This is a genomic window from Nitrosomonas supralitoralis (genome assembly GCF_003011925.2).
Classification (GTDB): Bacteria; Pseudomonadota; Gammaproteobacteria; order Burkholderiales; family Nitrosomonadaceae; genus Nitrosomonas; species Nitrosomonas supralitoralis.
The window spans coordinates 1-41486 of record NZ_PXXU01000030.1 but is presented as its reverse complement, the minus strand read 5'-3'; the positions used below and the strand labels follow the sequence as shown (position 1 = coordinate 41486).

Below are 41486 nucleotides of genomic sequence, written 5' to 3'. Positions count from 1 at the left end.
ATCAGCTTTGAGTATTGAATCTTTTATCTTAACCTTTCGTTCGTCATCTGGAATAAATAGCGTTTGAAATTAGAAATGACGTTATTAGAGTGAATTTGAAAAAGAACTTGCATGTATTTCGTGCAGGTTCTTTTTGCTTTTTGGAAACAGAAATTGTGAATTTAATACTTAAATGAAATTAAATATATTCTAACTAAGCATCTAAGATGCTAGAGAATAAGAGATAATAAATAAAATTTAAGAATCATTCATTTATGTTGATGCCTTAATATTATATTTAGTTGATTCAAAACGTAACCAAAGAGGTAATAATTGTAATATATGAGTAGTGATAATATGCCATTTGAACAACTCGGCTTATCGGCCGATTTGTTGCAAGCTATATCTGATCAGGGATATACGACACCAACTCCAATTCAAGAACAAGCAATACCTGTCATCCTAAAAGGCTGCGACGTGATGGGGGGGGCTCAAACTGGTACAGGTAAAACTGCCGGTTTTACCCTTCCGATGTTACAAAGATTAGAGAGCTACGCCAATACCAGTACATCGCCTGCAAAACACCCAATACGTGCTTTAATCTTGGTACCAACTAGAGAGCTCGCGATACAAGTTTATGAGAGTGTCAAAGGGTATGGGAAATATGTTGCATTAAAATCAGCCGTGATCTACGGTGGCGTAAACATAGATGCGCAAACTGCTGCCGTACGTTCGGGTGTGGATATTTTAGTCGCAACGCCAGGCCGTTTATTGGATCATCTCCAACAAAAAAATTTGGTACTTTCGAAAGTAGAAATGTTTATTCTTGATGAAGCTGATCGAATGCTGGACATGGGGTTCTTACCTGATATAAAGCAAATTATTCAATTGTTGCCTACTCATCGACAAAATTTGATGTTTTCTGCAACTTTCTCAGAAGAAATTAAGAAACTTGCAGGAAAAATTTTGAAAGATCCAACATTGATTGAGGTAGCTAAGCAGAACTCAGTCAGCGATTTGATTTCACATATAGTTTACTCTGTGGAGTCAAAATATAAGCAAGAATTCTTGATAGACATGATTAAGAAACAAAACTTGCAGCAGGTGCTAATATTTACACGAACTAAACAAGGTGCAGATCGTTTAGCGCAAAAATTAAATAGTCGGGAAATTCTAAGTTTGGCAATACATGGCGATAGAAATCAACTTCAAAGAACCCAGGCATTGGATAATTTTAAAGGTGGTTTAATTCGTGTTCTTGTGGCAACTGATGTTGCAGCACGTGGTCTCGATATTGAAGAATTAACCCATGTGATTAATTTTGAACTTCCCAATAACCCAGAAGATTACGTACATCGCATTGGGAGAACAGGTCGAGCGGGAGCTAAAGGATTTGCAATTTCATTTGTAAGTAGCGAAGAAGATATCCTGTTAAATGGTATAGAAAGATTGCTAGGAATAAAAATCCAAGTAGATGAAAGTAATTTTGGATTAAAAAAACAGAAAACTGAATATTTGGATAGCAAGAAGCCTATTGATGAACAAAAAAATAAACGAAATGTTTCATCGATCCACAATAAAAATGCAAATCCTGTCGTAAAAAAAGATTCCAGAATTAATCCCTTTAAGAAAGACTTGATTGCTAAAAAATCAAGAAGGGGAGAGAAAACCGAAGACCCGTTATTTTCACAGCCATATATATCTAAATATACAGATTTGAAATCAGCGCATGAAGATAACACAAAGTTAAGAAAAAAAGAAAATCCAAATCAATATCATAGGAAGGAATTGCCTGCTTTGTTCATTCCCCCGGTGATTAGTAAGCAAAAATAGTTTATTGTGGTAATTTTATTTGTTTGACTTAATATCTCGCTATGTGAGGATAGAAGTTTTCCTTAGATTGAATTAGTGTTATGCATTGTTTATACACATGGTGCGCTCGTTCTTGACCTGCTTTACTAATTGTATTCGTATTGACAAGAAGCTTTTAGTTAAAAATTTAGAAACAAGAAATTTGAGTGTTCAAGAAATACAGATGCTAATGAAGCTTGCCTCTTGTTAATCTTATAAAAGTTGTACTTCAATCTTGAATCCACCATTGATTATTAGCGAATGCAGCGAGCGACTACTTCATTTCCTCCATTTATTTGTGCACAAGAAAGAGCCTCTTTAGCAGTTCTCAGTAAATCCATGAAATCCACAGCAGACTCGTGATTTGTTTCAGTGACGCCAATACTTGCTGTAACACTCAAGTGGGCTGGATACAGATTAGCGATTGATTTGCGTATCTTTTCCGCAATGATTGTTGCGTTAGCGATATTGCAATGCGACAACAGTAGCACAAGTTCTTCTCCATCAAATCGAGCGGCGATATCCTCTTGGCGAATAAACTTTCTTAAGATTGAAGCTATACCTTTAAGCGTATCATCGCTGCTTGCTTGATCGCGATTTTCGTTGTTTGATCTGAGATGATCTGTATTGATTATGATCAAACTGCACGGAATATCATGTCGTGCAGCATTACGTATTTTAGAGGCTGCGGCTTCCAGTAAAAAATAACGATTATATAAACCAGTTAATGGGTCCATCATTGCAATTTCTTGAAGCAAATTTTGCTGTGTAACAGCTTTATCGAGTAGTTTTTTACTGGTAATTAGATTATTGATTCTGGCGAGGAGCTCTTCTTGAATCAGTGGTTTGGTGACATAATCATTAGCTCCTATACGCAGCAACTCGACCTTGTGTGCAGCGTCGTCTAGAACCGAAAATACCAATAAAGGAATATTTTTCTTATTCTGATTTTCAAGTTTTCTGATGGCTTTTACAGTGCTATGGCCATTCAATTTTCCTTTCAGCAGTATGTCTGTAAGCACTAAATCATAAGAATTATTCTGGAATGCTTGTATGCCTTCGTCACTGCTAGCGAAATGATCGACGGTGTATCCATTTTCTCGAAGAAAATTTAATATCAGATTAGCAGTTGATTGGCTATCTTCAATATATAAGATATATCCAGATATCGTTTTGCTGCATTTTTTCTTGGAAAATCGTGCAGCATAATTCGTGATTTTATCGAGTTCGTGCTTAGCGAATATTTCTGTTACACCGGCTGAGAATGCTTCATCCAATAATTCTTTGTCTTCATTTGAGGTTACCATAACCACAGGTATTTGACGGATGCGTAAATCCGCTCGAAGATGTGATGAAAATTTGGAAGCATCCATGTCCTGTAAATGCATTGCAATAAATACTAGGTCAAATGGTTGATTTCTTAGTAACATTAAAGCTTCGCTACCAGTTGAGACTTGTTTTGTACCCAATCCGCCTAATTCGATAGCTGATGACAAAAGTTTTTGATACGTTCTGGATGGTTCAACTATAAGTCCTTCCATGTTATGGTATCCTTTCAGTGACATAATCTGTTTATTAGCAGCAAATTAGTTGACTACTAACTTAGCTAGGAACATTGTTATCGACAATCTAATGGTTTTTTTGAGAGGTTTTTTTGCTATCTCTTATTGCAAATAAGATCGTGCTTGTTGATTGTCGCCGTATAAAGTTGTTTTATTTTAGGGATGTAAATTTTTGTTGTATAAAAGTAGATAGATCGCGGTAGTCTTCCTGAATGGTTTGTATGATTAATTCCGAAGATGTAAACTGCTGATGAATTTTTGCTTGTTTCCATTTGATGGCGAAAGTTTAATTAACTTAAATACTGTAAAAAGGAGGTTTTTTGATGAGAAGTATTGTTAAGTTATCTTTAGTGCTTGCAATTTATTTTGCTATTTCGTCCCAAGCGGTTGCTTCAGGTAGTAACTTCAACACTTCAGGTGAGAGATTTGTGAGTGGAATAGCAAATGTGGCTACAGGCTGGGTAGAACTACCAAAGAATATTATGTTGACGGGGCAGAAAGATGGGCCGATTTATGGTATTACCGTTGGTTTGGCGATGGGTGTTATGCATACAGTGGGTCGTACGCTAGTTGGCGCATTGGATGTGGCAACCTTCTGGATACCAATTAAACCATCAGTAAATCCACCCTTTATCTGGGAGGATTTCTCGAGAGAAACTTCCTATTAATTTTCCGAATTTACAGTGATATGAACCTTATAGTGAGTTTTGTTTTATGTTACGAGCTGAGGTATTTTTTGTTAATTGATTAGGGTTTTTTGTGAAGACTGGCTGTGTAACTGATTAATCCAGACTTACTTAAATTGAAAACACAAGGAACTTGACATAACTGTGAATTAAATAAACAATAAAACGCCGGCAAACATAATGCATGACGTTTTATTGTTTTAATTTCATGATCTATCATCGTTGTGCTTCAAGTGCCGCAATTCTTTCTTCCAGTGGTGGATGCGACATGAATAGCTTCATCAATCCATTACTACTTCCGGAAATGCCAAAAGCCGCTAACTGATCAGGTAAATGTGCCTGTTCTTGAGTTAATTGTAGTCGTCGAAGTGCGGCAATCATTTTTCCTTTGCCTGCTAAGCTGGCGCCACCTGCATCGGCACGAAACTCGCGCTGACGACTGAACCACATGACAATAATGCTGGCCAGAATGCCTAGTACAATCTCAGCAATAATAGCAGTAACCCAGAAAGCTGGGCCATGACCTTGTTCTGTTTTGAAAATTACGCGATCTATCATATGTCCGATGACACGTGATAGAAAGATCACAAATGTGTTGACGACACCTTGTATCAGCGCCAGTGTAACCATATCACCATTTGCGATATGGCTGACTTCATGGGCCAGCACTGCTTCAGCTTCATCTTGACTCATGGTATTTAATAGACCAGTACTCACGGCAACTAATGCGTCATTTTTTGACATACCCGTGGCAAATGCATTGACATCTGGTGCATCATAAACGGCTACTTCTGGCATACCAATACCCGCGGTTTTTGCCTGCCGTTGCACGGTAGTCACTAGCCAGTGTTCTTGCGCGTTTCGTGGCATGTTAATAACTTGTGCCCCAGTGAATCTTTTAGCTGTCCATTTTGACAGGGCGAGCGACATGAATGAGCCGCCAAATCCAAATACAGCTGCAAACAATAGCAACGAATTAATATTCAGGCCACTACCTTGCTCGTCTAGAATTCTCTCGAATCCGAACAGCCGCAAGGTAATACTAAGGACAATAACGATAGCTAAGTTTGTAATTAAAAAAAGAAAAATTCTTTTCATTCTTTTCTCCACCATAAAATTTAGTCTGAAACAATCAGAAGCAACATATGAATTGTGCGTCGCTTTTCAAGCGAAGAATTATAATCGAATGATCGCTAACTGAGGTTTTTATCTATTATCCAACTAGCGATCATTCGATTATAACGATTGGGATTGGGATTCTTAAAGAGTTCAGGCGTCTTCTAGGGAGCAATATCTAATGCGGAAATCTTGGGCTGCGCATTCTTGACAATCTGGAAAAGTATTTCGCCCTCTTTGATCATACCTAAATCACTACGAGCGCGTTCCTCAATTGCTTCGAGGCCCTGCTTTAGGTCATTGACCTCAGCTTCTAGCTTGTTATTACGATTCTGCAACAGCAAATTATTTTTTCGTGCTGCAACAACTTCTTGATCTACCTGCCAGACTCTTAGCCAGCTTGCTTTACCAAACCATAAGGGGTATTGCATTGCGACAACTAGCGCCAGTAGTGTGAAACTTAGAAGCTTCATTATTTGAGTTGATAAAATGCTCTCCGACCAGCATATTTCACTGTATCCCCTAAATCTTCTTCGATTCTTAATAACTGATTGTATTTGGCGAGGCGATCAGAACGAGATAATGAGCCGGTTTTGATTTGTAACGCATTGGTTGCTACGGCGATATCGGCAATGGCAGTATCTTCAGTTTCTCCTGATCGATGTGAGATAACTGCGGTGTACCCGGCGCATTTCGCCATTTCAATGGCTGAGAATGTTTCGGTTAATGTGCCTATTTGATTCACTTTGATTAGAACGGAATTGGCGATGCCTTGGTTGATGCCTGCCTGCAGGATTCTTGCATTGGTGACAAAAATATCATCGCCGACCAATTGAATTGAGTTACCCAGTTTGCTGGTTAGTAATTTCCATCCATCCCAATCATGTTCGCTCATGCCATCTTCAATACTGATAATGGGGTATTTATCCACCCACGATGATAAATAATCGACGAATTGAGCTGACGTCAAATGTAATCCATCCGAAGTCAGATGATATTTGTCATCATGGAAAAATTCTGAGCTGGCGCAATCAACACCTATAGCTACATCTTTTCCAGGTTGATAACCTGTTTGATCAATTGCTTCTACAATTAACTGCAAGGCTGCTTCATTGTTTGTCAGGTTAGGCGCAAATCCGCCTTCGTCACCGACTGTGGTGGGCATGTTTTTGCTGTTAATAAGTTTTTTGAGTGTGTTAAAAACCTCAGCTCCGCAACGAATGGCATCATGAAAATTTGAAATTCCCAGCGGAACAATCATAAATTCCTGCATGTTAATATTATTGTTGGCATGTACACCGCCATTAATTAAGTTCATTAACGGAACGGGCATTGACATCGAAGCAGCGCCACCCAGATAACGATATAGCGGCAATCCCGTTTCATCTGCTGCTGCTTTGGCAACTGCTAGTGATACTGCTAGAATCGCGTTGGCTCCAAGTCTGGATTTGTTCTCAGTTCCGTCTAATTCAATCAAGGATTGATCAATGAAGCTTTGCTCGACAGCATCTAAACCCATTAACGCCTCAGAGATTTCGGTGTTAACATTTTCCACTGCTTTAAGAACGCCTTTTCCTGAATAGCGTTGCGCATCACCATCCCGCAATTCCATCGCTTCTTTGGTTCCAACGGATGCACCGGAAGGGACTGAGGCGCGGCCTAAAACTCCTGATTCCAGTATTACATCTGCTTCAATAGTTGGATTGCCGCGAGAATCCAAAATCTCACGGGCGATGACATCTACAATTGCGCTCATACTGCATTTTTCCTGTTGTTTACGTTTACTGTTATGTTAATTAATGAAGGGTGATTTTGTTATTTCTACTACAATTGCAAGTATTTAATGATAATTCTGACTATCCTTTTTTGGTTTTTGATTCTGAGTTTCTCGTGCCCCATTAGTTGTTGTGTACTGCGTGAATTTTTTCATCTCCAGCGTGCTGGTGTTTGCTAGAAAAAAGGATGGCTGCTTGCACATAGGATTTGAATAATGGATGTCCTAACCGTGGTGTGGAAGTAAATTCCGGATGAAACTGACAGCCCAAAAACCATGGATGTTCAGCTTCAGGTAGCTCTATCATTTCGCACAGATTTTCTTCCTTGGAAAAACCGCTGATGCATAGTCCCGCTTTCTCTAATCTAGGAATATAAAGATTGTTAACTTCATATCGGTGACGATGGCGCTCCGTAATTGTGTCTGCAGTATAAGTCTTCCAGGCCAGTGTCTCTTTCTTCAAGATACATTCTTGACCACCCAGGCGCATACTGCCACCGATATCGGAATTTTCATCACGTGTTTCAATTTGGCCATCCCGGGTTCGCCATTCGGTAATCAATCCGATAACCGGAAATGGCGAATCTGGATTGAATTCAGTGCTGTGGGCGCCTTGCATGCCTGTCTTGTTACGTGCGTATTCAACCACTGCTAGCTGCATGCCTAAACAAATTCCGAGATATGGTATGCGGTTGGTCCGGGCAAAGTTAATTGCCATGATTTTACCTTCGACACCGCGCTTGCCAAAGCCGCCTGGAACCAAAATCGCATCCATAGCAATCAGATTGTCGGTGCCTTCTTTTTCAATATTTTCGGAATCAATGTAATTGATGTTAATCCGGCTGTTAGTATGGATGCCAGCATGAATCAAGGCTTCAGATAACGATTTATAAGATTCGGTTAGATCAACGTACTTGCCAACGATCGCGATAGTAACTGTGTGTTTGGGGTGCTCAAGCGCATGAACCAATTTGTTCCAGACACTCAAATCTGCAGGTTTGGCCAAGATGTTCAGTTTATGGCAGATAATTCCATCCAGCATCTGTGCATGCAGTAATCCTGGAATTTTATAGATGCTATCAACATCGATGGCGGAAATGACTGCTTCTTCCTGAACATTGGTAAAGAGCGCTATCTTTCGACGCTCATCCTTTGGTAATTCACGGTCCGAGCGACAAAGCAGAACATCCGGCTGGATCCCAATTTCACGCAACTCCTTGACTGAGTGTTGAGTTGGTTTGGTTTTTAGCTCTCCGGCCGAACCAATATAGGGTAATAAGGTGAGGTGGATGAAGCAGGTGTCAGTACGCGGATTTTGTACTGCCATTTGCCTAATGGCTTCCAGAAAAGGGAGTGATTCGATATCACCAACCGTGCCGCCAATTTCAATAATCGCAATTTGCGCATTACCCACGCCAGCTTGAATATAGCGCTTAATTTCATCCGTGATATGCGGAATGACTTGGACTGTGCCTCCGAGATAATCCCCGCGCCTTTCCTTGCGAATAACACTTTCGTAGATTTGACCGGTAGTGAAGTTATTGTGCCGGGTCATACGGGTAGTAATGAAACGTTCATAATGACCCAGATCAAGATCTGTTTCGGCGCCATCCTCGGTTACAAACACTTCTCCATGCTGGAACGGACTCATGGTGCCAGGATCCACATTGATATATGGATCCAGTTTTAGCATAGTTACTTTAAGTCCGCGCGACTCAAGCAGTGCGGCGAGAGACGCAGCTGCAATTCCTTTGCCCAACGAAGAAACAACACCGCCTGTCACGAAGACATACTTGGTCATGAGTGATTATCGTAATTTAAATATTGCATTGGAATTGTAAGATGGCATTTGTATGTCGTTAGAACGAACAACGTGATATAGAATTTATTAGCGAATTTGTGCAAGTAAACTACTCATCATCTGTTCCGCCTGGTATCGATAACCACCGCCAAACAGATTTAAATGATTAAGAACGTGATATAGATTATAAAATACTTTCCTAATATTATAACCGGAATCCAAAGGATATTCACAGTGGTAAGCAGAATAAAAATCCGCTGAAAATCCGCCAAAAAGCTCAGTCATGGCAATATCTGTTTCACGGTCACCGTAATATACAGCGGGATCAAACAACACAGGACTGCCACTTTCATCATAAGCGTAATTGCCACCCCATAGATCGCCGTGCAATAGTGAAGGAGAAGGCATTATATTTGGGAAAAAATTATCCATGTCAATCAATAATTGTTCTCCAAGCCGTTGTAATTTTCCGTTATATCCTTTGATTCCAGCTAAGTCCAATTGATATCCAAGTCGATGCATCCGCCAAAAATCGACCCAATCAGATGAGATAGTGTTTATTTGTAGATTTTGGCCGATCGTATTATCACGAATCCAGCCAAAATGGCTGCATGTCGTACGATGCATCGCCGCGAGTTGCTGGCCCAAATCGGATGCTTTGCCAGGTTTGCCCTTATTAATATCCAGATATTCTAGAATGAGCCATGCTGCATGATTATCCTGTCCGGAACAAACGGGTATTGGAACGCGCAAGGTGCGTGAGCGATGGATTTCCATGAGACCGGCGGCTTCCGCCTCAAACATGGCCAAGCTTCCAGGAGTATTTAATTTGACAAAGTAGCGTTGGATTCCATCCGCAATATAATAAGTTTGGTTGATGCAGCCACCACCGATGGCATGAGCTTTTTTAACTTCGAAGAAGCTTCCAGTGACAACAGAGATTTGCTTGCCGATTTCATGCCATACTTGCATTTCTTGTATTTATTAATCCTAGACAGATAACCATTTTTTGGCTTTTTGAATCGCTGACCGCACTTGATCAGGTGCTGTGCCGCCAGTGTGATTTCTGCTGTTCATAGATCCTTCGAGCGTTAAGATTGCGAAAATGTCAGACTCTATCTGCGCTGAAAATTTTTGTAATTCACTCAATGTGAGTTCGCTGAGATCGCACCCTTTTTGTTCGGCATACTGTACTGACTTTGCCACAATTTCATGTGCATCACGGAACGGAATGCCTTTTTTGGTCAAATAGTCAGCTAAATCAGTCGCTGTCGCATAACCCTGTAAGGCCGATTGGCGCATCCTGTGATGATTCACTTGCACGCCGGTAAGCATATCGGCATAAATCCGTAAAGTGTCGGTCAAGGTGTCGACTGTATCAAACAATGGTTCTTTGTCTTCCTGGTTATCCTTGTTATAGGCAAGCGGCTGGGCTTTCATCAATGTTAGCAGTGCCACCAGATGGCCGTTGACTCGGCCGGTTTTGCCGCGTACCAGTTCTGGGACATCGGGGTTCTTTTTTTGCGGCATAATGGACGAGCCGGTGCAAAATCGATCAGCGAGTTGGATAAAACCGAAAGCAGGATTCATCCATAAAATGAATTCTTCTGACATGCGCGATAGATGAGTCATGATCAGAGCAGCACATGCACAGAATTCGATGGCGAAATCCCGATCTGAAACCGCATCCAGTGAATTTAGGCAGATACCGTCAAAACTTAGTAATTGTGCCACTCGCTCGCGCTTGATCGGATAACTGGTGCCAGCCAGCGCAGCTGCGCCCAGCGGTAATTGGTTGACGCGCTTTCTGCAGTCGTTCAATCGCTCTACATCGCGCTTTAACATCTCAAAATAAGCCATCAGATGATGACCAAATGACACAGGCTGTGCTACTTGAAGATGGGTAAACCCGGGCATAATCGTATGAATATGCTGTTCCGCCAGATTTAACAAGGCCAATTGCATGGCTTTAATCAGGTTGACGATTTCATCTATGGAAGCGCGTAAAAACAAGCGGATATCGGTTGCAACCTGGTCATTGCGGGATCGACCGGTGTGTAATCGCTTGCCGGCATCACCGACTAAAGCTGTTAGGCGCTTTTCAATATTTAAATGAACATCCTCATGTTCTTTCAGCCATATGAATTGATGTAACCTGATTTCATCATAGATTTGATTTAATCCTTGCTGAATAGCCGTAAAGTCCGCGTTGCTGATAATTCCTTGCTCTGCAAGCATTTGTGCATGTGCCAGTGACCCCTGAATATCATATTCGGCGAGACGTTGATCAAAATCAACCGAAGCGGTATAGCGTTCCACAAGCGCTGAGACCGGCTCGTTGAAACGCCCAGACCAAGTGTTTTTATGGTTTTCTTTTTCCACTGTAGAGTTATTATCCATTATGTCGCTGAAAATCCTTGTTTTCGTTACAAAAGCTATGAAGCAATTATTATAGAGCAAAATCTTCAGGCGAATTATTTTGTGACATACCGATATTCGCGTATGGTGTAGATCTGATGTATAAATAGCAAATCATGCATCAAACCACCAGTTAATTAATGCGCGCTACTTTTACTTCCTTAAGTATTAGTGGATAATTTAACATTTCTTCAGCTACCAATTACCTAAGGAGTTATCCATGACAGCTAACAACAAGCAAAACCCGAACCAACAATCGCAAGTTGATAACTTTTTTTCACTAGTAAGCGCCAAGTTTGAATGGTTGGCTAAAGTTCCGACCATGCAGATGCCAGGTAAGTATGCAATAGTGTTGGTTGGAATTATTATCGTAATTTTTGCTTGGAAAATTATTGCTGTCAGTAGAGTAGAAGCTAATATGAGCAAGCAGCTTGAGCTTGAGCGTGTGCTGATTACGCAACAAGCCCGTGAATATGCTGATCAGCAATATATCAAAGAAGAAGAACGCTTCGGCCAGATTCTGTCTTGGGCAGTTCGCGGTGAATTGATTCGTAATAATATTGACCAGATAGATCAATATTTGAGTGAAATCGTCAAAATGAAAGACACTGAACGTGTTGTATTGATCAATGATGATGGAAAGCTATTGGTATCGACGGACAAACGATTGGAAGAAAGCAATGGTACGGAATTATTTCCTAAAGAAATTCTAAACTTGCAAAAAATCACTGTTAAATCAGATGTTGAGGGTAAAAAGATACTGGTCGTTCCTGTGATGGGATTGAACAAGAAAATTGCAACGGTTATTGTTAGCTACAAGCAACAGAAACTTTAATATGAATTGACGACCGTATGATTTAGTTTGTTTGTTGAGAAGCCTTTGCCGAAGCAAAGGCTTTTTTATTGAGTACGACGGATTTGCGCGCCCAATGCTGATAATTTTCCTTCGATATTTTCATAGCCGCGATCCAGGTGATAAATACGATCAATCACGGTTTCTCCTTGCGCTATTAAACCCGCAATCACGAGGCTGGCTGAAGCGCGTAAATCAGTCGCCATGACATGAGCGCCATCGAGTTGGGGGATGCCGTGGACAATGGCGGCATTGCCTTCAACTTCAATTTTGGCGTTCATACGAATTAATTCTTGTACATGCATTAAACGATTCTCAAAAATCGTTTCAGTGACGATGGCTGTTCCGGAAGCAATGCAATTCAATGACATGAATTGCGCTTGCATATCGGTTGGAAAGGCTGGATAGGGAGCAGTGCGCACATTGACTGATTTCGGTTTGGTGTGCATTTTTAAATTGATCCAGTTTTCATTTGAATCAATATGAGCGCCTGCTTCGGTGAGTTTATCCAGAACCGCATCGAGCAAATGGGCATCGGTTTGTTTTAAAAGGATTTCACCTCCAGTAGCCGTAGCTGCAACCAGGAACGTTCCGGTTTCGATTCGATCAGGCATGACGGTGTGTTCGGCGCCATGCAAGGATGGTACGCCTTCAATGGTAATGATATCGGTGCCTGCCCCATGAATTTTTGCACCCATAGCAATGAGGCAATTGGCCAGATCTACGACTTCCGGCTCGCGGGCAGCATTCTCAAGTATTGTTGTGCCTTCCGCCAAGGTTGCAGCCATCATCAGGTTTTCTGTTCCAGTGACAGTGATGAGGTCAAGAACGATACGAGCGCCATGTAATTTTTTTGCTACGGCATGGATATAACCGTGTTTGATATGGATTTCGGCGCCCATTACTTGCAGTCCTTTGATATGCTGATCGACTGGACGTAATCCAATTGCACAACCACCAGGCAGTGAAATATTGGCTTCTCCTGCACGAGCCAGCAACGGGCCTAATATTAGGATGGCTGCACGCATGGTTTTAACCATTTCATAAGGAGCGACAAGATGAGTCAATGCGGCGGCTGACAACGTTATTTCAGAGACATTAGATGCGGTGATATTTGTTCCCATTTGTTTGAGCAATGAGAGCATGGTAATAATGTCCTGAAGCACCGGCACATTTTTTATTTTTAAAGATTCCTCGGTTAGCAGCGCAGCACATAAAAGGGGCAAGGCAGCATTCTTCGCTCCCGAAATGGTAATTTCACCGTGCAGTGGTACACCACCTTGGATAATCAGTTTTTGCATAGTATGAAGAATTTAACGGTAAATTTTAGTAATATTCTTGCGTAGTTGAAATGTACCAAAGTTCACTGCATCATAACGCAATAGTGCGATAAAGGTCATGCAAATAGTGTCAGCTCTATCAAAAAATATCGAATCAATTTATAAGGAGAAAGAATGACTAAGCAAATAATCCACACCGTGGATGCACCGCAAGCTATCGGAACCTATTCTCAGGCAATTCGGGTGAGTGGAGGAGATACCGTTTATTTGTCAGGCCAGATCGGCCTTGATCCCATCAGTATGCAAATGGAAAACGGAATTGAAGCACAGATCCAGCAAGTTTTTTCCAATTTAAAAGCGGTGGCAAAAGCAAGCGGAGGTAGTTTGAACGATATTGTGAAATTAAATATTTTTCTAACCGATCTGGACAATTTTGCATTAGTTAACGAAATCATGGCCAGCCATTTTGCACAACCTTATCCCGCGCGTGCGGCAATCGGTGTCAAATCCTTGCCGCGCAATGCCTTGGTGGAAATGGATGGAGTCATGGTATTGCAGGAATAAAAGGCATTGTCTGTCAGCGGCAGTATGCAGGAGAAATTATCTCGTTTAGGCATCCACAATCAATTAGATCTGATTTTGCATCTGCCGATTCGGTATGAGGATGAAACGCATTTATTTCCGATCGGTGATGCGCCGCACGGGCAAACAGTGCAGGTTGAAGGTGTGATCATTCATAACGAAGTGGTTGTCCGCCCTAAACGGCAATTGGTTTGCCAGATTGAAGACAGTAGCGGTATTCTGATCATGCGTTTTCTGAATTTCTACGGCAGTCAGATTAAAACCTACGCAGTGGGTAAGCGTGTACGATTGCTGGGCGAGATTCGGAGCGGTTTCTTTGGTACCGAAATGGTACATCCGAAATGCCGCGTCGTGCGCGCAGGAGAGTCGCTGGAGGATTCGATGACACCGGTATATCCTACCACGGCGGGCTTAACGCAAAAGACTTTAGCGAAAATAATCAGACAGGGATTGCAGGATGCGCAAACGGTACAAGCGCTGATCGAAACTGTGCCTGAGAAAATCATCAAGAAATATCGACTAAAAGGCTTTAGCGATAGCGTGATGTGTTTGCATCATCCGTCCCCTGAAGAATCGATTGAAGCTTTACAATCACGGACACATCCGGCATGGCGACGCATCAAGTTTGATGAGTTGCTGGCGCAACAGCTCTCGATGCGCTTACATTACCGGCAGCGGAGAAGCCGCAATGCGCCGGCACTGGAACAGAAAAATACACTGACGAAACAGTTTCTGAAGCAGCTTGACTTTAAACTGACCTCCGCACAAATCAAAGTGTATGCAGAGATCAATCGTGACTTGGCAGTCGCTTATCCGATGCAGCGTTTGTTGCAAGGTGATGTGGGCAGCGGGAAAACGATTGTAGCCGCGCTGGCGGCATTGCAGGCGATTGAGAATGACTTTCAGGCGGCCATAATGGCACCGACAGAAATTCTTGCTGAGCAGCATTTCGTGAAACTATCTGCTTGGTTTGAACCACTGGGAGTACAGATTGCCTGGCTATCCGGAGGATTGAGGAAAAAACAAAAGCAAGCTGAGCTGGATAAAATCGTATCGGGCGCAGCGCAGCTTATTGTGGGTACGCACGCTTTGTTTCAAGATCAAGTAATATTTCACCAGCTCGGCCTGGCGATTATTGACGAACAGCACCGCTTTGGCGTGCATCAACGTTTGGCGTTACGCATGAAAGGCGCGCAATCCGATCTGATGCCGCATCAGTTAATGATGAGTGCCACGCCTATTCCGCGAACGTTGTCGATGAGCTATTTCGCCGATCTGGATGTGTCAATTATCGATGAATTGCCACCCGGCAGATCGCCAGTGGTGACCAAATTAATCGCAGACAATCGTCGTGACGAAGTCATCGTACGCATACATTACGCATGCCAGCAAGGCAAGCAAGTATATTGGGTTTGTCCACTCATCGAAGAATCAGAAGCATTGCAACTGCAGACTGCGGTGGAGACATATGAGCATCTGAGAAAAATATTCCCCGAACTAAATGTGGGTCTGGTGCATGGGCGCCTGTCTCAGCAGGAAAAAATTGAAGTTATGCTTTTGTTCAAGCAAGGAAAAATTCAATTGTTGGTAGCGACAACCGTGATCGAGGTTGGCGTGGATGTTCCCAATGCTTCGCTGATGGTGATTGAGAATGCCGAGCGTATGGGGTTGTCGCAATTACATCAATTGCGTGGCCGGGTAGGGCGTGGATCGGAGGCGAGTATTTGCATTTTGCTGTTTCAGCGACCGTTGTCGGAGATCGCCCGCAAACGGCTCAAAATCATTTTTGAACATTCTGATGGCTTTGAAATCTCCCGTCAGGACTTGCAATTGAGAGGTCCCGGTGAATTTCTTGGTGCGCGCCAGAGTGGAGTGCCGATGCTGCGTTTTGCCGATCTGGAACAAGACAGTGAACTACTGACAGCTGCACAGGATACGACCAATGAAATGCTGAATGACTATCCGGAGCTAGCGCAGCGGCATATCTCGCGTTGGCTAGGTGATAAGACCGAGTATTTGCGCGTATGATCCAATGAGCTGAAATTTTTATATAGGCCTTTGACGCAGTTTATAATTTGCCAAAGAATAAGTTTGCAGGTGTGAAATGTGTACAGAATTACGTCGTTAGAAATTACGAATCCCGATTCTATGCCTGTTAAACCGATCGTGAGATCTGTGCCGTCACTGATGAAATTTAATGCTTAAATTTGAGCTTCGGATGATCGTTGTACTTTTCACTTGAAGGAGACCATGCTCTTGAAGAATATTGATGAGCATTTAACTGAGTTGAAATGACTCTTGATTTTCTGCGGTATCTTTTACTTTGCAGGTAGTGTCGATCTCCGCTTGTGCAATTTATCGGATGGCGTAATCTGCTTATATATTTTGATAGTTCTAAAAAAGGGGATGGCTATGTTAACAATAGAGAATGCAGGCAACCTTATAGAAATAAAAATAAAAAATACCTTGCAGACAGATGATTTCATGGCGTTGGGCGAGAAAGCAGACAAGCTGATTGATGAGTATGGCAGTATCCGTGTGTTAATGAATGCGGAGGATTTCAATGGTTGGGAGAATACCGATGCGGCGGAAAAGCATTTCAGTTTTGTCAAAGCCCATCATGTAAAAGTAGAGCGTCTTGCCATTATAGCGGGACATATGTGGCAGCATTGGATAGCTGCCATGGCTAGAGTATTTATGCATCCGGAGATCAAAGTTTTTGATAAAAACCAGCTGGAAGCAGCTAGAAATTGGTTAAAACAATAACGACAAGGAGATGGAATGACCATAACATTCAAAGGAATTGAGATTGTGGAGGAAGGAAAATTCATTCACCTTACTATTGCTGGCAAGCTGGAAAAAGAAGATTACGATATATTCGTTCCCGAAATTGATCAGCAGATTAAACAATATGGCAAGATCAATCTGTTGCTGGAATTAATTGATTTTCATGGCTGGACAGCTGGAGCGGCTTGGGAAGATACCAAGTTTAGTGTGCGTCATTTCAATGATATTGAACGTCTGGCTATTGTTGGCGATAAAACCTGGGAGAAAGGCATGGCCTATTTCAGCAAAGTTTTTACTTTAGCTAAAGTACGCTATTTTGATATCAGTGAGCGCGAGAAGGCCGAGGCATGGGCTAGAGAAGCAGAATAGGAATTCGATCTATTGTCAAATTCCCAGAAACTATTCTATCCGATCGAGCAATTTTTAGCAGACTTGTACGACCACGAATTTTCGTCTCAGGAACAGAAAGTTTATGGAAAATGCAGGCAAACGTTGAGTTTGATGGAATAGCGCTATTGCGTCAGCGAGACCAATATTATCGTTAGTTAGCCCACATGACTCACAATAGCATTCGCTTATAAAAATCCAACAAAATCAGTCATCGCGTCAATGAATAAGTTATAGTTTCAATAATCTTAACCGCAGAGCATTGCCTATAACGCTGACCGAGGATAATGACATTGCTGCAGCGGCGATAATGGGTGAAAGCAGGATTCCCAAGAACGGATACAGTACACCCGCCGCTACGGGTACACCCGCCGTATTGTAAATAAAAGCAAAGAACAGGTTTTGCCGAATATTGTTCATGGTAGCCACAGACAGTTTGCGGGCACGGACAATGCCGATCAGATCGCCCTTTAACAAGGTCACGCCAGCGCTTTCCATGGCTACATCTGTACCGGTGCCCATGGCTATGCCCACATCGGCAGCAGCCAACGCTGGAGCATCATTCGTGCCGTCCCCGGCCATGGCAACAATGCATCCTTCATCGCGCAGCTTTTTAACGATCTTGCCTTTGTCTTCCGGCAGAATTTCAGCTTCTACGGCTTCAATTCCTAAAGTTTTTGCAACAGCTTCTGCAGTACGGCGATTATCACCCGTTAACATGACAATAAGAATGCCCATATTTTGAATTTGCTGGATTGCATCCAGTGTTGTTTTCTTAATCGGATCGGCGATAGACAGAATCCCGGCAACCTGACCGTCCACGGCGATAAAGATCACGGTTGCGCCGTCGGAGCGAAGTTCATCAGCTTGTGTGGATAATGTGGATACATTAACAGCCTTTTCCTCCATCAACATGACATTGCCAAGCATAACGGCCTGTCCGTTGATTTTGCCGATCACACCTTTGCCGGTTGGCGAGTCAAATTCATCTGCCGCGACCAAATTCAGCCCCTTTTTTTTCGCCGCCATAACAATGGCATGGGCAAGCGGATGCTCGCTGTTTTGTTCCAGTGAAGCGGCCAGCAGCAGAAGATCATCCTCTGCAAAATTGTTAACGGTTACAATTTTTGTTACAGTCGGCTTTCCTTCGGTCAATGTTCCGGTCTTGTCAATAACCAACGTATCAACCTTTTCCAAACGCTCCAGCGCTTCTGCGTTCTTGATCAGCACGCCCGCCTGAGCACCTTTACCCACCCCAACCATAATGGACATGGGTGTGGCTAATCCTAAAGCGCAGGGGCAGGCGATAATCAGGACGCTGACAGCTGCGATAAGCGCATAACTAAACGCTGGAGAAGGCCCATATATACTCCAGATGATAAAAGCAAGCACAGCCACCAATATGACAGCCGGAACAAACCATGAGGCAACAATATCTGCTAACCTCTGTATCGGGGCACGGCTGCGTTGCGCTTCCGCAACCATATGGACGATTTGCGAAAGCATCGTGTCTTTACCGACATGCTCGGCTTTCATGACAAAACTACCGGTCTGATTCATTGTTCCACCGATAACTTTACTCTGCAGCTCTTTCTTAACCGGCATCGATTCACCCGTGATCATGGATTCGTCAACAGCACTCTGGCCCTCGGCTACAATCCCGTCGAGTGGCACTTTTTCACCGGGGCGCACACGTATTAGATCACCCACCTTAATTTGATCTAAAGGCACATCCTCATCTTCGCCGCTTTCGTTCACCCGACGGGCTGTTTTCGGTGCCAGATCAAGCAAGGCACGGATTGCACCGCCTGTTTGTTCGCGCGCTTTCAGTTCGAGAACCTGTCCCAATAGCACCAGTACCGTGATTACAGCGGAAGCCTCGAAATAGACCGCGACAGCGCCATCCTGCTGGAAAGCCTCAGGAAAAATACCGGGAGCCAGTGTCGCCACGATACTGTACAGCCATGCCACGCCCGTACCCATGGCAATCAGCGTAAACATATTCAGGTTGCGGGTTTTCAGGGAGGCCCAACCGCGCTCAAAAAACGGCTTCCCAGCCCAAAGCACAACAGGTGTGGCCAGTACCAACTGTATCCAGTTGGATAGCGTGCCATGGATATAATGACGAAGATCAAAAATATGACCACCCATTTCCAGTGCAAAAACCGGCAAAGTAAAGGCAAGGCCGATCCAAAAGCGCTTGCGCATATCTGTCAGTTCTGGGTTTTCACCTTCCTCGCCTGTTATTGTTTCCGGCTCCAGCGCCATTCCGCACATTGGGCAATTCCCCGCCCCTTTTTGCCGTATTTCCGGGTGCATGGGACAGGTGTAGATCACCTCTGCGTCGTCAGTAGACTGAGAAACATCACCCGTCTTCGCTGCATGTTTGTGATCATGGTGACAGCGAGCGTGGTTTTCGTGATTATGTTCGTGGTCTTCCTGTCTCATAATTTTTCCCTTTTTAAAAAGCGTATGTTTTGCTTATATAAAGAATATTCAACGACTAGAAATTCAAACCTGATATATGCAGTCAATAATGGAACCCATGCATTTTAAGCAGCGGCTAGAGTTGTATAGTATCACTGCGTAAATTCTGCTGGTGACAGATAGCCCATCAAATAAATCTTATACTCCAGCTAGACCGAGCTTACTCAGAAACTTCATTTGCGCGTGCCTGCCAATTCATCTCAAACCGGAATTTCTACTTGGCAGCGCATAACTGATCGCTGAATTTCTGAGTAAGCTCTAAATATCAAGGAACTATACCGGAACAGGCTAAAAAGTATCTCAATACGGTCTAGGCAAGAATTAGCGCAAAACTGAAGCCGGATCATCTGAAAGTTTATGGTTTTCGCATTGCCGAACCGCAGCATGATGGTACACCGCACTGGCACATGCTGTTATTCATGCCACCCGAGCAAACCGAAAAGGTTAAAGAGATCATCCGGCACTATGCGCTGGAAACGGATGGCGATGAACTCGGTGCAAAAGCACATCGATTTGTTGCAGAATCCATTGATAAAAGCAAAGGCACAGCAGTTGGCTGCATTGCTAAGTATATTTCCAAGAACGTTGATGGTCACGGCCTAAAACAAGATATTGACGGTAACCCAATACATGAAGCAGCCGAACGAGTGGAAACCTGGGCATCTACATGGGGTATTCGTCAATTTCAGCAAATCGGCGGTCCACCTGTTTCAATCTGGCGTGAACTTCGTCGAATTAACAACGCACCCGAAGGAATTTTGCAACAAGCTCAGCAAGCTGCCGATCAAGGAAAATGGGGGCAATTCATTCAATTGATGGGTGGCGCTACCGCTACCGCCAAACGTAAGGACAACTCTATCAAGTTAATGAAAATCGATTCCAAAGTACCTGGCAAGTATGGCGATCCAGTCGGACACAAAATTTGCGGCGCAGCCGCCTTGGAGTTCTGTTAATAACTGTACGTAAGAAAACAAAAATCAAATCGATATGAAATAAAATCATCTAAATTGATAAAGTAATTACAAGATACAATCACGTAAATAACAACCAGTTGCCTATTATTAGTAAGTTAGATTACGTTTTATTTTTATTTTGCATTAATAAAAATGCAGCTAAAAGACTCTATTTCTGCATTACTTTATTTTTATCGCCAGTAATTCTTAACCTCCGATGAGGTCTTGGAAAAATAAAACAATATGAATATTCAATCAAACGAATTTATAGAAGCTCTTAGAATAATCACAGATTTCCTAACTGGAAATATGAAATATTTTTTATTAATGTTTCTTATATATGTATGTAGAAATGGGATTTCCAACTTTCTTTCAAGATGGACCAGTTTTTCTTTTAGGAATCGTGAATCAGAAATTGGGATAAAAGCATCAACATCGCAGGATGAAGATAAATCAAATGTATCCTCTGGCGATCAATTAGAAAATCTAGAAAATAAAGAAAAATCAGTAGATAAAATCATTGAGGAGAAAGTTGAGGAAAAAAGCTGGTTTGTCGAAATGTATAGTGCTTTTCATGATGGTAGGATAGAAGATGCGAAAGAAGCGTTTAGTAGATATGAACTTGCTGAAAGAAATAATCCTGAGTTCACAAAGAACAAAGCTTTTTATCTTTATTTTTTATTTGTAGAAGGAAAAGACAACACTGCAATTACTCAACTTGAAGAATTAGCTGAATCAACTAGCGATGAAGAAATAAAATATCATATATTAGAATGGCTTGCTCTTTGTTATAAAATCAGTTCACAAATTATGAAAGAAATTGAATTATGGGAAGGAGTTATTAACAAAACAAAATCTGAAAAGCTTATAACTAGTGCAATAACAAATCTTGCTCAAACCAAGATTAGAGATGGTGCTCCCGAATATGCTAAAAAATTACTTATCGAAAGATTGGTTCTAGTAGATGAAGAATCACAAAAGTCAGAGTTATTTCTTACTTTAGCAGAAGTTGAAGAATCTCAAAAAAATAATAAGCTATCAGTATTTTGTAAAGACAAATCGCTGGAATACGATGTAAATAATAGAGACAAGCTATTCAGTTCCGCATATTCAGCAGGCGAAGAAAAGATCGAAGAAATATCAATTAGCAATTATATCAATTTGCTTCAAATAGATAGGCACAATTCTTTGGCGCTAAATAATCTGGGAGTTCATGCAAAAGAGGCTGGATTAATAATTAAGGCTGTCGAAAAGTATAAAAAGTCGGCAGACCTTGATAATACTCTTGCAATGTCGAATCTTGGGTATTTATTTCTTAATGCTGGATTCACAGAAGAAGCGGAAGAAATCGCAAAGAAAGCTTCTCAGATACATGATCCTCATAAAAATGTATACAGTTTACTTAGTACTATTGTTGATAAAAAAGATGAAGAAAATAAAAAATGGAATGAAATTATTGAGAACTCTTCTAAGAAACAAAAACAGATAAGGAAATATACAGAGCAATTTTACATTGGTTCAAGTAACAAACTCGATGGCGATTGGATTTTGTCTAGTGATGATAGCAAAATAATTAATATCAATTCGATAAACGGTGCTGTTAATGTCGCTTGGACTGAACTTACAGGTATCAACAGCAGCAGTTCATATAAAGTAGAACTAATTGGAATTATCACAGGTTCATCATTTAGTGGTAGGTACAAAAGAAACAAAGAAGGAAATGACACTCAATTTGTCGGAATTCTAGGTAGAGTTGGTTTTAATAAAGATGTTGCGTGTATTGGATTTCTTTCAGATGATGAAATGATACTAAATGTAGTAGCTGAAAATCACAAAGACAGCCTTGCTTTAAGTTTTTATAGGAAAAAATAATAATCCTTGCCTATAGTGCGGAAAAAAACTGAAGAAATCGACTTACATTCTCCTGCACTATATCTAAAGCCTTATCCTAAATAATGTGCATGTAGCATGTAAAATAATAAATTTATAGTTTAGCGCCAAGAAAGATTAACTGATTAAGAAATGTAGCTTGAAATATAGAGTATATAATAATCAATGGCTTGTAATTATTCCGAAATTCCGAAGAGGTGTTATTAAATCATAAATATTGGGATTTGTAGCATAAATTAAACACAATTACTTCTGCAGCTGATCATCATTTTCATAAGCAATCCTAACTGAAAGTTCACCTGCTGATTTTGATGCAAACACCGTAAATCCATTAGTACTAGTACCAACAATATAATTATTATCAAATCCCGCTACTATAAAACCAGAAGCTTCAGTAGTAGAATCTTTCGTAACTAGTTTATTCTTATTAAATTTTTTATTCATTTTGATATATTCAATTTGTTTCCAGATGTCTTCAAGCTAAATATCATTTTATAAATTAAAATGCTGCTTAGCTATAAAAATAGTACCCGATGATTCTTGTCTTAATTATCTATTTATATTAGCTATGCATTTATCGTCAGAAATACAAGAACCTTAAGTATCTTACTGCGATAATAGCAGTTAATAATTACAAACTTCTTTCGAAGTTTAATGGAGTGGCAACACGTTATCTTAGAAGTTACCTCGGATGGCACAGAATGATTGACCGTCTCGGTCAAAGTATTACACCAATCCTTTGTTTTATAGCATCTCTTGGTAAAACAAGGCAGTTTCAACAACTAATTGTGACATAGCCTTTATTTATTTGGTGGCCAAGGGCGGAATCGAACCACCGACACAAGGATTTTCAGTATTTGAATTATAAAGTCTGGTAATTTCTATGTTGTTCTTAATAAATTGATTACTAAGTAATAATTTTTATATCTGTCAAATGGCTTTTCTCAAAATATCCCATTGTTTGTATAATATTCTTAGCATGATTACACAGAAATTACACAAAATAACATCATTTATAAAACAAGATTAACTGTGTAGTAGAACTGGTTCGTTCGAACGAAGTTGCAGCTAGAATTACCTGTTGTCGAAAATCACTGGAAGTGCCATGTTTTTTAAGTTGGAAACGTTTTAAGTGTAGTTTGGGCATCCGTTCTAATTTGTGCCGGAGTAATAGGTATTGCTGTTCTGACTGGACCGGGCTCTCCGAGAAATTATAATTAAAAAAATCGCTGGCACCTCGGAAGATGAATCCAGCGATTTTTCTCAATCCACGCGTTGCGCAGAGCCGTTTGAAAACTTCAGCCTTTGCGCAACGGAAGAAGAGTCTTCAAGAAACAAGCAGATTAGTTAAAGTTAAAAGTCCATTCTCTCGTCCAATCATCGTTTGCATCCTTGAATGCACCCACATAATCGACTACTGTAAAGAAAGAATCATTCACCGCTGTTCCGCCCAATGTCAATGGTGAACCGGATGACGGTAGATAACCATTCAGCAAGGGATCGCTTGCTTGATTCTCAGACTGAGACAAGAACCAATCAGATGTGGTAAATGTGGCGCCTTCACCATCTGTAAAATTACTGGAGCAATTGACGAATGAATTTTGCATGGTCAGACCCCCACTTAAGCTGCCAGGCGAACCCGCATTCACAAAAGTCGATGCGCTATCGATTTGTATACAAGCTGGAGAACCTGTGACGACAGAGTTCCAAATTTTCGCACCTGTTCCGCGACGTAATAATATACCTTGTGTGGCACCGGTATCATTGCGACCGATAATAGTGAAATTGGATAAAACTGGTTGAGAACGCGGCAGACTGTCATGGTTTTGCTCGTTGTTGTCGGCCTCAATGCCACGATCCCCAATACCCGCGGATTGCTTCACCAGAACAAACTGCGCACGGCCCTGAAAACCGCTGGTCCAATCAAAACCATCATCACGATTGTCAGTTAACACCAAATGCTTCATCTGAACGTTGCCGCCAAACATTTCTACGCCGTCATCCAGACCTGCATGGATATGTACATAGTCGATAAGCGTTCCTGAACCAACACCCATTAACGTCAGGCCATTGAGCTCTTCATCCGGGCGCACGGCAAATCCGGCAAAAAGAATTTGTATGTATTTAACCACGCCACTGTTTTCTGTAGGATTATTGCCTCCATAGAATTCTGAAGTAATTGCCTCAAAGGGAGCTTCGCACAGAGGTACTCCTTCATTACACCCATTAATCGGCGCATTACCCGCAATCAGCAAACCACCCCATTCACCGGGTGATTGTTGCTGTGGACCCGACATGACAATCGGATTATCCGGTGTTCCTTCCGCCATGATTTTTGAGCCTCGTCTGATAAACAGGTAATCAGATCCTGATTGGCCAAAAATCTTGGTTCCCGGGTTAATGGTCAGTGTTGTGTTTTGTGTATTATCGCCACCCACATAAACACCACCCGCTAGAATCCAGTTGATATTTTTTGTCAATATGGCATCGGTTGAAATTTCACCACTTAAAACACACGATCCTGCGGTAGGTCCGGGTGATGCAAAGCTCGGACAGTTTTGGAACGCATTATTAACCAATTGGTCGATTGTGAAACTCAGTGGGTTTGATCCTTGAACCAGTTTTAATTTGGCATAAAAAGTTTCTGCTCCGACTGTCACAGAAGCAACATGCACTGAACCCGTATCAGAGTCAAACACATTACGCTGCCCCGTTGTGGCTGAAATAGGATTGGCTGCTATCAACTGCAATCCGTCTCCAACAAGTTGTAACTGAGCATTGTAGAATGCCGACGATCCGCCACTCAAAACCTCAACAACGGGAAGGTCGACAATACCCGAAGTTGGATCGAATGTGGCCGTTGCGTGTACATTTAGTGCAGCAGTGCATAAAAGCGCTGCTGATACTGCCTTTAAATTTTCTTTAAAATATTTTAATTTGAACATGATTTACCCGTCTCCAAGTTTTATATAGGGTGAGTAAATTTAACAAGCCAACATGACAGGGATATTACATTGCCATATAAATTCAAATTTGGGTCATTGCGCAATTAACTGAAATGGGGATTTATTCGCACTCAGATGTTTTGCTCGTTATCGCAGACTACCTAGCGCCACAATTCGCCACAAAACCGCCAGCAAACTGCCAATCATTAGAATGCATGAGCGCTGAAACCGCGCCCGCAACGGGAGCCAAAAGCAGCATTGGAAAGGCCTGTTTCGTCAGCACTAGGGCCAGACCGGAGTTTTGCGTGCCGACTTCAATCGAAATCGTGCGAACAGTTTGAACGTGGCAACCTTTACCTGAAGTTGGGGCTTAATAGCTAATCAAAATCCTGTGTTCTACTAATATTAATATGCTAACCGAACGCTGAGATTGAAAAAACGTCCCCGGCGGAACTGCCGAGTAATTTCATCACCCTGTGTAACACGAATTTCAGAATCCAGTAAATTCTGCATAGACAATTGCATTGATAGTCCTTTATATAAATTCTGGCTAAATACAAAATCCAGTTGATGCACCGGTTGTTCATACTTATCCGGCGCACCTAATACACCGGCAGCCAGGATGCGCTGGCTGGAAACGTTGTATAGCAAGGTAGCCTGCGTTTTCCATTTTGGATTGTCATAACCTAATTGAAAATTAACAATCTGTGCGGAATGTCCCTGTAGAGGTCTGTTGTTCGTCGTTTGCGCTTTAAGATTCTCGGCATTCAACTGAACATTGGATGTCGACCAAGTGTAGTTGCCACCGATATAAAAATTCTGCAGCTTAGGATGAACAAAATCCAGTTTCTTTAGTAGCTCTAGCTCAAATCCATAGATATTTGCTTTATCGGTATTCTGATAGGTATTAAGACCCGCAGTACCTGGAACCGCAACCAGCTCAATCGGCAGGGTCAGATCTTTCCAGAAAAACCCGGCAAAAATATTTTCAGTGGGTGATAAGTAATATTCCCAGCGTAAATCCCAATTGGTAATGGATGTTTGCTTCAAATTGGGATTGCCGACAGTTTCCTGATTGGTATTGATATCGGTAAAAGGGGCTGAGGATAATTCCCTGAAATCGGGTCTTGATAATGTTTGACTGAAGCCCGCACGAAGTTGCTGTTTATCGGTGAGAAATAAAGTGGCAACTGCGGACGGCAACATATCAACTCTGTTGAGTCTGGCAGTCGTAGGATTATTATTCAATGTAAAAGTATCAACGCGCTGATCATTGTTTTCCCAGCGCAATCCGCCAGTTATATTGACCCTGTCATACAACATCCAATCCATTTTTCCGTAATAAGAAAAAAGATCTTGCGAGGCATTGTACTTATCGCTGGGTCGCGTTACTTCGCGTAACTGAAATCCATTTGCACCAATATACTGAGGTCGCAATATACTCTCCAAAGATGGCTGTGCAAAAACAGCCGGATTAAATCCGTCCGGGCCAACTGGAAAATAATTGAAACGCTGAATACTTGAATCTCTGGTTTTGCTTTGAGCGATAAAACCACTGCCCAAAGTAATCTTGTGTTCGTGTGAAGACTGCACCGGCAGTTTTCCATCTACGCGCCAGCTCTGATCCTTGTCAACCAGGTCTGCAAACATGACCTGATTGTTATCCGCTCGCTGCGCAAAAAAGTAGTTGCCTTGCTTATCAGCGTCAAAACGGTAATCGCGTGTTTTAGGCTCATCCCTGTTGGCAGTTGCATTGGTATATAACCAGTTAATCGATAAATCCTTTAGCCAATCAAATTGATGATCACCGCCAACCTGCGTCATCAACAATTGATTGGCAAAGAACTTCAGTCGTGTTCTGCGAATATCATTCGTCTCGGCATCAGTAAAGCCCTGAGTGATTCTTGCTTCATCAAATGACTGGCGGAGAAACATGGACTTGGCGAAGAACCGATGATTGTCTTTGTAATGAAGTTCTGTCGCTGCATAGCCGGTAAGTTGCACTTCACTCCATGAGCGTTGCATATTGAAATCCTGAATCTTTCTTAAACTGCCGTCTTCTGTATCGGCAGCAACGAATGCTCGATTGACTTCATTTTGTTTTCTGAACTCCCTTTTCCAGCCAGCAGCGGCAATATAACCCAACCTGAAATCACCCAGCGTAAAACTATCCCCCATCGATGCCTGGATGCCAGCATCAGGTCCGCGTTTTTTATTATTGACATCCCATACTCCGGATAAATCTTCGCCAAACTTCTCAATCTGTTCAGGCGTTGAACCACTCGGATTAAAAATACTTGCAGGTTTTATGGTTTCACCATTTTGTGTTGCATTTGCTATCGAATCGGGCAACGCACGCGCACCATCGTCAAAACTGGTGAAATCCAGTCCTCCTCCTTTGTATGTCAGTCCATCTTGGAACGTAGTATTGTCATTAACGCCTACCTGCAAATTAAGATTGAAGAAAAATTCATCGGGAATTCCACGTGTTCGAAGCTCGACCGTGCCTCCTGCAAATTCCGCCGGGCGATCCGGAGAGTAGGTTTTTTGCACCAGCACACTTTCAAGGATATTGGTTGGAAAAAGATCGAGAGGAACTACACGCCGGGTTGCATCTGGGCTAGGAATTGCGGCACCATTTAACAATGTGGTTGAAAATCGTTCGCCTAAGCCCCGAATAAAAATGAATTGACCACCGACCAAAGTTAGCCCGGATGCTCTTCGCAACGCACTGGCAGCATCACTATCGCCCGCTCGGCTGAATTGCTCTGCACCTAGAACGGTTGAAACCGATCTTGCGTTTCGCTGTTCTTCGATCACTGAGGCAACAGTGCCTGCCAAATGTGGTTCCAGAACTACATATTCGGCCAATTCAACGCCTGCAGGGGTAAGCTTGAAACTTAGCTCCGTGGTTTGATCGTGGATGATTTCGACATCATCCTGCGTTTGGCTACTGTACGCGCTATGTAACAAAGAAACACTGTAACTGCCTGATGGAACAACCGCGATTACCCGGCCTTGCGCATCGGTTCTTAATTTTTGTTTGAATCCACTCAGAAAAACCTGAACATCCTTGAGCGGTTTCTGCGTTTCTGCGGATATCACTTGCACAGCGACAGTGCCTTCTCCTTGGTCTTGAGCATCGCTTGCTGCATCACCACTACCTGCCATTGTCCCTGTGGCTGAGCTTTCGATATTCAACAGAGGTTTCTTTTTATCAGGATAGAAGGTGATAAGAATTTGCACATTCTCAGCCGGATCCAGCGGTAAATCGAAGGTATATTTCTGATCCTGGGTTTGAATACTGAACTGATAGAATCCAGGCGGCAATTTTCCGGCAAGACTTCCATTGGCATTGGTTTTAAGCGCTGAATCGCCCTCTACAAGCCAACTGTAAGTCGATGGCGTAGCTTCGAAGATTAATGCTGCATTGGATTTATCATACGATTCACTGGTAATTGATAGCTCTGCATTTTCAATTGGTATTCCATTCTGAAATAAATGAATTGAAAACTCGGCTTTATCGGTATCGCCCCGTGCAATAGTGCTGGTTGAAGCAATCGCGATTAAACTGCATAACCATAAAAAATTTTTTAATTGTGTATTCATTTGGCGTATCAAGCCCCCTCTCCACTTACAGCACACTGGTTCATGGAGAAAATTCTTTAATTATTAAATGACGGAAAGAGCTGTCTCGAGCGGATGTTAAGGCGGCATAGTCAGCGTATGCATCAGGTACATTGCCACGGTTCGTTTTTACATACTTCCATCAAGCGGCGTAACTCAGTGGCTTTGCGAAAAAGCTCGGCATTTTTAAGATGATCCAAATGCTTATTCACTTCCGAAAAACGGCGGCTCGAAAAGAGTGCATAAGCCAGTGCATAGCGAACATCCTGGTCTTCCAATAAGCCGGTACGGTACAAGCTGGATTCCATGTTGGCGGCGCGCTCAAATTGATTTAGTGCCAGTAGAATGGATAATCGCTGCTTGAGTTTTACTTTCTGATCACTGATGCTTTCATTGAGTGTCAATGCCTTATGAAATCGACCTGCACGTCGGTATATTTCGGCAGCTTCAGCCTGCAGAGTGGAATTCGATAACGCGGCCTGTTCCAGGATAAAGGCCGCAGAATTCAAATGCCCTTGATCCAGATAGGTATGTGCCAGCAGCTTTGCTACCATTTCCTCATGTGGGTATTGCAAGCGCGCAACTTCCAGGATATTGATGGCTTCCTTATATTCCCGACTTAAACGCAACGCATTGCCGAATGCGACATAATCCGCAGCTGTGGCTTCAGATTGTTTAAAATACTCTCGACCTAACCTGATGGCTTCCTGATAGAGGCCCAGCTCGACAAAATAAAATACCTTACGCTTGAGAAAACGATAATCAGATGGAAATATCCGTTGTCCCTCATTCAATGTATTGATCGCTGCGGTGGCTAGTTGCAAATGCCAATAGGATTCCGCTTTCATGCTGATTAATACAGCATCTTTGTTGACCAATGAGCCTGCTTTTTCTATGGCTTCGATGGTGTTTTTGTAATCTTTAATCCCGAAGTAAGCTTGTGCCAGATAGATGAAGATCGATGGATCTTTTTGCCCATTTTTGACTGCTTGTTGCAAGCTATCTTTGGCTGCCTCAAGATCACTTAGTCCCAGATACGATAACCCTTGCAAAGTATAGAATCTGGCCAGATCTGTTTTTTTATTTCCTAAGTCGACACTCTGCAGGGCCAGCAAAGCGCGATCATGATGACCATCTTTTAACATGATGGCAGCCAATTCAATAAAATCAGTTGGCTGTGACTTCTTATCGGTTGCACCAACAGGGTGAGAGTAACAGCTCAGAGCGATGGCAACATAAATCACGTAATGAAGCTGCCAGATCCAACGGTTTTTCATGTCAACTGTCAAGATAAATCAAAGCGGATTTTTTGCTTGGCCCAGACACGTACCGTGTCGCCTTTGTACTTTGCCGGTTCAAACTGCCAGGCACGAATGCCTTGCAGAGCTGCTGCATCAAAAATTCCAGAAGGACTGGATTCCAGCACTTGTACTTGATTGACAGAACCATCGGTTTCCACTAATACTGACAAAACAACATAGCCCTTGACGCCTTTTCTTTTGGCTGTCGGCGGGTATTTGAACGATCCGCGTGCAATCGGTCTGGGTGGAATATCCACCAGATCGGCTGTCATGACGGCATTACCTGTTTTCCCGAGTAAGCTGTCGTCAATGTCGCGTTGCCCATTATTCAAGCCCAGCGATCCCAGATCAATGCCGGATAGCGCAGTATCCAACCCTTTGAAAGGAGTGGGTGCTTGTGGGCGAGATACCTGTCTTTTAGGCTCCACCTTCTTAATTTCTTTTTTGGGTTCTTGTTTGATTTCCCGGGTCATGCTGATTTCCGTCACTTCCTGAGGGGGTGTTCTTTCAATTTTTCCCAGGTAGTGATTTAATATTATGATCAATCCAAATACGAGCACCAGGCCAAATAGCATTGACACGGCTCCAGCAAAATGTTGTTTCATATTGATAGTTCTCATTTTCTTTACCCCGCTTCTTTTTTAGTTGCAACACCCACGCTTTCGGCCCCTGCCAAACGCGCCTGATCCACCACTTCCACTAACCTTCCTGCTGGCACGCCTTCATCCGTTACCACCAGAACAATTTTGTTGGAAGAAGTACTTAACGCATCGCGTAACTTGCTTTGTATTAACCATAGCCGTACTGGTTCGCCATCCATATAGGTGTCGCCATTACGATCAATGAATAATCGAATCGCTTTGCTCGATGCGGCTACGGCGCTGTTAGCCTTGGGGCGTTCCAGTTCCAGTTTCATATCCTTAACAAAAGTCGTTGTCACCATAAAAAAGATCAATAAGATAAAAACGATATCGATCAAGGGCGCCATATCGATGGTAGCTTCGACTTCGGCAGATTCTTTGTTTCTCATCATGAAGAACTCACTATTGGGTGATGACTAACGATCTGGTGGCACAGCAGATCCTTGACTTGTGAAAGATCCGACTCTATTTGATGCTGTTTCCGATTCAGGATACTGTGTGCCAGCAAACCGGGAATGGCGACTGTGAGTCCCATCTGGGTAGTAAACAAAGCCTGGGAAATGCCACCCGCGATACCTCCGGATTGAGAATACAGAGTCATCGTTGCTAATGAGTCAAATGTTTCGATCATCCCGATCACAGTTCCCAATAAACCCAACAAAGGGGAAATAATGATAACGATTCGTACCAAAACAGAAAATTTATTGATCTCTCTTTCATATTCATAAAAAGCAGCATCCAAATGACGTCGCAGATTTTTCACACCTTCTTTTTGCAACCGAACGCCTTGTTTAATGGCCTGCGCGACGATACCTTTGGCTGGTTGGTCATCATGCTGCTGGTAATATCTCAACAAGTCGCGTACACCTATTCTTCTGGGTGTTTTCATTACCCAGAATCGATAGCCCAGGCCATACCAAAGCAACAAGATGCACAGTACTAACGGAGGCATAACAATTCCACCTGCTACAAACAACTGTTTTATGATTTGAATATATTCCGGGAAGTCCATTTCAAGGGTTACCAAGAGCCAAGGCAGTTTCGTCGACATTGGGTACATTCAGTTCGTCGATATCGAGCGCACCACCCAGAAAAACATTGAGGATTTTGAGTGCTGAATATTCCATGTCTCGTTTAATATTTTTTGCCCAGGAGGACAGCAATGAACCCAACATCAAGGTCGGAATTGCTACGATCAAGCCCAGTTGCGTTGTTACCAGAGCAATTGAAATTCCATCCGACAACAGCTTAGGGTCGCCGGTGCCAAATTCGGTAATCATGTCAAAGGTTTCGATCATGCCGGTTACCGTACCCAGTAAACCGAGCAGGGGGGCTACGGAGGCAATCACCAATATCGCTGCACCAAAACGATCTAATGGGCCGGACTCCTGTAGAATGGCTTCGTATACAATACCTTCCATGTGATCTCGGTCATCTTTCAAATGGCGCAGGGTATAGTGCAATACACGTCCGATCGCGGATGAATTGTCTTCACAGCTTTTCTTGGCATCTTCCAGATCGCCGGAAGCTAATTGGGCGAGAATTTGCTCCGTCAATTGTTGGGTGTTAGAGCTGTTAGTCCGCAATAAATGTGCTCTGATCAGAACCAACAAGATTGCAAAACCGCCCAGCATCACTATGATCCAACCAATTGGGCCACCGGAATTAATAATGTTTATGATTGTTTTTTCAGGAGTCTCATCAATAGCACTGGTACGTGATTCAAATAAATACAATTGCAAAACATCTGGCTGTTCGTTCTTGCTCAAAGCTGCAGCGTTCTCTGCACCCGCATTTTTCCAGACCTTGAAATCACCACCACCTGCGGGAACCAGGCTTCCACCACCGTCGGTGCTCACTCCAAAAGCTGCAATATTACCCAGGTGAATCAATGATCCTTCTACCTGCTTACCGCTGGCTAAGAAAAAGTGGCCTGAAGTTGTTTGAATTGCACCGAGCTTCTGGAGTACAGACAATGCTTGCTTAAATAGAAAATCAACTTTGATGGGATCATTATCTTTTGCTTCCTTCATTGCCTCTGGCATTTCTATGCCATGATTTTTTAATGTGGCTTCTGCCTGCAAATATGTGGTTTCCAAAGCATCGCTACGTTCCATGACTGCGGCTTCCTTGTGCTCCGACTCGTTAAGTTGCGCGCTCAGTTGATCAATTTTGGCTGAGCGTTCGACCGAACTGCGTTCAAGCGCGTTGATTTTTCCACTCAGCGTCTGCTCCTCCCGATTGGCACTGGCTTGATAGGATCTCAAGCGCTCAGTCAGCTCGCGCTTCTGTGCTTCCAGAAAAGCATATTCGCGTTTATACGCCGTCTCCAAGCTGACAGTATTTTGCTTGGCCGCATTTTGTTTTTTTGGAGGAGCAGATTCAGGCTTTCTTTCTGGCACTGAAACGGGTGCATTTTCAGTGGTTTCTGCGGTTTTTTGATCTTGTGCCCAAGCAGAATTGAACAAGACGATGAACAGCGTCAGGATGGATAAGATTATTTTCATTTTTTCAACGGATTTGGTAATTCAAAATATCCTTGGCGAATTTGCTTCTTCAGTGAATCAAATAAATTTCGGATTCGTTCCCTGTCGCCGGCGCTTTCCACGACTTCAAACTTCCAACCTCCTGATGCCTGTTTTATAGCCATTCCGCTTTGGTTATCCTTGGTTTGGAAAAAAAGAAATACCGTACCCAGTTTCGCAATATCCACCAGCACTTTTTCTCCATTGAGCATTACTGTTTGCTGGTAAATGCCATTTTCTTTGCTTAGACGAATTTCATCTTCAATCAATGACCAGGTCTGGTTGACCGCCTTGTTTGGGTCTACTTGTTGATTGATCAGGTTGTTTTCCAAGTCATTAATAGCCTTGACGCGATCATCCATTTTGAACGGAAACCCGGTTTGAATATGATGTCTATATTCACCCAGCACGGCTAACAGAATCGGTTTCAGACTTTCACCTGATTGTTCCGCCTGCTTCGCCGTAACACCTAATTTTTCAATGGAATGTTGCAACTTCTCAATACTTAGTTTTTGCCGTCGTTCTTCAACACTCAAATCTGCCAATTGCGAATTGAGTGCTGACATTCTGCTGCCATGCTTTTCTTTATCAAGATCCAACTGTGTCTGGAGCGTTTCAACTTCGCCCCGAATTTTGGCCAATGACCTGGCCAGGTTTTCCAGACTATTCCCCATCACTACTGGGGTAGATAACAGTAAGATAATCATGCTGGAGAAGGTGGCCACTTTTTTTGAAAATTGATTTTTCATAAATTCCTCATAACAATGCTCATGCATACTACAAGTTGAATATTTCACTTTCATGACAATTGGGTGTCATTTAATTAATTCCTGCCGGGCTCATTCAGAGTCTATTTAATCAACACATGAGCTTGAATACTGAAGAATTCAATCTTCTAAGTTGTCATAAATCTTTTATATTGCCTCGCTAAGATAGGGATCCATGTCACTCAATAGCGAAATCACAGAATGATTAATCCCGAGATTAAAAAAAGAAAAGGCGCATTTCAGCTAACCAATACCAATTGGCACATTCGTGCGATTCAATTGATTGTAGGTATCCTGATGCTTGCGCTCTATTCGTGGATAGGTGCGGGTATTTTGAATTTAATTTTGAGTCTGCTTGATATTCTAAAAAGTGGATGGACGCATGTTGCCGAGCGCATCATTGTAGATATCGTGCTGATATTGGCATTGCTGGAACTGATACGTATCTTGCAATCCTATTTGGCACTGGGGCGTGTAAAAGTAACTTTCATTCTGGATGTTGCGCTGGTAGTGTTGATCGGAGAATTGATCGGACTTTGGTATAAGGAGTACACGTTACTGGAAGTCGGCATCCACATCGCTGCCATTACCATACTGACTTTGCTGCGTATTGTTTCCATCCGTTTTTCACCTGATGCTATTGATTGATTTGGTTTAAATCAAATACATCCATTAGTCTTGCAGGAGAAAAATATATGACATTCATCAGACTGTCATCAAAATGTCATGCTTTATTAATATTATTACAACATCTGATAGCTGATAATGAATTTTAATGGAGTAGTTGATGGCTGTAACAATACTGGTTGTAGAAGATGAACTTGCAATTCAGGAATTGATCGCGCTTAATTTAAAAAAGGCAGGTCATATAGTTTTATGCGCAGGGGACGCGGCACATGCAAAACTTCTGATTAACAATGTCTTGCCTGATCTCGTGCTACTGGATTGGATGCTGCCTGATATCACCGGTATAGAATTCGCGCGTGGTTTAAGGCGTGAGGCACGCACCAAAACCATTCCGATTATCATATTGACTGCCCGGACTCAGGAGAGCGACAAAATTGATGGATTAGAAGCCGGCGCAGATGATTACATTACTAAACCTTTTTCACCCCGTGAGTTACTTGCCCGGATTAAGGCGGTGCTGCGTCGACGTTTACCCGAAATGTCCGATGAAATTATCGAGATCGGTGGGTTAAAACTGGATCCTACGACACACAGGGTTCATGTGTATTCCGAGGATGATTCTACAAAACTCACAGAAATCATATTGGGTCCAACGGAATTTCGTTTGCTGCATTTTCTCATGGCGTACAAAGAACGCGTGCACACGCGCGCTCAATTACTTGATCGCATCTGGGGTGATCATGTTTTTATCGAGGATCGCACCGTTGATGTGCATATCCGCAGACTACGCAAAATTCTTGAAACCGTGGCTAAAGAAAGTCTGGTGCAAACCGTGCGTGGAACGGGTTACCGGTTTTCTGTTGAACGGAGCGAAGAAAGTATAGGATAAAACCGAGGGTTCTGTCGCAAATATTCGTAATGTGCAAAGTCACACTTATCTGAGGGCATTGACATCGGGTATATGCCGACAAAGGGTGAGCCAGCAACGCCAATCGGCAGTTTCTAAGAAAGCACAAAATCAAGAGCGCAATCATGTGATATGTGCTGTCAAAATCAGATCCTACACGCCTACTCCAGACACAATTAAATTTACACTACCCAATCTCTTCACGCCGCATCTCCATAATCTGCGCCGCGGTAGGCTTCATCCATGTCATCGCGATTGGCATGGGGTATTTCGGCCAGCGTGCTGCCATCATAGGGATTGAGGTCGCGCAGCATCTTTGCTCCCTTGCCGTGGCGCCATTGACCGTTGATCAACAGTTGGTCGAAATTTGAATAAGGCGATTGGGATGCTAATTTCTTTTCCATAAGGCATTCCTCATGCGTGTTTTCTTGGAAAATCCACTCAAAGTAAGCACATGGAAAATCCACTCAAAGTAAGCACATAACTGTGGATTAGAGTCGAATGATCGGTTTAATCGTGATGCCCTTCTCACTATCTTCAGCGGCCTGATTGATTTGATCAAGGGAATAGAACTTCACCAGCTTGTCAAAAGGAAATCTTTCCTTTTGATAAAGCTCAACCAGTGCTGGAATAAAAAGATCCGGCTTGCTATCGCCTTCAATGATTCCGATAATGCGTTTTCCTGTCGTCATCACCCCGTTTACATCGAAGCTCGCTTCGGTGCCCAACGCAGGTGCGCCGACAATGCCGCATGTCCCGCGGATAGCCAATGCATCAATGGCTTGGCGCAATACCACAGGGCGTCCGCTCGACTCCAGCGTGAAATCAGCGCCGCCATTTGTTATTTTGCGAACCGCTTCGACTGGATCGGTTTCCAGGCTGTTAATGGTATGGGTTGCCCCGAGTTCCATCGCCAGAGCTAAGCGCGAAGGAACCACATCGGCCGAGATGATGATGGTGGCGCCGGAGGCACGTGCTGCCATCACAGCACTAAGTCCCACTGCGCCGCCACCAAAAGCTGCAAAACTGCTGCCAGGGTTGACTTTAAGTGCGTTCATGACAGCTCCCGCACCGGTCTGAATGCCGCAACCCAGCGGGCCAAGAAGCTCCAAGGGCGCATCTTTGGGGACTTTGATGACGTTGCGCTCATGCACGAGCGCAAATGTGCCAAACGACGATTGCCCAAAGAAATGATCGTGAACTGGCTCTGAAGTATTACCTGTTGTAAAGGTTGACGTGCTGCCGTCCTCGCGTGCACCGTTGAAATTCAACGCATAAAAATGCTCGCAATAGGTCAAATCACCTCGTAAACAGGACTTGCAGTGGCCGCACCACATATAGGTCAGCACCACATGGTCGCCAACGGAAACTTTCTTCACATGGCTGCCAATCTGTTCGACCACTCCTGAGCCTTCATGCCCCAACACCACCGGCAGAGGCACTTCGTAAAGTTGGTCGCGCGCGACCATATCGGTATGACACATACCCACCGCTACAATGCGAACGCGCACTTCATCGGTTCGCGGATCATCCTGCACCAGTTCTTCGATAAGAAAAGGTCCACCCTTCTGACGAACAACGGCTGCCTTAATTTTTTTCACGGGCACCTTCGCTTTGGAATCGTTATTTCTTGTTCAATGTCAAAATGAAGCTAGCGTATGCCTGATTTTCCCGGCGCAAGGATGCCATTGGGATCCAGCGCTTTTTTAAGCGTTTTGTGAACACTTCTCTGCACCGGGCCATAGGTTTCAGCAACTTTATCCATGAATGCCGTGTTCACGCGATAAATCCCATACCCTCGCGCTGAGAATTCAGTCAGCAATTCATCGAAACACTGGTAGGCCGCTTTCGTCTGCTCTGGATCGGTCTTGTCGTACAGTACGTCGACAATATGATGCATATCTCGCATGCCGACAATGAATTCGCCGGAATAATCCAGGCCGTATTTGGCTAATATCTGCTTGGTCAGAGCCATTTGTTTCAGGGTTTCACTGCCACGGGCCTGAGAGACGGGCGCAAACCACATTGACCCGCCACCTCCACGCCAGTTATACAACGAAAATTCCGTGAGCGTCATATCTCCGCGCATGAGCTTTGCCCGATAAGCAAATGCGGGATCATCCGCTGCTTCCTGTTCCGTCAGAATCTTAGCTTTGCCCGATTGACCGAATGCTTGCGTCACGATGTTCCAATTCACATCAATTTGTTCCTGCGTGCCATAGAGCGCGGCATAAACATTCCAGATGCCCAGTTTGTGATCTTTCATAATCTGATACACCGCTTCATCTGGAATCGAGCCCGGCCCGGACACATAATCACTACGCTTGGCTTTTACGGGTGCTTCATAGAGCGCATGAGCAATGACTACAGCGTTTGGTATGACACCACTGATGCGCAGCGGACGAATCGTCTCCACGATCTCCACGATATCCTCTTCGTGTTGATATTGAATGACAAACGGCCTGAATGCCGGTGGTTCAGGCATCAACCAGAACCCGAATTTAGTTACGATGCCATAGTTGGATTGCGTAAAAATGCCATCCAGATAAGGGCCATACCCCCATTTGAATACCTGCCAGGTGTTAGAGTTGGGCATCGAGCCCATGCCTGTGCGCAATACTTCTCCATTTGCCAGCACAACTTCCATGCCGCAAGCAAATAAAAAGTGCTCGCCATAGGGTGTATAACCCACGCCACGATCCAGCGTATTACCAACTGGTCCCGCGATGGCGGAAGGGGCGGGCATGGATAGCCATAAGCCCAGCTTGTGTTCTTTGATGTAGTCGTAGAGTTGCTGATAGGTAACGCCTGGTTCGACCAAGGCATAAGCTAAATCTTTGTCCACCTCAAGAATGCGGTTCATGCGCTTCAAATCAAGTACCACCTGGCCGCGCTCCGCCGGGGCTGCGGCGCCGTAGCCCAGATTTTTTCCGGTGGAAATCATCCAGATCGGTACTTTGTATTGATTGCAAATCGCAACGATTTTCTGGATCTGCTCGACGGTTGTGGCCAATAGAGCTGCAGATGGGGTATGTTCGGCATCGGAAACCGGCATCATCGTCTTAATGTAAGGTGCAAGTTGTTCCGCGCTGGTGAGTACAGAAGCGTCGCCCAGTACCTTGCGAAAATCACTGATGGCCGCATCGAAGTCTTTTTCTGATACACCTTTGGGTAATGCGATATATTTACTGGTCATGCGGTGTTCTCCCTACACGTCGATTACAAACGAAACAAAATGTTTACCCGAAAGCCCATGATTATCCGGATAGCGGTGGCCTGATCGATATACAAATGCGCGGCTGGAACAAGAATCTTGATTCGCTCCAATACCCAATGCAGTAGCTACCACCGCATAGCCGGTAGCCTCTATCCAGTTGTCAAATCGGAGGTGTTCAATTGTTGTGCCCGTCGCTGCTTGGTCGAGATCAATGGAAGATTCATCTCTCTGGGATAAAACTGATTTCCAATCTTCTGATGCTCTCCAGCCAATTAGTTGACTGGCTTCCAGCGGAGAAACTCCGGCACAATGCAAATGAGTTGCGGGTTGCTCAGTCAGCCGATAAGAAGAAAAACCCGCTAGTGATGAGTCTTTCATGGCACTATCTACCACTGCTTGTCCAAGAAAATTTTCGACAATAAAGAAATCATGTTGGCTTTGGGTAAGCAGGGATGCCAATAATCTTCCCGCGCTGTATACCGGTGTTGCGGTAGTCCACATATGTCTCATAGGAAAGGAAGCATCAGTACCGGATGAAGAAGAATGTGAGCCCAATGAAAGCAGACGTCCTTCAAAATTCCGTACCATTTCGGTGAATATGGCTGCACTGCCATGATCCATTATGGCAATCCAACGCATATTACTAGATTGCATCAATAAATCCACGATGCGTAGTGGGTTGGTTAATAGCTCGTCTTCTAATTTAAATGTCGGCAATGTACCTTGACGGTAACTGGAATAGTGGGTGCAAGCGGTCTGAGCACCTTTGGCGAATGCTTCGTCTAGAGGGGTATTCCCCAGTAACAGCTGGCAATTGCGCGTACTACCGGAAAATGTTTGGCTGAGGGATACTGCTTGAGTGACTGTAGGAATGCCGAAAGCTAACAAGGTCCCACCAGTGAGCATGCCTTTAATGAGGCTACGTCGTGTTTCATTCATGGGGTCTGACCTCCTTAATGCGGGACTTCTTTTTTTGAAATAAAATCCGCCAGTTTTGCTAATGACTCGTCGTCGATTTCTGAAATACGAAAGGCGGGCATGGCACGATTTCCATTGCGAACGATTGTGCGGATATATTTTGTGGGAAGTTCGCGATTGCGAATTTGCGGCCCGACTTGGGCTTCATGACAATATGCGCAAATTTTGGCGTAAATTTCTGCGCCATCCTTCCACGCAAAGCCTGAACTGTTTTTCTCTTCTTGCGCTGACCATGCATTGCTTGTCGCAAAAATGATTGAGACCATACAACTGAATAGCCAACTTCTCAATTTTGTTTTTTTCATACTGATTCCCCAGTATTTCAGTAAGATTGATAATAAGCTGACAGCTTTGTGGCGTTAATTCAAATACTCATAATGGATTGGCCGACAATAACATATCAGCAGTAAAATTCCATGACCCTAATACCACAGGAAGCCCGTCACTTTTCTCCCCATAACCTCATCATTAAATACAACCTTTGGTATTGGAGTGTCGGCGCAAGCGATACCATAACAAACATGTAAAGGTAATAAATGTTCTTCTGTTGGATGACAAAATCGGGCAGATGGTGCCTTTTCCCATTCAATCAATCGTTGTTCACGCTCTTCAGATAAAATCACTGTACTGGTACATGTTTCAATCAACCAGTGATCAAATTCCTCATTTTCTTTGCTGCAATCGATATCGCTCGAGAAAAATGTTTTCAAATTATGAAACGACATGCCTGAACCGACAATCAGTACATTTTTTTCACGCACAGAAGCAATAGCTTTTCCAAGGGATATATGCTTTTCGGGATCTAAATTCTTAAGTAAAGATAATTGAATGCACGGAATTTGCGCCTGCGGATACATTAGCTTGAGCGGCACAAACAACCCATGATCAAAACCTCGCCGGTCATCAAGTTTCGCTGGAATACCATTCTCTGCTATCAACTCAAAGATATCTTTTGCTAACTCCGGATGACCAGCTGCAGCATACTGAATCTCATAAGCTTCGGCAGGAAATCCATAATAGTCATAAATTATTTCAGGATGATTACCACTTGTTATCGTTGCTTGGTCTTCTTCCCAGTGAGCACTGATAACTAAAATCGCTGATGGCTCACCCAGTTCACTGGCAATTTCTTTAAGAAAAGAAACCATCTTTTCATGCCCTCTGTCACCAAGAATAGGTAATGGACCACCGCCGTGCGGTAAATACAGAACGGGTGAAAGCGATTGTGATACTTGGCTTGTCATCGTAAAGAACTTCCATTAATGGAGAACGCGAGCATTTGGTTAAGCCGGTGTAGTATTATTTTAATGACCTATTCGCGGCATAATTTGCTGGCTACTTGCGCGACATGAGCACCCTGGAAGCGTGCAATTTTTATTTCATTGTCTGATGGCAGGCGTTTGCCATCGCCACCGGCCAACGTGCTTGCTCCGTAAGGCGACCCGCCGGTGATTTCACTCATGTTCATGATCTCCTGGCAGGAATAGGGAACACCCACGATGATCATGCCGTGATGGAGCAAAGTGGTATGAAAAGAGGTAATCG

Annotated in this window: 36 protein-coding genes and 1 pseudogene; 12 read left to right on the top strand and 25 right to left on the bottom strand. The window is 43.2% G+C overall.

Going from position 1 to position 41486, the window contains the following annotated elements; all coding sequences use genetic code 11:
* Positions 1-321 precede the first annotated feature (321 nt).
* Entirely contained in the window at positions 322-1812 is a 1491-nt protein-coding gene (locus tag C7H79_RS10635) for a DEAD/DEAH box helicase (RefSeq protein ID WP_242447252.1), read from the top strand.
* Between the two features lie 272 nt (positions 1813-2084).
* On the opposite strand, the gene C7H79_RS10630 is transcribed toward C7H79_RS10635, so the two are convergent.
* Complete coding sequence (locus tag C7H79_RS10630) at positions 2085-3371, bottom strand: response regulator (RefSeq protein WP_172592412.1); 1287 nt, start codon at positions 3369-3371, stop codon at positions 2085-2087.
* A gap of 344 nt (positions 3372-3715) precedes the next feature.
* Between C7H79_RS10630 and C7H79_RS10625 the strand changes: the two genes are divergently transcribed.
* Positions 3716-4060 carry an exosortase system-associated protein, TIGR04073 family gene (locus C7H79_RS10625; protein WP_106707243.1) on the top strand — a complete coding sequence of 115 codons (345 nt, stop codon included), beginning with the start codon at positions 3716-3718 and terminating at the stop codon, positions 4058-4060.
* 234 nt (positions 4061-4294) lie between these two features.
* On the opposite strand, the gene htpX is transcribed toward C7H79_RS10625, so the two are convergent.
* The 6 genes from htpX to argH form a co-directional block, all read right to left on the bottom strand.
* On the bottom strand, positions 4295-5176 hold the full coding sequence (gene htpX / locus C7H79_RS10620) for a protease HtpX (RefSeq protein ID WP_106707242.1): 882 nt from the start codon (positions 5174-5176) through the stop codon (positions 4295-4297).
* 182 nt (positions 5177-5358) lie between these two features.
* A complete protein-coding gene (gene ftsB, locus C7H79_RS10615; RefSeq protein ID WP_106707241.1) occupies positions 5359-5667 on the bottom strand; it encodes a cell division protein FtsB in 309 nt (102 codons plus the stop codon).
* Entirely contained in the window at positions 5667-6950 is a 1284-nt protein-coding gene (gene eno, locus C7H79_RS10610) for a phosphopyruvate hydratase (protein ID WP_106707240.1), read from the bottom strand. Before eno ends, ftsB begins: the two co-directional genes overlap by 1 nt.
* 142 nt (positions 6951-7092) lie before the next feature.
* A complete protein-coding gene (pyrG, locus tag C7H79_RS10605; RefSeq protein WP_106707239.1) occupies positions 7093-8769 on the bottom strand; it encodes a CTP synthase in 1677 nt (558 codons plus the stop codon).
* A gap of 87 nt (positions 8770-8856) precedes the next feature.
* Positions 8857-9741, bottom strand: a complete 885-nt coding sequence (locus C7H79_RS10600; protein WP_106707238.1) for a fructosamine kinase family protein — start codon at positions 9739-9741, stop codon at positions 8857-8859.
* 18 nt (positions 9742-9759) lie between these two features.
* A complete protein-coding gene (argH, locus tag C7H79_RS10595; protein ID WP_106707237.1) occupies positions 9760-11169 on the bottom strand; it encodes an argininosuccinate lyase in 1410 nt (469 codons plus the stop codon).
* A gap of 238 nt (positions 11170-11407) precedes the next feature.
* Here argH and C7H79_RS10590 point away from each other — a divergent pair, with 238 nt between their 5' ends.
* On the top strand, positions 11408-12022 hold the full coding sequence (locus C7H79_RS10590) for a hypothetical protein (protein WP_106707236.1): 615 nt from the start codon (positions 11408-11410) through the stop codon (positions 12020-12022).
* Between the two features lie 65 nt (positions 12023-12087).
* Here C7H79_RS10590 and murA read toward each other — a convergent pair whose 3' ends face one another.
* Positions 12088-13341, bottom strand: coding sequence for a UDP-N-acetylglucosamine 1-carboxyvinyltransferase (gene murA, locus C7H79_RS10585; protein WP_106707235.1), 1254 nt, complete (start codon positions 13339-13341; stop codon positions 12088-12090).
* Between the two features lie 153 nt (positions 13342-13494).
* On the opposite strand from murA, the gene ridA reads away from it, so the two are divergent.
* The 4 genes from ridA (at position 13495) to C7H79_RS10565 (ending at position 17058) form a co-directional block, all read left to right on the top strand.
* The gene (ridA, locus tag C7H79_RS10580) at positions 13495-13884 is read left to right on the top strand and encodes a deaminase RidA (protein ID WP_106707234.1); all 390 of its coding nucleotides are present in this window, start codon (positions 13495-13497) and stop codon (positions 13882-13884) included.
* Between the two features lie 24 nt (positions 13885-13908).
* Positions 13909-15930: an ATP-dependent DNA helicase RecG gene (gene recG, locus C7H79_RS10575; RefSeq protein ID WP_106707233.1), complete on the top strand. Its 2022-nt coding sequence runs from the start codon at positions 13909-13911 to the stop codon at positions 15928-15930.
* Between the two features lie 384 nt (positions 15931-16314).
* On the top strand, positions 16315-16668 hold the full coding sequence (locus C7H79_RS10570; RefSeq protein ID WP_172592411.1) for a SpoIIAA family protein: 354 nt from the start codon (positions 16315-16317) through the stop codon (positions 16666-16668).
* Positions 16669-16683: 15 nt separating this feature from the next.
* Positions 16684-17058: a SpoIIAA family protein gene (locus C7H79_RS10565; RefSeq protein WP_106707231.1), complete on the top strand. Its 375-nt coding sequence runs from the start codon at positions 16684-16686 to the stop codon at positions 17056-17058.
* A 249-nt stretch (positions 17059-17307) separates the two neighbouring features.
* Here C7H79_RS10565 and C7H79_RS10560 read toward each other — a convergent pair whose 3' ends face one another.
* Positions 17308-19524 carry a copper-transporting P-type ATPase gene (locus tag C7H79_RS10560; protein ID WP_106707230.1) on the bottom strand — a complete coding sequence of 739 codons (2217 nt, stop codon included), beginning with the start codon at positions 19522-19524 and terminating at the stop codon, positions 17308-17310.
* Between the two features lie 359 nt (positions 19525-19883).
* Between C7H79_RS10560 and C7H79_RS10555 the strand changes: the two genes are divergently transcribed.
* Both C7H79_RS10555 and C7H79_RS10550 read left to right on the top strand, forming a co-directional pair.
* Positions 19884-20516 (top strand): replication endonuclease, encoded by a 633-nt coding sequence (locus C7H79_RS10555; protein WP_309477326.1) that lies wholly within the window; start codon positions 19884-19886, stop codon positions 20514-20516.
* Positions 20517-20759: 243 nt separating this feature from the next.
* Positions 20760-22388, top strand: a complete 1629-nt coding sequence (locus C7H79_RS10550) for a tetratricopeptide repeat protein (RefSeq protein ID WP_106707229.1) — start codon at positions 20760-20762, stop codon at positions 22386-22388.
* A 264-nt stretch (positions 22389-22652) separates the two neighbouring features.
* On the opposite strand, the gene C7H79_RS10545 is transcribed toward C7H79_RS10550, so the two are convergent.
* Positions 22653-22850: a hypothetical protein gene (locus C7H79_RS10545; RefSeq protein ID WP_106707228.1), complete on the bottom strand. Its 198-nt coding sequence runs from the start codon at positions 22848-22850 to the stop codon at positions 22653-22655.
* Between the two features lie 197 nt (positions 22851-23047).
* Here C7H79_RS10545 and C7H79_RS10540 point away from each other — a divergent pair.
* Positions 23048-23203: pseudogene (locus C7H79_RS10540) on the top strand (IS1595 family transposase); the annotation flags it as partial.
* A gap of 546 nt (positions 23204-23749) precedes the next feature.
* Here the strand turns inward: C7H79_RS10540 and C7H79_RS10535 are convergent.
* The 8 genes from C7H79_RS10535 to C7H79_RS10495 all read right to left on the bottom strand — a co-directional run bounded on the left by C7H79_RS10535 (position 23750) and on the right by C7H79_RS10495 (position 34194).
* Positions 23750-25351, bottom strand: a complete 1602-nt coding sequence (locus C7H79_RS10535) for a beta-helix domain-containing protein (RefSeq protein WP_106707227.1) — start codon at positions 25349-25351, stop codon at positions 23750-23752.
* Positions 25352-25756: 405 nt separating this feature from the next.
* Positions 25757-28960 carry a TonB-dependent receptor gene (locus C7H79_RS10525; RefSeq protein WP_106707226.1) on the bottom strand — a complete coding sequence of 1068 codons (3204 nt, stop codon included), beginning with the start codon at positions 28958-28960 and terminating at the stop codon, positions 25757-25759.
* 122 nt (positions 28961-29082) lie between these two features.
* Complete coding sequence (locus tag C7H79_RS10520; protein ID WP_106707225.1) at positions 29083-30255, bottom strand: tetratricopeptide repeat protein; 1173 nt, start codon at positions 30253-30255, stop codon at positions 29083-29085.
* An 8-nt stretch (positions 30256-30263) separates the two neighbouring features.
* Positions 30264-30884, bottom strand: coding sequence for an energy transducer TonB (locus tag C7H79_RS10515; protein WP_106707224.1), 621 nt, complete (start codon positions 30882-30884; stop codon positions 30264-30266).
* 20 nt (positions 30885-30904) lie between these two features.
* The gene (locus tag C7H79_RS10510; RefSeq protein WP_242447251.1) at positions 30905-31312 is read right to left on the bottom strand and encodes an ExbD/TolR family protein; all 408 of its coding nucleotides are present in this window, start codon (positions 31310-31312) and stop codon (positions 30905-30907) included.
* Complete coding sequence (locus tag C7H79_RS10505; protein WP_242447250.1) at positions 31309-31971, bottom strand: MotA/TolQ/ExbB proton channel family protein; 663 nt, start codon at positions 31969-31971, stop codon at positions 31309-31311. Before C7H79_RS10505 ends, C7H79_RS10510 begins: the two co-directional genes overlap by 4 nt.
* Positions 31934-33427: a MotA/TolQ/ExbB proton channel family protein gene (locus C7H79_RS10500; protein WP_106707222.1), complete on the bottom strand. Its 1494-nt coding sequence runs from the start codon at positions 33425-33427 to the stop codon at positions 31934-31936. Before C7H79_RS10500 ends, C7H79_RS10505 begins: the two co-directional genes overlap by 38 nt.
* The gene (locus C7H79_RS10495) at positions 33424-34194 is read right to left on the bottom strand and encodes a DUF3450 domain-containing protein (protein ID WP_242447249.1); all 771 of its coding nucleotides are present in this window, start codon (positions 34192-34194) and stop codon (positions 33424-33426) included. The genes C7H79_RS10500 and C7H79_RS10495 overlap by 4 nt, the downstream gene beginning before the upstream one ends.
* A 219-nt stretch (positions 34195-34413) precedes the next feature.
* Between C7H79_RS10495 and C7H79_RS10490 the strand changes: the two genes are divergently transcribed.
* A complete protein-coding gene (locus C7H79_RS10490; RefSeq protein WP_106707220.1) occupies positions 34414-34860 on the top strand; it encodes a phosphate-starvation-inducible PsiE family protein in 447 nt (148 codons plus the stop codon).
* 139 nt (positions 34861-34999) lie between these two features.
* The gene (gene phoB / locus C7H79_RS10485) at positions 35000-35728 is read left to right on the top strand and encodes a phosphate regulon transcriptional regulator PhoB (RefSeq protein WP_106707219.1); all 729 of its coding nucleotides are present in this window, start codon (positions 35000-35002) and stop codon (positions 35726-35728) included.
* Positions 35729-35946: 218 nt separating this feature from the next.
* On the opposite strand, the gene C7H79_RS10480 is transcribed toward phoB, so the two are convergent.
* The 7 genes from C7H79_RS10480 to C7H79_RS10450 form a co-directional block, all read right to left on the bottom strand.
* The gene (locus C7H79_RS10480; protein ID WP_242447248.1) at positions 35947-36150 is read right to left on the bottom strand and encodes a hypothetical protein; all 204 of its coding nucleotides are present in this window, start codon (positions 36148-36150) and stop codon (positions 35947-35949) included.
* 87 nt (positions 36151-36237) lie between these two features.
* Positions 36238-37347: an NAD(P)-dependent alcohol dehydrogenase gene (locus C7H79_RS10475; RefSeq protein WP_106707246.1), complete on the bottom strand. Its 1110-nt coding sequence runs from the start codon at positions 37345-37347 to the stop codon at positions 36238-36240.
* A 50-nt stretch (positions 37348-37397) separates the two neighbouring features.
* Positions 37398-38942, bottom strand: a complete 1545-nt coding sequence (locus tag C7H79_RS10470; RefSeq protein ID WP_106707218.1) for an FAD-binding oxidoreductase — start codon at positions 38940-38942, stop codon at positions 37398-37400.
* A gap of 12 nt (positions 38943-38954) precedes the next feature.
* Positions 38955-39902 carry a hypothetical protein gene (locus C7H79_RS10465; RefSeq protein WP_106707217.1) on the bottom strand — a complete coding sequence of 316 codons (948 nt, stop codon included), beginning with the start codon at positions 39900-39902 and terminating at the stop codon, positions 38955-38957.
* Between the two features lie 14 nt (positions 39903-39916).
* The gene (locus C7H79_RS10460) at positions 39917-40246 is read right to left on the bottom strand and encodes a c-type cytochrome (protein ID WP_106707216.1); all 330 of its coding nucleotides are present in this window, start codon (positions 40244-40246) and stop codon (positions 39917-39919) included.
* 117 nt (positions 40247-40363) lie between these two features.
* Positions 40364-41089 carry a DODA-type extradiol aromatic ring-opening family dioxygenase gene (locus C7H79_RS10455; protein WP_242447247.1) on the bottom strand — a complete coding sequence of 242 codons (726 nt, stop codon included), beginning with the start codon at positions 41087-41089 and terminating at the stop codon, positions 40364-40366.
* Positions 41090-41253: 164 nt separating this feature from the next.
* On the bottom strand, positions 41254-41486 hold a 233-nt coding region (locus C7H79_RS10450), incomplete at its 5' end, for an NADPH-dependent FMN reductase family protein (protein ID WP_508278633.1).

Excerpts from the sequence above, each read along its gene's own strand:
- C7H79_RS10515 (WP_106707224.1), bottom strand. The coding sequence starts at position 30,884 with ATGAAACAACATTTTGCTGGAGCCGTGTCAATGCTATTTGGCCTGGTG.
- C7H79_RS10545 (WP_106707228.1), bottom strand. The coding sequence starts at position 22,850 with ATGAATAAAAAATTTAATAAGAATAAACTAGTTACGAAAGATTCTACT.
- htpX (WP_106707242.1), bottom strand. The coding sequence starts at position 5,176 with ATGAAAAGAATTTTTCTTTTTTTAATTACAAACTTAGCTATCGTTATT.
- ftsB (WP_106707241.1), bottom strand. The coding sequence starts at position 5,667 with ATGAAGCTTCTAAGTTTCACACTACTGGCGCTAGTTGTCGCAATGCAA.
- C7H79_RS10625 (WP_106707243.1), top strand. The coding sequence starts at position 3,716 with ATGAGAAGTATTGTTAAGTTATCTTTAGTGCTTGCAATTTATTTTGCT.
- recG (WP_106707233.1), top strand. The coding sequence starts at position 13,909 with ATGCAGGAGAAATTATCTCGTTTAGGCATCCACAATCAATTAGATCTG.
- C7H79_RS10570 (WP_172592411.1), top strand. The coding sequence starts at position 16,315 with ATGTTAACAATAGAGAATGCAGGCAACCTTATAGAAATAAAAATAAAA.
- murA (WP_106707235.1), bottom strand. The coding sequence starts at position 13,341 with ATGCAAAAACTGATTATCCAAGGTGGTGTACCACTGCACGGTGAAATT.
- C7H79_RS10460 (WP_106707216.1), bottom strand. The coding sequence starts at position 40,246 with ATGAAAAAAACAAAATTGAGAAGTTGGCTATTCAGTTGTATGGTCTCA.
- C7H79_RS10535 (WP_106707227.1), bottom strand. The coding sequence starts at position 25,351 with ATGTTCAAATTAAAATATTTTAAAGAAAATTTAAAGGCAGTATCAGCA.
- C7H79_RS10495 (WP_242447249.1), bottom strand. The coding sequence starts at position 34,194 with ATGAAAAATCAATTTTCAAAAAAAGTGGCCACCTTCTCCAGCATGATT.
- C7H79_RS10565 (WP_106707231.1), top strand. The coding sequence starts at position 16,684 with ATGACCATAACATTCAAAGGAATTGAGATTGTGGAGGAAGGAAAATTC.
- C7H79_RS10500 (WP_106707222.1), bottom strand. The coding sequence starts at position 33,427 with ATGAAAATAATCTTATCCATCCTGACGCTGTTCATCGTCTTGTTCAAT.
- C7H79_RS10525 (WP_106707226.1), bottom strand. The coding sequence starts at position 28,960 with ATGAATACACAATTAAAAAATTTTTTATGGTTATGCAGTTTAATCGCG.
- C7H79_RS10510 (WP_242447251.1), bottom strand. The coding sequence starts at position 31,312 with ATGATGAGAAACAAAGAATCTGCCGAAGTCGAAGCTACCATCGATATG.
- C7H79_RS10550 (WP_106707229.1), top strand. The coding sequence starts at position 20,760 with ATGAATATTCAATCAAACGAATTTATAGAAGCTCTTAGAATAATCACA.
- pyrG (WP_106707239.1), bottom strand. The coding sequence starts at position 8,769 with ATGACCAAGTATGTCTTCGTGACAGGCGGTGTTGTTTCTTCGTTGGGC.
- phoB (WP_106707219.1), top strand. The coding sequence starts at position 35,000 with ATGGCTGTAACAATACTGGTTGTAGAAGATGAACTTGCAATTCAGGAA.
- C7H79_RS10560 (WP_106707230.1), bottom strand. The coding sequence starts at position 19,524 with ATGAGACAGGAAGACCACGAACATAATCACGAAAACCACGCTCGCTGT.
- C7H79_RS10470 (WP_106707218.1), bottom strand. The coding sequence starts at position 38,942 with ATGACCAGTAAATATATCGCATTACCCAAAGGTGTATCAGAAAAAGAC.
- ridA (WP_106707234.1), top strand. The coding sequence starts at position 13,495 with ATGACTAAGCAAATAATCCACACCGTGGATGCACCGCAAGCTATCGGA.
- C7H79_RS10490 (WP_106707220.1), top strand. The coding sequence starts at position 34,414 with ATGATTAATCCCGAGATTAAAAAAAGAAAAGGCGCATTTCAGCTAACC.
- C7H79_RS10635 (WP_242447252.1), top strand. The coding sequence starts at position 322 with ATGAGTAGTGATAATATGCCATTTGAACAACTCGGCTTATCGGCCGAT.
- C7H79_RS10590 (WP_106707236.1), top strand. The coding sequence starts at position 11,408 with ATGACAGCTAACAACAAGCAAAACCCGAACCAACAATCGCAAGTTGAT.
- C7H79_RS10520 (WP_106707225.1), bottom strand. The coding sequence starts at position 30,255 with ATGAAAAACCGTTGGATCTGGCAGCTTCATTACGTGATTTATGTTGCC.
- eno (WP_106707240.1), bottom strand. The coding sequence starts at position 6,950 with ATGAGCGCAATTGTAGATGTCATCGCCCGTGAGATTTTGGATTCTCGC.
- C7H79_RS10455 (WP_242447247.1), bottom strand. The coding sequence starts at position 41,089 with ATGGTTTCTTTTCTTAAAGAAATTGCCAGTGAACTGGGTGAGCCATCA.
- C7H79_RS10465 (WP_106707217.1), bottom strand. The coding sequence starts at position 39,902 with ATGAATGAAACACGACGTAGCCTCATTAAAGGCATGCTCACTGGTGGG.
- C7H79_RS10505 (WP_242447250.1), bottom strand. The coding sequence starts at position 31,971 with ATGTCGACGAAACTGCCTTGGCTCTTGGTAACCCTTGAAATGGACTTC.
- argH (WP_106707237.1), bottom strand. The coding sequence starts at position 11,169 with ATGGATAATAACTCTACAGTGGAAAAAGAAAACCATAAAAACACTTGG.
- C7H79_RS10600 (WP_106707238.1), bottom strand. The coding sequence starts at position 9,741 with ATGCAAGTATGGCATGAAATCGGCAAGCAAATCTCTGTTGTCACTGGA.
- C7H79_RS10480 (WP_242447248.1), bottom strand. The coding sequence starts at position 36,150 with ATGGAAAAGAAATTAGCATCCCAATCGCCTTATTCAAATTTCGACCAA.
- C7H79_RS10630 (WP_172592412.1), bottom strand. The coding sequence starts at position 3,371 with ATGGAAGGACTTATAGTTGAACCATCCAGAACGTATCAAAAACTTTTG.